Source organism: Kitasatospora sp. NPDC058063, from assembly GCF_042885395.1.
Classification (GTDB): domain Bacteria; phylum Actinomycetota; class Actinomycetes; order Streptomycetales; family Streptomycetaceae; genus Kitasatospora; species Kitasatospora lactacystinica.
Window position 1 is genome coordinate 1 of record NZ_JBHVSD010000030.1, and the last position, 56,658, is coordinate 56,658.

A 56,658-nucleotide genomic window follows, 5' to 3' on the forward strand; every position below is an offset into this window, starting at 1 on the left:
ATGAACGCCAAGAACGACCTCGTGAAGATCCTCGTGACCAAGGGCGGCACGCTGGCCGACCACCCGCAGAGGGCCAGCCCACCACCCGCCACTAGGCCGTGTCTCATAATTGATCTTGTGGTGGGTCGAGGAGAGATAACGGATGCCGCGTGGGCTCGGATAGAGCCGTTGTTGCCGCAGCGGGACGGGGCCGGGCGTCCTTGGCGGGATCACCGCCAGGTGGTGAACGGGGTTCTGTGGCGGGTGCGCACGGGCGCCCCGTGGCGTGACCTGCCCGAACGGTACGGTCCGTGGCAGACCGTCTACCGGCGCTTCGCCCAGTGGGAGAAGGACGGCACGTGGGCCGCGCTCCTGCGCGAGGTCCAGGTCCGCAACGACTCGGTGGGGACCGTGGAGTGGACGGTCTCGATCGACTCCACCGCCGCGAGGGCTCACCAGCACGCGGCCGGGGCCCGCAAAAAGGGGATCAGTCCGAGGACGAATCGGATGATCCGGCAGCAGTTGCGTGCCGTGAGGCGCTCGGCCGGTCCCGGGGCGGGCTGACCACCAAGATCCACCTGGCGGTCGACGGCCGGGGTCTGCCGCTGTCGATCGTGCTGAGCACGGGCAACACGGCCGACTGCACGATGCTGCCCGACGTCCTCGACGCGATCCGCGTTCCGCGCGTCGGGGCCGGGCGGCCAAGGACCAGGCCCGACCGGGTCGTGGCCGACAAGACATCCCACGCGGATAGGCGTCAAGCCGCTGCCGCTTCGAGCCCTGCTGAGGCCTGCGGGAAGGCGACTGCCTCGTCGTAGGTGTGACCGTTCTGGAGGCAGTGGAACAGCATGCCCATGAACCGATTGAAGAGGTTCCGCTGCGCTGCGACGTGACGGTCGCCGGCTGCTCGTCGGCGGTCGTAGTGGGCTCTGGCGCCTGGCGACCTGGTGAGAGCGCCGAAGGCCCAGACGTAGCCGACTGCGGCCAGTCTCTGGTTCTTGACCTTCCGGCTCATGACCTTGCAGCTCTTGCCGCTGGCTCTGGTGACCGGGGCGCTGCCCGCGTAGGCCTTGAGGGATCCGGCGGTGGCGAAGCGGGTCCGGTCGTCGCCGATCTCCGCCAGGACCCGGGCGCCGGTCAGTGCGGCGAGCCCCGGGAAGCTGCGGATGACCGGGGCGTCCGGATGCTTCTCGAAGGCCTGCGTGGCGGCTTCTTCGAGTTGGTCGGCGTTGTCGCAGGCGGTGTTCAGCTGCCTGAGCAGGGCGGAAGTCTGATGTCCGAGAGCCTCCTCGACCTGCGGGAGCTGGTGGAGGTATTCGCGGCCGAAGACTTCGTGGAGCCTTTCAGCTTCAGCCTGGATGCCGCGGACACGGCCGGCTTGCTTGAGCAGTGACTGCAGACGGCGTCTGGTCAGCTTCGCGGCCAGGGCGGGGGTTGGTGCTGCGGCCAGGATGCTGCGGGCTTCCCGCGAGCACAGGCCGTGCTTGTGATGGGCGAAGGCGTCGAGGATCGCAGGGTAGAACTCTCTGAGCTGGGATCGAAGCTTGTTGTGGGCCTGGCCGCGGGCCCAGACGGCGTCCTGTTGGGCCCGGGCGAGCACGGCGATGGCCTGGACGAGCTCGGAGTCCGCCGGCAGCGGGCGGTGGACGGCCATGTCGGTTCGCAGGATGTTGGCCAGGGCCGCCGCGTCGACGGCATCTGACTTCTTGCGGGCGACGGAGTGGCAGTCCCGGTAGCGGGCGACTGCCAGCGGATTGATCGCGAAGACCTGTCGGCCGGTGGCCCGCAGGCAGGCGACGAGCAGTCCGCGTGACGTCTCGATCGCTACCGGGATCGGGGTGTCCTCGTTGTCGCCGTGCTCGGTCAGCAGGCCCATAAGCTGGGCAAACCCTGCGGCGTCGTCGCTGATCCGCACCTTGGCGAGCTGCTGTCCACCCGCGTCGACCAGTGCGATGTCGTGGTGGTCCTCGGCCCAGTCCACTCCGCAGAACACTGGCGCCGGCAACCCTGTGATCTCCATCCAGCCCTCCCTCGTGACGACTCTCTTCCCAGGTCAGAGCCTGTGCAGGGTGCGCGTGCTCCCTAATGGAAGTGCTCAAGGCACGTCATCCCACCAGCCGTTCGCAACCCCAGCGAGTCACACGGCCCTCGGTCCGCGTCAGAGCTGAAAGCTCAAGGCAGAGCTGAGAGGTGATCCGCACAACCGGCTCGGACTACGAACACTCCTGCCCACCCAGCAAGGGTGCGAGCCGGCCTCGTCTTGTCAACAGGGCTCTCAGACCCGGGCATACTCAAAGACTCAGCTCGCACCCACGAAGGTCAACACCCGCCGACCTTCGTCTCCCATTAGGCGTACTCGTCCAAGACCAACCGCGCCTACCTGCGCAGACGCGGTATCCGGTGCACCATCCCCGAGCCGGCCGACCAGATCCGCAACCGCAAGCGGCGCGGCGCGAGCGGTGGACGTCCGCCTCGCTTCGACCGTGAGGACTACAAGGCCCGCCACGCCGTCGAGTGCGGCACCAACCGGCTGAAGCAGCACCGGGCGGTGGCCACCCGGTTCGACAAACTCGCCGTCCGCTTCGAGGCTGCCGTCCTCGTCGCCGCGATCAACCAGTGGCTGTGAGACCCGACGTGTCGGGCTCCCGTGCCATGCTGGCCGCGAGCCCGGAGCGGGGTGTTGCACAAGGGGAGAAACCGGTGGCCGCTGACTACTACTGCGCCGACAGCGAGAACGGCGACCACATCGACGACCCGTCCGAGGACGCCATCTTCATACTGGTCGACGACCTCAACGACACCGACAACACGTTCGTCGTCATCCAGCCCGACGAGGACGACCCGGTCTGGTACGTCTCGGTCACCGTCCTCGACGAGGGCGGATACGAGATCGTCCGCCGTGACGCGAGCCGTCGCGAACACGACGTGATCACCGAGACCAGCATCGGCACGATCGCTCGCGACCTCATCCTGTGGCTGGCCGCCCGAAGCTTCCCAGGGCGGCCAACCAGGCACACCTTCGACGCCTTCTAAAACACGACCTACACCACCGACCAGCACGAGGCCGCGGTGATCGACAATCGTGTCCGTGCCGCGCAGGTGATGAGCACGGGCGGCCCGAGTGTGCAGGAAGCCGCCAAGAAGGCCCTGCGGGACGGTTCGCCCAAGGCTGTCGCCGCCTTCCTGCAAACCGGCCAGTACACGGCCCGTCAGATCGACGAACGTGTCCAGGCCGCCCAACTGCTCGCCGGTGGAGGGCCGGAGGTACAGGCCGCCGCGAAGTTCGCACTGTCCGGCACGCCCGAGCTCGTCCACGACTTCCTCCAGAGCGGCCAGTACATGGCCGACCGCAAGGACCAGCTCGCCGCCACCCATGCCGCGCAGATGCGTCAGCTGATCTCGGAGGCCTCGCAGACCGCGGCCAAGGCCCAGCAGAACGCATGGGAGGCCACCGAGGCCGCCGCCGTCGCCAGCAACGCGTCCGCCGCCGCTGACGAAGCCCGCGCCCAGGCTCGTACCTCGGCCGACCAAGCGGCGGGCTTCGCCACATCGGCCGGCCAATCCGCCAAGGAGGCCGAAGGCTCCGCCGCCCGCGCCGCCAAGTTTGCCACCACTGCGCGCACCGCCTCCCAGGCCGCCGCGCGGGACGCCAGCAAGGCCACCAGCGCTGCCGCACGCGCACAGGCCTCGGCCATCCACGCACGGTGGTCCGCCGGGGAGGCCCGCATGGCTGCTGCCGACGCGTTCGCCTCGTCTCAGGCGGCTGGCAAGGATGCGACCCAGGCTCAGCAGGCCGCGGACCAGGCCTGGGGCGCCGTCGCAGAGAAGGCGTTCCAGGAGCGTGCGGCCGTCCTGAAGTCCGAGGAGGCGAACACCCAGGCCGACATCAAGCGACTCGAGGACGAGTTCACGAAGGAGCTGGAAGAGGCGCTCCGGGCGGAGATCGAGAGCGCGGCAAAGGAGCAGTCCAAGAACAAGTGCAACAGCGGTGGCGCTTTCAGCCCCGCCTACACGACCATCTGTGTCTTCATGAAGGGCGGCAACAAGGCCGTAGTTGTCGACACCAATGAGGAGTACAACAAGGCCCTGAAGGAGGTCTTCAAGGCCTTCGTCGGTATCGACACCGCCGAGGAGTGCGTCAAGCAGAAGAGCGTCAGCGCCTGCGCGGAAACCGCCGTTTCGTTCTTCCCTGCCGGGAAGGCCGCAAAGCTGGCGGAGCTCCTGAAGAAGGCGAGGAACGTCGAGGACGTAGCCAGGACGTCTCGGTTCAGCCGCGCCGGGGAGACAGCGGTCGAGCAGTGCCTGCTGAGAGACAGCTTCCCCGCCGGCACCCGTGTCCTGATGGCTGACGGATCGACCCGCCCGATCGAGCAGATCCGCATCGGCGACCACGTACGGGCGACCGCGCCCGAGTCCGGCGAGACCAGCTCGCGTCGGGTGGACGCCACCATCTACACCCCGGACGACCAGGACTTCACCGACCTCACCGTCGAATCGGCGAGCGCCGCTCCCGGCACGATCACTTCGACCGCGCACCACCCCTTCTGGGTGGAGAACCGGCAGGCCTGGCAGAGCGCTGCCGACCTCAAGATCGGCGACACGGTCCGCACGGACACGGGTCAGGCCGCACGGATCGTCGCCGCCAACCGCTGGAGCGCCCTCCAGCCCGCGTACAACCTGACCGTCAACACCGTTCACACGTACTACGTGCTGGCCGGTGACACGCCACTCCTGGTTCACAACTCCCTCTGTCAGAAGGAGAAGACCGTCGACGGTCTCGAGAGCTTCGAGCAAGCGCGGAACGCGGCGCTCAAGCTGCTCGGCGACATCGACCCCGCGAGTCGCCAGCCGTACATCGGACGCCTTGAGACCGCCGGAACCACCTATGGCAAGGTCGTGGGATTCACCACCAGGGTGAACGGGGAGTTCAAGCGGTTCAGGCTGGACTTCGACCCGGTGAAGGGCCCACACATCAACGTCGAGATCGGGAAGGGCGAGTCGGCCAGGAAATGGGCGGTACCGTGGCCGGGTACGGAAGAAGACTTTGCCAGGATCATCGGCGGTAACTCATGATGCTTGAAGACGTGTACGGAACCCGGCCTGACCTCCTGCCCCGATCCATGATTCGGATGGCTCGAACAGGCCAGCCAGGTGACCGACGACTGGAATGGCTGGGCCGGCCGGGAATTGACCTGTTGGACCTCGACGAGCATCTCCGATACGAGAACGACAGCCTCGGACGCTACCCGCGCACCGCTGACGGGACGGTCGAGTGGGGCTCGGTCAGCCACGAGCTGGTGATCGGTTCAAGCGCCTCCGGCACGATCGACCTTTCGTCGACGATCGAGAACTGCGCTCCGAATGCTGACAGCATCGTGTTCATGTGGGGCAGTCTCGCCGTACCCAGTGTAAAGATGGACCCGGCTGCCGTCTCCTCTCACGCAGCGGACATTCTGGAGTCCATGCCGGAGTTCTGGGCCTATTCACCGGCGGACCGGGTTCTGCTTGAGCACACCTTCTCCGGTCTCGTCACTACGGCACACGTTCCGACCGGCCGAACCGCGTAGCACGCGAAAGCCTTCGATAGGGAACGACCGGGGAGCCCTGCCAGGAATCTGGCAGGGCTCCTTCGGGTTCTCGTACGCTGCCTGGAATGGCGGGGCCGACCCTGATACTCCGGCCTCGCTTCTCCAGTTCTGCTGGTCACCGCTCTGGGAGTGGGGAGTGCAGTCGTGCGGAGGAGGGTAGGGACGATCTTCAAGGTCGACCGCGACAACGAGAAGGTCGGCAGCTGCTCGCGCGCAACCGGCGGGTCGACGACCTGCGCCTTCTGGCCGCGGCCGAACCTGCAGTTGTCCTGGGCCACTACGCGCGGATGCTGGAGGACGTGGGACAGCTGCAGGAGGCCGAGGCCGTTCTTCGCGAGTCCATCGCCACCCATGACCACCCCGCCCACCGTGCGGGTCTCATGAACCTGTTGAAGCGACAGAACCGCCTCGACGAGGCCGTTGAGGTGGGACGACCGACCTACGACTACTACGACTGCGGGAACCTCGTTCATTCGGCCGTGCAGATGCTGGACGAGGACGGCAGGCCCGGACGGGCGGCGGAGCTCCTGGAGGAGTACAGCGCCGAGTGCGTCCAGGAACACCGTTGGTGGATCCTGCCCACCCGATGGGCGCTGATGGGGAAGTCCGGTCGCTGCCGGGAGGCCATCGCGGAGATCATGGCACTGCCGGGCGAGGAACGTGAGGAGTGGGTGACCGTGCTCGCCTTCATGCTGGAACTCGACGGCCGCGTGGACGAGGCCGTGGAACTGCTCCGTTCCACCGGTACCGCGTCCGCCATGGAGGAACTGGCTGATCTCCTGGTCCGGCAGGGTCGGCCCGCCGAGGCCCTCGCAGTCGCCCCAACCTTGGTCGCCTACCGCGAGCAGCAGGAGCGCAGGCGGGAGACCTGGGCTGGCACCATGGTGAACGCGGACGGGTACAGCACAGAACCTCCGTTCCAACCCCTGGTTGCACAGGGGACCGCCTCTCAACACGTTGACTTGACAGACATCCCATGAGCTGGAGTGTCAAACGGCGAGTGCGTGAGCCCAGGGGGACCGGGCAGTCCCTTTCCCATCGGCGGCCCGTCGTTCAGTTCGAACGAATGCCCTAGTCTCGGCGGATGACGCTCTACTTCGACCCGGTGGCGATCCTCGGCAGCGACCGCGATGCCTTTCGGGGCCGTTGGGAAGACCGGCTGTGGCTCAACGTCCCCGGGCCCTTCTACGGCGGGGAGACCGACACCTGCTGGACGGGACGGCTCTCGGCGCCCGCTCACGTCCTCTATGGAGGCGAGTACCTCAGCGAGTACGTCTATCGCCAGCCCAGAACGCCTGCGGACACGGCCCAGCTGGTCGAGGCGGCGGACAACGACCCGTTCCTCGGGTACGGCTGTGATGGAGACTCGCGATGGACACCGGAAACGGTCCGGGAGTGGTGGCGTAACCGCAGCCAGGTCGTGCAATACCTGTCCGATCAGCGGAGCAAGTGGGATGAGGGCGATGCCTGGGCAGGCCAGGGCATCGCCGCCGCCGTTCGCGACTTCGAGCTCTACATCGCCGGTGATCTGGCAGCTGACCTGCGGATCTACCTCTACTGGCTGGAAGAGCGGCGGTCCCCCACCCCCGTTGACCGGTTGCCCGAGCTGTAGCGCCACGCGGTGCCACGATCTCCCGTCACGGGTGCTTCTCCGGACGCCCACCGGCCGCCGTCTCGCAGGCCGGGGTCGGAGCGGAACGGCAAGGTCGCGGCCGGCCCGGAGCTAAAGTGTTCCGTCACCCCCGGCGTGTGACTCCCGGCCGCGCGTTGTCCCGGCCCATCGTGCGGCGCGCCCGGTTCTCCCCCCGACGCCCCGATGCCTCGGGGCGGAACGAAGCGCCGGCCACCGTCGTGGTGGCCGGCGCTTTCGGTGGCCTGGTGCCGCTCGGGGGCCAGGACGAGCGTGGGTTCGCCGGCTGCGCTGTCCGGGTCGGCCGGGCTGTGGTGGTGCTCGCTGCCCGGGGCGCTCGCCGCCGTCCGGTCCGGGCCTGTCCCCGCGTTGCCGGGTGGCGGGCCCGGGTGCCGTGCTGCGCGCGTGTTGGATCTGCTGGGACTCGATCGGCGGGAAGGCGGGCTCGGTGCTGGAGCTGCGGGAGAAGGCGGGCCCCGACCGGTTGGAGTGCCCGCAGTGTGTCAGCGACAGGGAGACGGAGGAGCCGGGCCCGTTGGTGCTGTGACTGTGCACGGTAGATGGCCAGGGTTTTCCCGGTACTTGGCCAGCCGGCTTTCTGGGCGCCGTGGCTACCGTGGTCGCAGTCACCAGACTGGGCGCGGTCAGCGGGAAGTATCCACACTTGCCATTGGAGCAAGTACTTGCCAATATGGAAAGTGTCATTCGATGAGCAGGAGGGGGTTGCCATGGCACAGGAGGCTGAGTCCGCGGCGCAGGCGCTGACTGAGGCGGAGCGTTTGGGGAGGGCGGTTAAAGACGACTCCGCCTGGCAGGGCCGGTACAGCCTCGTGTTCTCTTGCGCCTCTGCGGCCGCGGTGCTCGGCCTCGGGGCGTTCCCGACCAAGGTCGCAGCGCTGACGGTCACAGGGCTCTGGGTGGCATTCGTCGCGGGTATCTCCGCCTGGTCTGCGCGGCGCCCGGTCTCCGCACGCGGCTTTGGCACCCGTCATGTGACCATGATCGTTTGCTGGGCTCTGGTGTACGTGGCGGTGCTCGTGCCCGGACTCGCCGTGTTCCGCGGACAGATGGCGTGGTGGGTGCCCGGAGCGGTGGCCGTCGCGCTGCCCGGCATCATCGTCGCGCGACTGGACGCCGCACCGCGAACACGGGCCGTGGCACCGTGAACCATCCGCGCCACGCTCTGGACGAGGTGATCCACGCTCCGGTGCGCTTTTCGATCGTCGCGGCTCTAGCCGCTGCGGACCGCGCCGAGTTCTCCTACATCAGAGACCTGGTCGAGATCAGCGACTCGGCGCTGTCCAAACAGGCCGCGCTACTGCAAGACGCCGGGTACGTCGATATCACCAAAGGCTTTGTCGGCAAGCGGCCACGCACCTACCTCGCCCTGACCGACCTCGGCCGTAACGCATTCTCCGCCCACTGCGACGCACTGCGCGCCATCGCCCAAACAGTCGAACCCGGCAGTCGCGCATCTGATGATCTTGGGATGGTCGGGGGTTAATCGGTCAGGCCGTGTGCCGCCGAAAGCCTTCGGGGCGTTCCGGCAGACCGACACCGCTGCCCCGTGGCCAACCAGCCTGCGCAGGCTGGCCAGATGACGTGAGAACTGTGGTCATCAACCCCGAAAAGTGGCCATCTACGGTGCACAGTCACAGTCCGTCTGTGCCTGGACTCGCTAGTTGGCCAAACGGGACACGCTAGTTGGCCAGAGTGACTCGCAAGGCCGGTCGACTGGGTGGTTCACACGTACGGGGTGCCTGATGGGGCTTGTCCTTCGGCAGGTGCTGGGTGAGTGCTGTCCTGGCGGTATGAGCGCGACCGGCATGCTGGGGACCGGCTTCGGGTCGGGAGTGTGGTCGGCGTCCTGCACGGTGGATGACCTGCTGGTCGCGTACGAGCCGGGGCAGGCCGACGGCGCGGTCCTCGATGTCGGGCCGGGGTGGAAACGGCGTTGGACGACGACGTGGTGCCTGGACGGGGCCGAGCTGGTGTGTCCGGTGGCCGAGCTGGAGGGTGTGCCGGTTGGGCGGACCCGGCCGGTGCGGGGGTTCAGCTGGCATCCGCGGCAGGGCCACCGTCCGGGCCTGGAGCTGTTGGTCTCGACGGGCCGGTTGCACGGGTTCGAGAGCCTGGAGGAACGCCGGTTCCTGCGGGCGGCGGACTTCGCGGGCTCGGTGCGGGACGTTCTGTCGCAGCCGTTCCGCCTCCGTTATCGGGCGGCGGGCCGCACTCGGACCCACATCCCGGACTACCTGGTGGTGACGCGGGGCGGCCGGTGGCTGGTGGACGTCCGGCCGCTGCACCTGGTCAAGGACGTGGACCGGCCGGGCTTCGCGGCGGCAGCGGAACTGGCGCGGGCGGTGGGCTGGCAGTACAGCGTCGTGGTCGGCTGGCGGCCGCACGTGAGCGGTGCCGTGGAGGCGTTGCGGGCCGAGGCCCGGCCGATGAGCCACCTGCTGGACCTGCAGGAGCGCATGGTGTCGGTGCTCGCCGACGGCGCGATGCCGTTCGGCGACCTGGTCCGCGCGACCCCGTACCCGGTGATGGCACGAGCGCACGCACTTCACCTTTTGTGGCATCGGCGGATCGGCGTGGACCTGGCCGAGCCGCTCGGGGACGGCTCGGTCGTCGCACTGGCGGGCGGTACGCCGCGGTGAACGGTCACGTCGAGGTCGGGCCCGGGGCCTTGCTCCGGCTTGAGGACGGTGAGTGGACCGACGGTGGCGCGCGAGGACCTCAGCGAGGACCAGCTCGTGCTGCTGCGGATCAGGGTGGCGCACGCCCTGGAGGCGGACTGCGGTTTCCGCAGTGGCGATCCGGCCCAGCCGGAGCCGGGGGAGCCGCGGGAGGGCTACGACCCGCTGGTGACGACGAAGGAGCAGAGGCTCGGCCGCAAGGTCGCCGAGCTCGCCGGCCTGCACCCGGCGGAGGCCGGTCGGCTCGGTCTGGAGCGGGTCAGCGAGCGGACGCTTCGACGCCTGGCCGGGCAGTGGCGGGACGGCGGGCAGCGGCTGGAGGCGTGCGCGGACGGGCGGTGGTTTCGGGTATCGCCGGGCCGGACGTCGGTGAGCGTGCAGGTGGAGGAGGCGATCGAGGCGGTGCGGGTCGAGTGTCTGCACCGCTCCCGGGTGAGCATGCGCACCCGCGAGAAGCTGATCCACCAGTACGTCCGGGACAGGTTCGGCGACCAGGCCGTGGTGCCGGGATACAAGACGTTGTCGCGAGTCTGGCAGGAGTGGTACGGACCGGGCGGGACGCGGCAGCGGTACCAGCGGTCGGCCGCGGCGATCGACGCGGGCGGCTCGTCGATCCTGATCACCCGGCCGGGCCAGGTCGCGGCGCTGGACACCACGCCGCTGCCGGTGCTGCTGCGTGAGCACGCCTTCGGTGACGCGGTGAGCGCACACCTGACCTGGGCGATGGACGTGTTCACCCGCTCGCTGGTCGCCTTCCGCCTCACCCTGGGTTCGGACACCGCGGTGGATGTGGGGCTGCTGCTGCGGGACGTGATGCTGCCGCTGCCGATGCGGCCGGGGTGGGGCGAGGACATGGCCTGGCCCTATCCCGGGGTGCCGGCGGCGGTGGTGGCCGAGTTCGCGGGCTACGAGGTGGCCGGCCTGCCGTTCTTCGCGCCGGACACGGTGACCACCGACCACGGCTCGGTCTACAAGTCCCACCACCTGGTTGAGGTCGAGCAGCGGCTGGGCTGCAGCATCCTGCCGGCCCGGATGATGCGGGCGACCGACAAGGCGGCGTGCGAGCGGGCGTTTCTCTCCGCGCAGACGCTGCTGTTCGAGTCCCTGCCGGGCTTTCGCGGCGTCGACGTCGCCGACCGGGGCGCCGATCCGGAGGGCGACGCGGTGCTAACACTGGCCCAGATGGAGCATCTGATCGCGACGTGGATCGTGGGGACCTGGCAGAACCGGCGTTTGGGCGAGCACGCCCCGCCCTGGGCACCGAACGAGCGCCACAGTCCCAACACGCTGTTCGCCGCCTCGTTCGCGCAGGGCGGCTTCGGCCTGCGGATCCCCTCGTCCGACCTCTACTACGGCGTCCTGCCCGCCAGCTACGTCAAGATTCACCGCAAGCGCGGCGTGAAGATCAGAAGCCTTTGGTACGACGGCCCCGCCGTGGACGACTACCGGGGCAAGCCCTCGCAGCGGCGAGGCAGGCACCCGGGCCTGTGGCGGATCCGGCACGACCCGCGGGACCGCCGCGAGGTGTTCTTCGAGGACCCGGCCACCGGCGACTGGCACCCACTGCGCTGGACCGGTCTGCCGCCCGAGGGCGAGATCCCGCCGTTCTCCGACGCGAAGGTCGACGAGATGATCGCCCTGGCCCGCGACAGCGGGCTCGTCCCCGTCGATGACCGCGACCTGCTGCCGGTGCTCCTGGACCTGCTGGACGAGCACGCCCCGGTGGACAACTGGCCGGGCCGGGCGGCGAAGGAGGCCGGCGGCAAGCGGCGCCGGGCGGGCCAGGCCCGGGAGGAGAGCCGCGCCCTGACCGCTGAGCGTGACCGGCGCCGGCCGCGGCAAGGCACCGTGCCGCCCGCTTTCGCAGAGGTGGCCGTGCTGCCGCGCGACCAGGTGGCGCGAGCCGTGGACAAGGACCGGCGACGCCGCCGCGAGCAGGCAGTGCCCGGACCCCCGCCGCTGCCCGGCCCGCTCGGCGGCCACCGCACCCGTGACCTCTTCCTCCTGCCACCCGACGACGAGGGACAACCGGATGACTGACCTGATGACCGACCGTCTGCCGCTGTTCGGCTTCGGCCCGGCACCGGACCGCACGACCTTCGAGGGCTGGCAGCACTGGCTCAGCACCCGTGGCACCTTCGTGCCCGCGCCCCGGCTGACGGCGGGCGAGCACGCGGCGCTCAGCCCGCGAGCGCGGGCGCTGCACGACCTCCACCGCGCCGCGACCCACGTGAACCTGACGCTCCAGCGGACCCCGATGAGCGACCGGGTCGCCGCGCTGATGGACAGCCGGATGCGCAACAACGCGCTCGACCTCGAACCCGGCACCCGCGATGGCCTGATGATCAGCGGCGGAGGATTCCAGGGCAAGACCGCCACCGCCTGCGACGTCGCCGCCGAGTTCGAGGGCCTCTGGCGCGGCCTCGGTCCGCAGCTGATGCCGCAGCCGGTGCCAGTGCCGGGGACCAGGGACCTCCTGGCGCCGGTGGTCTACTGCAAGACACCGGTGCGGGCGACCCCGAAGGGGCTGTGCCAGGCGGTCCTCGACTTTTTCGGGGCGCCGCATCCCAAGACGCTGCACCTGTCGGTCCGCGCGGTCCGCGACCAGCTGAAGGCGCACAGCTCCGCCGTGCTGGTTCTGGACGACATCACGCGCCTGCGGATGCACAGGGAGGACGACCAGGACACCCTCGACCTGGTGCGGGACCTGATGGACATGAACGTCACGCTCGTCCTGATCGGGGTCGACATCCCCGCTTCGGGCCTGCTGCGGGAAGGACGGCACAACCGCCGCACCGGCAGGATCGTCATGCCCGGCACCAGCCGCCGCAGCTTCCTGGACGAGGCGGCCACCCAGACCGAGCGCCGCTTCGACCTGATCGGACTCGACCCGTTCGACTACGGCACCGACACCGGGATCGCGGCCTGGATGAGCCACCTCGCCGGCATCGAGGTCCAGCTGCGGCTGCTGCACGGACACGAAGGCATGCTCACCGGCGGCAGCATGCCCGAGTACCTGTTCGCCCGCACCAACGGCATCGTCGGCCTGCTGAAGCGCCTGATCATGGACGGATGCGACCACGCCATGCGCACCGGCGCGGAGCGGCTCACGCCCCAGCTGCTGGCGGAGGTCAACATCGGCCTGGGCAACTTCCCCGACCGTGACCCCGACGCGGGAGAGATCCCGGACATCCCGCCCGCGACGGCTGTCCCGGCCGGGCCTGTCCCAGGACAACGTCGACGCGGCAGGCCCCGCAACACCGTCTTCGACGACCACGGGAACCGGGCCTCGGGGGAGTGAAATGACCTTCCGCCCCCTGCTGCTGAGCCTGGACCCGCTGGACGACGAGACCTTGTCCGGCTACCTGATCCGGCTGGCCCACCGTCACCACGTCGACCCCATCCGGATGCTGCGGAGAACCGGCCTCGCCGCCAGCGACGCGAAGATCGTCCGCATTCCGGTCCGCCTCGCGCTGGAGCTGGACACCGAGCGGGCCGAGCACTTCGGCCGTGCCACCCGCCTCGACCCGGCCGAGGTCAGCGGTCTGCTGATGGCACCGATCAGCACCCGCTATGGACCACTGGCGACCACACGCACGGCAGCGGCAGCCGACGGCCCGTGGGCGAGAACATCCGCTACTGCCCCGACTGCCTCGCCGGAGACGGAAGCGAGATCCAGAACCTGCACGGAGGGGCCTGGCGCAGGACCTGGCGCCTCCCGGTCGCCTTCACCTGCCCGCAGCACCGCCGGCTCCTGCGGGACTCATGTCCCGACTGCGGATCACCGGTCCAGGCCGGCGGCCCGAACAGTCTCATCGGACGGCCGAACGACGACGGCCTCCACCCCACCTATTGCCGAGGGAGCTTGGAGCCGGCGGGCAAGACCCGCAGCGTTCGCCCGGCCTGCGGAGCCGACCTCACCCACGCCAAGAGCAACGACTTCCAGCGGCTCTCCCCGCAGACCTGCCAAGCCCTCTGCTCAGCCCAGGAGCGCATCCAGTCGCTGCTGGATCACGACGGCCCCACCACGGTCGGCAGCATCGGATGGGAAGTCCCCACCGCCCAGTACTTCACCGATCTTCGCGCCGTCACGGCACTGATCTTCATGAGCTGGCCCGAAGCTCGACCTCTCATCGCCACACCCACACTCGCCCAGGCCATCGACCCGGAGGCCGACCGTCGGCACACCGCCTTCAGCAGGCTCCGAGCGGCCAGAGGATCTCTCGCCGGCCGGGCCTACTCGGACCCGCCGACGGATCCACTCATTGCTGGCGCCGTGTTCGAGCTGGCGGCCCGGCTCCTAGGCAGTCCGGACGAGGTCGCAGCAGCAGCCGTTCTGGAGCCGCTGGCGGAAGAGGCCCGCTACCGAAACCAGTCCGTCAGCTACAACATCCGCCGGGCGCCCGGCACCTCTCTCCCGCTCCAGGCCGTCCTTCTCAAACCCGCCCGCCGGGCCCCCGACACAGCCACTACCACCCAGCGTCTCGAACGGGTTCCCGGCCTCACCCGCCTCTGAGCCTTGAGCCGAGACATGAAAGTTGGAACCAGTTCCGAAAAGCAGTTTCGACACCGAGGCGCTACTTCACCAGGTGGAAGTCTGGGTGTTGCAGCCAGGCTTCCAGAAATGCCGCGTCTCCGACGTGTCGAAGCCACCGGCTTCCGCCCCCGGTGTCATAGGAGACCTCCGCGAGCCTTCCCGGGAGAGCTGACGCCAGTGCCCTCGCCCGGGTCAGGACTGCCTCGTTCCTAGTGTCGTCTCCTTCGGCGGGGCGGCTGCTCAGGAGGCCGTCGAAGTCAACCGGTGCGTCGAGACGCCGGGCGAGAGCGAGCGCCAGGTGGCCGAGCAGCACGTGGTTCACCGGGCCCGAGCATCCGGCACCGACTACCAGTCCCTGGACCGGTGGACGCGAGAACGCCGAGTAGTCCTCGTCCTCGGCAGGTATCTCCTCGTCCTCCGACAGGAAGAACACGCCGACGCCGGCCAGGTCGAAGGTCGGCAGGCCCAGGGCGGAACCGTCTCGCACCCAGAAGTCCACGTCGCCGCCGGCCGTGGTCTCCACCGGCTCGCAGAAGGTCTCCAGCCACGGGACTACATCGGCCAGGATGTCCGCGAACCTGCGGGGTTCGAAGAGCCACAGTCCAACCGCCGGTCCCGACATGCCACTCCCAGAGCCCCGTGGCCCAGGTGCCACTGGGCCCGGTTCTACCAGGTCCCGGCGGCGGGCGTCTGATCATTTTGGGCACAGTCAAAGCTCAAGATCGATTCCAGTGCTGGCCCGCTCCGCCAGCGGCGCCCAGCCGCACCCGGTGACGCTGGAGATCGACCTCGGCGACCTTCACCGTGATCAGCTGGCCCTCATCGACAAGCTCATCCGGAGTCTCGGCTGGCTCGTCAGTCAGCTCAGAGAGATGCAGGAACCCGACAACGTCTGGGGCAAGCTGCACGAACACACCAAAGGGAACGATCCTGGTAATCGGCCCGGTGAGGATTCGACCGGCCTGATCAGCGAACCGGATGAGTGGATCTTCTTGCAGAGCCTTCAAGGAGAGCGTGACTTGTCCGGAGCGCGTCTCGGCAATGATCACCTCAGCGGTGATCCGCTGGCCGGCTTCGACTGCCTCGGAGGGGTGGTTGATCCAGCCCCACGTCAGGTCCGGCACCCGGATGAAGCCGGTGCACAGGCCGTCCGGTTCGCCGTCGACGTGAACGAAGACCCCGAAGTTGTGGACCTCGGAGACCGTCCCAGTGACGACCTGCCCGCGTTCGAGCGCGAGGAGGAAGGACCGCAAGGCCGGAATCTCGCACGCCCTGGCGGAAAGGTGAAGCTGCCCCTCGCGCCAACGCCCGATCTCTTCGGCATCGATCTCCTGGCCGACCTCAAACAGCTCGGATGGATGCTCGATCCGACGCACCGACGCTTCCTGCTGGGGAATCCGGCCGACCTCGATCGCCCCACCTTCGGCCTCTACGAGCTGCACCAGGACGTCCGCTCCGTCGAACCCGGTGACCTTCACTGTTCTCACAACCCCCGGCCGGAGCTGGTTGATCAAGGACTGCAGGCGAGGGTCAGGGGTTGGCTCGGACATGGAGGTGAGCCTAGTCGGGGCCGGCCGCAGACGACAGATTCCGTGCTGACACGACAGTTAGCCTGCTGAGTCATAAGCGTCTGGCCAACTAGCGTGTCCCGTTTGGCCAACAAGGCTGTCCCGTTGGCCAACTATCGAGTCCCGGCACAGGTGCTGCCCGCCCCGACCAAGCGTGAGCAGGTGGCAGCCCCTGAGGTTGTCCCTGGAGTTGCCTCGAAGGTTGCGTCCGAGGTCGTTCCCTGTGGAGACCCGGCCGTGCGACCGGCACGGCGGTGCGCACCCCGTGGCGGCGACGCCCGTCAGGAGCGCCGCGCGGACGGGCCCTGGCCCGGCCGGCTGCCCGCGCCGTCTCCCATCCGCGTCCGGGCGGCGCCGCACACATCGTCGACCGGGTCGGCCCGTGGCCCGAGAGGAACATGAGCCGCTTCACGCCAGGTGTCAGGTCGACTACCCTCTGCTCTGCGGATCTTCGGAGTGTTGCAGCAGAGAGGAAGCACCGTGGGTGACGAGAACAAGGGCGGCCCGAACGACGGCAAGGGCGGGGCCCACGCCAAGCCCGGCGGTCCGCAGATCGGCCCGAAGCCGAACCCGGACGGACAGGGCCCGACTCCCGATCCGAAGCACAAGTGACGGCGGCCGCCGACGTCCAGGTCCGGCTGGTCGACCGGCTGGAGGCCTCGGGTGCCCTGACCCCCGGTTGGCGGCAGGCGTTCCTCGACGTCGGCCGCCATGGGTTCCTCCCGGACGTCTTCTGGGCGAGCACCGGCGACGGCTACGAACGCTGCGACCGCGCGCAGAGCCCCGGGCGGTGGCTGGAGCTCGCGTACTCCGACGTGGCGATCGTGACGCAGTGGGACGACGGAACGGGCAGCGGACAGCAGCGGGAGCCGACCTCGTCGGTGTCCATGCCGACGATGGTCGCCTCCATGCTGCGCGACCTGGACGTCCACGAAGGCCACAGAGTCTGGGAAGGCGGAACAGGCCCCGGCTGGAACGCCGGACTGCTGGCCCGGCGCCAGGGCGCGCACAACGTGGTGACCGTGGAGCTGGACCCGGAGGTCGCCGCCCGGGCCGCTGCGAACTTCCGCTCCCTCGACGCCGCTCCGACCGCGGTGGTGGGCGACGCGGCCCACGGATACCTTCCCGGGGCCCCGTACGATCGGGGAATTCTCACGTGCTCGGTACGGGAAATCCCCCCGGCCGTGATCGGGCAGATCCGCCGGCAGGGCGTGCTGGTGCTGCCCTTCGCACCGCTCTTCGGAGGCGGAGCCGTCGCCCGGCTGACCGTCGCCGACGGCACGGCCACGGGCCCGTTCACCGGCTCCTCGGCGTTCATGCGCATGCGCCAGCAGCGCTACCAGGCCCCGCCCGTCGACGACTACCTGCCCGGCGACTGGCCCGGGAACGCCGCGCAGGAGTACACGACCCTGAACCCGCTCGAAGTCGTCGACGACTGGCTGGCGTCCTTCGTCGTGGGTCTGGCCGTACCCGACGTGTACTACCGGCGCAGCGACGGCGGCGGTATGACGACCCTGTGGCTGTTCGACACGGGCGTCACCTCCTGGGCGACGGTGGACTTCGTGGACGGCGCGAGCCGGTTCGAGGTCCGCCAGTCGGGCTCCCGCCGGGTGTGGTCGGAGGTCGAGGCGTCCTTCCAGTGGTGGGTGGGGGAAGGCCGTCCGGGGTTCGAGAGCTTCGGGCTGACCGTGGACGGGGGCGAGCACCGGGCGTGGCTGCACGAGCCGGCCAACCCGCTGCCGTCCCCACGGGGGCGGGGCTGAACCGCGCAGACCGCGTGCGGCATCGGCGGAACCGGTTGCGGCGACCCGTGGAAGTACATCCGCTGCCCGATGCTCCAGGTCGACCCCAAGATGCTGCCCCGCCTCGCCGAGATCGAGAAAGACCTCATCCTGCGGCGCAGACGGGCTGAGGAAGAGCAGTGGCTCGGCGAGCTCGAAGGCATCGACCTGATCCTGACCTTTGTCCGCACCAAGCGAGCCGACGCCGCCCGGCTCGCCCGCAGAACCACAGCCAGCCTCGGAATGCCCAGCACCCGTCATCAGATCGAGTGAAGTTCGTCCAGCGCGGTGGACGGAGACGTCCGGGCGTCGTGCTCTACTGGTGAGGGTGTGACAGGTTTTGCGTCAACAAGCCTACGCAGGGGGGTGAGTTTGAAATGAGCCTGGTAGGGGTTGCCCTCCTTGTTGCCTCTTCGGGCACAGCAGTCACCACAGCCGCAGCCTGCTTCCTGAGGATCATTATCGGACGCCGCGAGTTGGCTCGGAGGCGACAGCAATCCCTCGTCTTCGAGCTGGCTCGTCGTCTGCGAGAAGGAGAAACTCCGCAAGACATCGGGCAGTTCGAACGGTGGAGCCGATGAAGCGACACCACGAGGACCAGCATCTCTGGGACTTCTACCAGCTCGTACTTCAGCGGGCGGATCTGGACGGCCCTGGCAAGGCCGCGCTGCTGGAAATCTGGAGCTCTGACCAGCAGCGACGGCACGAAATGCAGCAGCTTGCCCATGCACGGGCGCAACAGCGCTTCGAAACCGTGATGGCCTTCCTCGCTTTGGCATCCCTGCTCTCGGCCACCGTTTTGCTGGCCAAGGGCGGGCAGACCTGGGTCGCCCTGGCGCTCATCCCTCCAACCGTGGTGGTGGTCGCCAAGTTTCTCGGTCGATCGCTCACCTCGGCAGAGGCGAGCCTGGCCGGTTCCGGTGTTGGGGGAGTCACCCGTGTTCTCCAGCGAGCAATGAGCGGTGCGCCTCCCCAGCCCGCGCCGGCTGTTGCAAGCTCGGCACCGGCCGCTGGGCCAGGCAGCGAACCAGCACAGTAAGGACGGCACGAAGGCCGGGACGGAGGAAAGCCCGTCCCGGCCTTTGCTTTGCCTCCGGTGATCGCCGTTCGTCCAGCCCGTCCAGTGCAACGGCCTCCTCAATCGACTTGGTGCAGAGACGCCCGGCGAAGGCCAAGGCCGCCCGGCCGAAGGTCCGCCGTCGAAGCCCTCCGTGCGGAGCTGGGTGAGGGCGGCAGCCCATGCAGCGGGTGTTGAACAGCACCGAGGAGTTGAGGACCAGGCCCACTGTCGACCCTGCTCACCTGGTGTTCTGCGACTCCAGCCGCCTGGACGAACTGTTGAGGATTCGCCTCGCCGGCGCGAACGCCTGTACCCGACCCTCGACCGGCAGAACAGACTCACGGCTTGATCAGTAGCCTTACTCGAAGTGCGCGGTTGGCATCCTTCGTGGTTGGTAGCCTCCCGGGATGACCGCGACATTCGACGAAGCCGTCCGGGCTCGGTTGCAGGCACCCAACATCTGGTACGTCGGCACCGAGTTCGCCGACGGGGCGTGTCAGCGGACGCGGCAGACTCCCCGACGGCGGTCAGTTGGTCTCCCCGCTGGCGGACACGGAACCTCCCCAGTGGCGGACAGCTGATCTCCCCGCCGACCCACCACGCCCGTAACGCACAGTGGGCATGGTGAAGAGCGATGAGGAGATCATGGAGATTCTTGAGGCGTACGACCTAATTCCTTATTAGCGGGCTGTGGGAAGCAGAGCGGTTGCCCGCCACCCTGGCCCGCAGGGGTGGTGTGGTGAGCGGGCCAGGGAGACACCTGCATACGACCCGGCCACAGAGGCCTTCTGTGAGATCGGTGCCACCCTGGCCCATCGCCACACAGCCGCCTGCCGTCGGCCGGGGCACCGAGCGGACGCATGTCTCTGACCTGGCGTTCGACGACGCCCTGCCGCAGATCTGCGGCGTTTGGTGTCCCGGCCGACGGCAGGCGGCTGTGATCATTCGTTGGTGATGTTGGCGGTGCGAGCCCGTTCTACGGTGACCTCTCGAAAGGCCCGAGCCTTGAGTTCCGGCACAGATCGAGGCCCGTGGAGCGAGCTGGTGCCACGCAACAACTAGTGCGATGTCGGCCCGGAACGAGGCCTGGAATTAGGGAGCTGAGTGGCCCCACACGTGCTCGCGGATCAGTGCCCGAGCATGCCCTGACCAGGGAGAACAGCATGATCTACTGCGGGATCGACTGGGCCGAACGGACCCACGACGTCGCCCTCGTCGACGACAGCGGCCAGCTGCTGGCCAAGCGCCGCATCACCGACGACGCGACCGGCTACCAGCTCCTGCTCGACCTCCTAGCCGAACACGGCGACACAGCCGAGGAGCCGATCCCGGTCGCCATCGAGACCGGCCGCGGCCTGCTGGTCGCCATCCTGCGCACTGGCCACCGGAAGGTGTTCGCGATCAATCCGATGGCCGCCGCCCGCTACCGCGACCGCCACGGCGTCTCCCGCAAGAAGTCCGACCCCGGCGACGCCCTGGTCCTGGCGAACATCCTGCGCACCGACATGCCCATGCACCGCCCGCTCCCCGCCGACACCGACCTCGCCCGCGCCATCGCGGTGCTGGCCCGAGCCCAGCAGGACGCCACCTGGAACCGCCAGCAGATCTCCAACCAGCTCCGCTCCCTGCTCCGCGAGTACTACCCCGCCGCCCTCGATGCCTTCGGCCCCTGGCAGAACGGCCTCTGCCGCCCCGAGGCCCGCGAACTCCTCAAACTCGCCCCCACCCCGGCCCGCGCGGCACGGCTGACCCGCAGCCAGATCGCCGCCGCCCTCAGACGCGCCGGCCGCAGCCGCAAGCTCGACACCGAGACCGACCGCCTGCGCGAGGTCTTCCGCGCCGAGTACGCCCACCAGCCCCAGCTCGTCGAGGACGCCCTCGGCAAGCAGATGCTCGCCCTCCTGCATCAGCTCGACGCCACCTGCCAGGCCACCGCGGAACTGGCCCAGGCCGTCGAGGAACTCTTCCCCCAGCACCCCGACGCGGAGATCCTGCTGTCCTTTCCGGGCCTGGGCACCCAGCTGGCCGCCCGCGTCCTGGCCGAGGTCGGCGACGACCGCACCCGCTTCGCCGACGCCCGCGGCCTCAAGGCCTACGCCGGAGCCGCACCGGTCACCCGCGCCTCCGGGAAGAAGAGTCACATCGGCCGGCGCATCGTCAAGAACGACCGCCTCAACCACGCCGGCTACCTCTGGGCGTTCTCCGCCCTCACCGCCTCACCCGGAGCCGGCGCCCACTACCGAGCCCGCCGCGAACACGGAGACTGGCACGCCGCCGCCCAACGCCATCTCTTCAACCGACTCCTCGGACAGCTCCACCACTGCCTCCAGCACCACGAACGGTTCGACGAGAACACCGCCTTTCCCACAGCTGCCCAGCTGACAGAGGCAGCTGCCGCATGACCCGAGGCGTCCTGGCGAACCTTGCCCGGGCCGCTCAGTCCCGCACGGAGAGCGGACCGCGCAGCTCGACGCGCAGGCGGATCGAGACGTCGATCGGAAGCCCCAGCTGGGAGTACCGAATGTGCTCGGCCCACCCCGCGATCAGGTCGAGGTCACGAAGCTGGCGGCGGAGTTCCGCGAGCAGATCCGGGACCGGCGCGTTCTCCAGGTCCGGAAGGTCCACGCCGTCGTGGATGTGCGCGAGGATCTGGCCGGGCGAGTGGGACTCGGCGCGCCGATGAACGATCTCCACCGCGCGACGGCTGGCCCAGACAGCGAACTCCGCGACTCCGTACAGGTAGGAGTTCGCCGCGAGCAGCACCGTCGCGGCGGCATCCTCGTCGGCGTCGTCAGGGCCGTCCTGGCCGTCGTTGTGGCAGTACTCGCTGAGCATGTAACCGGCCATCGCCCGGTTGACGGCCTTGAAGGCCGTCGTGTCGCCCAACGCACCCTCCCAGACGGAGTTCAGCAGCGGACGCAGGCTCAGGGTGAAGGGCGCCCGCTCGCCCTCGGGCAGCGCCTCGTGCGCACCCAGCAGCCGCTCGGCGACGCCAGCCGCGAAAACCTTGCGCTCGCTGGAGGATGCGGCTGCCAGTCGCTGGGCCACCACCCCCGAGAGGCTCTGCCACGTTTCCATCCGAACCACCCGAATCGAGGTACGGCGCGCTCCTGCCGCCAGGGTGATCATCACATCTGGCACCGTCTCGTCCGCGCCCCGGGCCTCCCCCGCTTGCGACTTAGCCCCGTGCGATGTCTCACAGGGAGTTACCGGAAGGCGGCCGAACTGGCCGGCTGTGACCACCACACGGTCCGGCGTTATGTTCAGCTCTGGGGCCAGGGCGTCGATCCGACCGAGCGGGCGGTGCGGTCGAAGCTGATCGACGACTTCCTGCCGAAGGTGGAGGAGCTGGTCGAACGGTCCCGGGGCAAGGTCGGAGCCGACGCTGTTCACAAGAAGATCCTCGCGATGGGCTTCACCGGCACCGACCGCACGACCCGCCGGGCCGTCGCGGCGGCGAAGGAGTCCTACCGGGCCGGGAACCGCAGGGTGTTCAGACCCTGGATACCGGAGCCGGCGATGTGGCTGCAATGGGACTGGGGCGAGGGCCCGCGCATCGGCGGACGGCGCACGAGCCTGTGGTGCGCGTGGCTGGCCTGGTCCCGGTTCCGCGTGGTCATCCCGGTGTTCGACAAGACCCTCCCGACAGTGGCGGCCTGCCTGGACGCGACGTTCCGCGCGATCGGCGGGGTTCCGACCTACTGCCTGACCGACAACGAGAAGACGGTCACCGTCGAGCACGTCGCCCGGATCGCGGTCCGCAACCCTGAGCTGGTGCCGATCGCCCGCCACTACGGCACCGTCGTGCGGACCTGCGTGCCGGCCGACCCGGCCTCCAAGGGCGGGACCGAATCGACGGTCCGGATCGCCAAGCGGGACCTGGTGCCCACGCAGGTGAACCTGCGGACCGAGTACACCGACTTCGCCAAGCTGCAGGAAGCCTGCGAGGCCTTCATGGCAGAGGTGAACAACCGCGTCCACCGCGAGACCCGCCGGATCCCCGCCGATCTGCTGGCCGAGGAACGTCTGCGGCTGCACCCGGTGCCCGAGCAGCCGTTCACCGCTGCGTTCGGCGAGAGCCGCCGGGTCGGCAAGGACTCGACGATCTCGGTCAACTCGGTGCGCTACTCGGTCCCGCACGAGCTCGTCGAGGAGAGCGTCTGGGTCCGCTTCCACGGCGACGACCTGATCGTCACCGCCATGGTCGCGGGCAGCGCGGCCGAGGTCGCCCGGCATGCCCGCTCCACCCCGGGCAACCCGCGCATCGCCGACGAGCACTACCCCGACGCCCCGCGCGGGGAGCGCACGCCGAAGCCGACCAGCCCGGCCGAGGCCCAGTTCCTGGCGATCGGACCGGGGGCGGCGGCCTGGCTCATCGAGGCCGCGGCGGCCGGCACCCGTCGGATCCGGGCGAAGATGGCCGACGCCATCGCCCTGGCCAAGCTGCACGGCACCGCTGATGTCGACCGGGCGCTCGGCACCGCCGCGACGGTGGGTCGCTTCGCCGAGGGCGACCTGCTGTCGATCCTGGACCACCAGGGGGAGCACGACCGGGTCGAGCCGATCCGCCGCAGCGAGACCCACAGCTTGCAGCCGGGCACCTCCGCCTGGTCCGGATTCGGGTCGAATCGAGCCGACCCGGCCGGCCCCGGCCGGTGCTCAGTCTTCGTCGTCGACCAGACCGCAGGCGCCGGGGAACGACTCCAGGAACTCCCGCCGGTGCGGGTCCGACTCGGCCTCGGCCAGATCCGTGAGCGCCCGCAGGAACCGGTCGAGCTGGTCCTCCGGCAGCCGCTGCAGCACTGCGGCCACGCTCTCCGTCATCCTCACCGCGGCGTCGGGATCGACCTCGTCGTCCTCGCAGCCGTCGAGGAACCGGACGGTGTCGACGACCAGCCCGGCGAGAACGGGCACCAACGGGTCCATGTCAGTCATCCGGGCAACCTACCCGACCCTCAGGACAACAAGAACGACAGCCGGCCGACGGCATCGAACCGCCGTCGGCCGCGATCAGAAAGAGCAGACCGCTGTGAACGACAGCCGCACCGTTCCCGCGCCACGGCACAGAATGCAGGCCCCGGCCTCGGCGGTCGCCGCGACCTCGGGCGCCGCCTTCGACGAGGCGATCTCGCTGACCCGCCGCCTGAAACTGCCCCACATCCGCCGGGCGATGGCCGAGATCATCCCGACCGCGAAGGCCCAACGCTGGGACCCCGCCGAAATCGTGCGGGCCCTACTGGCCGACCCGCCGGGGCTGGCCTGGACATCACCAGCCCAGCTGATAGACAGGCGGACTACCTACGAATCCGTCCGCAGGCCCAGGGCGCTGTGCTGCACGAGCCCGGCTGGAACGTCCGCGTTCCCCGACCTCTTGCGGGTCAACTCCACCAACGCCGTTCGGAGTTCCTGCGCTGGCTCGCCGAGCACGATGTTGCTGAGCACCAGCTCCAGCATCAGGCAGTCGTACTCATCGTCGTCACCGCGATAGCGCTCCCGATCGCCTTCCACCACGGCCTCGGTTATCCGCCAGCCACCACCATCGGCCGGCGCGATGGTCGCCTCGAAGATTCCGCGGCCCGTCCAGCTCCGGTGCAGGAAGACGACGTCGCCCTCGGCGAAGACGTCCCACTTCTCGTCCATGTCCCGGGAGTAGTAGCCGAGCTGGATGCTCTGCCAGTCCTCATCCGACCAGACCCGGCGCGGCAGGAGCGGCATCGGATGGGGGACGGAGATCGGCTGGATGCGGTCGGAAAACGAGGACCGGGTCACGCGTTCGTCAGCTGGCATGCCGCGATCCTACGGAGGACTCCGCCGCGGCGACAGCGCTTACCGTTGCTGCGATATCTACATCGTCACAAGCTTGGCAAACACCCGCGCAGAAGCGCCCATCCGTCGATAACGGGCGGCACGGGCAAGAGCCACTTCACCGAGGCACTCGGGCAGGCCGCTGTCGACGCCGGGATGACGGTCGCGTGGTTCACCATCGAGGACCTCGGCGTCCTGGTCCGCCGCCACCGCGTCGACGACTCCGTCTCCAAGGCGATCACCCGGATCACCCGCACCGACTTGATCATCGTCGACGACATCGGGCTCCTGCCCGTCTCGCCCGACGCCGCCGAAGGCTTCTACCGCCTGGTCGATGCCGCCTACGAGCGCCGCAGTCTGGCGGTCAGCAGCAACCTTCATCCGTCGGGATTCGACGAGATCATGCCGAAGACCCTCGCCACCGCGACCGTCGACCGGCTCCTGCACCACGCCCATGTCGTCGTCACCCAAGGTGACAGCCACCGCCTCGCCGAGGCGACCACCGGACGAGGCGTCGTCCCCCTCGACTGACCCCACCCCCGGGGAGATCAACTGTCCACTGGGGACTTTCACTGTCCACCAGCGGGGAGATCAACTTTCCGCCACCGGGGAGATCCCACTGTCCCTTGACAGTGCCGTCCAGCCGAGAGTGTCCTTGAGTAGGCGGAAGGTGTGCTCAAGGTCGAATCTGCGCAGAAAGGTGCGCCAGATCCGGTCCAGATGGACAAAGCTGCGCGGCGTGGGCCCACAGCCGACGCGCGCGGTGCCGGGCAGTCCGTCTCGACTGCCCGGCACCGCGCGCGAGGGGTCGTTCCGATCAGTGCGCCGGTCGCGTTACAGGTCCCGGAAGGTGCTGAAGGCGGTCGCGATGCCGCTCTGGAAGGCGTGGGTGACGGTGCCCGAGGCCGTCTTTCCGAAGATCTCCAGCCGGCCGTCCTCGTTCTCGCCCACCACGGGGTTCGTCGCCAGTGGGCCGCCGACCGCTACCCAGCCCGAAAAGGTGCTGTTGGGCGCCACCTGATGGATGTTCATCACGGTGCCGCTGCCGTTGCGGACGAACACCTCCAGGTTGCCGTTGCGACAGAGTACGACGGCGGGATCACCGACGAGGCCGCCGCCCTCGAACGTGGACCAGTCGTGCCAGGTGCTGTTCGGCTTGTTCTGCCAGCGGGTGGCGATCCGGCCGTCGGCGGTGCGGGCGAAGATCTGCTGGCGGCCGTCGGCGTTGAGCCCGAGCACCGGGTCGGAGGCGACATCGCCGCCGTGGTCGTACCAGCTCGTCGTGAAGGTGCTGTTCGGCGACACCTGCCACCTCGACATGACGTGCCCGGTCGTGGTGCGGGCGAACACCTCAAGGGTGCCGTCGGCATTGTGGCTCACGGCGGGGTTGCCGACGAAGTCGGCACCATCGAAGATCAGCCAGTCGTGCCAGGTGCTGTTCGGCTTGTTCTGCCAGCGGGTGGCGATCCGGCCGTCGGCGGTGCGGGCGAAGATCTGCTGGCAGCCGTCGGCGCCGGCGCCGACCGCCGGCTCGGAGGCGACGTTGCCCCCATGGTCGTACCAGTCCGACCACGTGCTGTTCGGCGCCAGCTGCCACCTGGACACGACGCGCCCGTCCGTGGTGCGGGCGAATATCTCCTGGGTGCCGTCGGAGTTGCGGCCCAGGACCGGGGCGCCGGCCACACCCGGTGCGCCCATCAGGGGGGTCCAGTTCGACCAGGTGCTGTTCGGTTTCACCTGGTACTTGGTCCGCACCCCGCCCTTGCCGTCGTTGTCGACGAACTCCAGGGTCCGGTTGGCGTTCATGCCGAGGTGAGGCCGGGCGATCAGCTGGCTGCCGGAGGCCGCCGGGTCGTCGACGATCTTGTTGTAGCGGCGGGCCTGGTAGTTCCCCTTGGGGTGCCCGTCGATCATCGAGTCGTTGATCGAGACGACCCCGGACTTCCTCACCGGGGTGGCGCCGAAGGAGTAGTAGGTGAAGTGGGTGTGGTCGGATTCCCACGCGTTGAAGAGGATCACGTGGTTCACCGTGTCGAGGAGGATGTCGCCGGGCCGCAGGTCCTTGATGGCGATCGAGGAGGACACCTGCGACAGGTTTCCGGTCCAGTGGTCGGAACCGGTGTGCCAGGCCATGTCGATGTAGCCGGAGCAGTCACGGCGGTAGTTGCGGTCGTTGCCGGGGCCCGGTGAGAAGGCGCTCTGGCTGTACGGGCCGGGCTGGTGGTCGACCCAGTGCTGCGCCCGTTCGATCGCCTCGGAACGGGTGATGGTGCCGTCGATGCTGGACCTGGTCATGGTGGAGAGCCCTTCCGTTTCTTCGGAGGCCGGTGGACGGCGGCGCGGCCGCCGCTACTCGGCGAGGCGCCAGTCGCGCAGCTCGTCCGAGGTTTCGAGTGCCCTGGCACAGATGAACCGTGCGCTCCGACGGGCGTCGGCCTCCTCGGCGGCGAGGAGGAACAGTGCGACCCCGATCCGGCCGGGCGTGACGCGCACCCGTACGTGTTCCAGGCGGTCGGCTGCCCTGGCCTGGCACCACAGGTGCCCGGTCAGCCACTGCGGAGCGACCAGGAGGGCCGGCGGCCCGACGAGTCGGGTCAGCGTCAGGTGCAGGATCGGCTTGTCCGACATCAACCCCGGCCGAAACCGTCGCGGGAGACGATGTCGAGGAAGGTGTCGAAGCCGGACCGGCCGGCCGGCGCGGTGCGAAGCGCGAGCGGGCCGGCCACGGAGCAGGACAACTGGACGATGCCGGGCATGGACGGACTCCATTCGTGGGGACAGCGGGACCGGATGCCGGACGATCGCGCCTCCCGGCCTCGGGGCACCGAGGCGGCGCTTCCGACATGCATCAGCCTGCCGAACCAGTGCCGCGCTGTCAGCGGACCGTGCCTGGCCCCAACGTGCCTGACCCCAACGGGACAGGCCCGGCCAGCCTTGCCCGGGACGGCACCGCCGGGCACACTGGTCCGACGATTGATTGAGCGGCCTACCGCGGGGGGCGGCAGAATGCTTGAGTTACTCGGTCTCTCCAGCCTGTCCGAGCGTCTCTACCAGGCGGTCCTCACCGATCCGACACGCAGCGTGGCCACCCTGGCCCGGGCTACGGGCATGACCGACCATCAGATATGTACCGCCCTCGACGAGTTGGCCGACCTGGCACTGGTCAGACCTTCCGCCCATGCGGACGGGACGCTGTGGCCGGTCAGCCCGGCGGTCGGCCTGTCGGCGCTGCTGGCTGCCGCCGAGGAGGAGGCCGCCGCCAGGCAGCGGCAGATCGAGGCGACCCGGGCGGCGATCGCCGCGCTCGCGACCGAGCACGAGGAGCAGCGCCAGCACCGCGCGGACACCGCGATCCGGCTCGACGGGCTCGACGCCGTCCGGGGCCGGTTGGAGGAACTCGCCGCGCACGCCATGACGGAGTGCCTGTCGCTCGACCCCGGCGGCGCGCACCGACCCGACGCGCGGGCGGCCTCCGCACAGCGCAACGGACAGGCGCTGCGCCGCGGCGTCTGCATCAAGGCGGTCTGGTGGGAGAGCTTCCGCAACGACCCGGACACCCTGGCCTACGCGCGCTGGCTGACGGACCTGGGCGGGCAGATGCGCACCGTTCCGATCGTGCCGACCCCCCTGGTGATCGTCGACCGCCGGGTCGCCATCGTCCCGCTGAACCCGGCCGACCCGCAGCAGGGCGCCCTGGAAGTGGACAGCCCCGGCATGTTGTCCGTCGCCTGTGCCCTGTTCGACCAGCTCTGGTCCGCAGCAGCCCCGTTCGGCTCATTCGTCCCGGTGGACGGGCAGGGCCTCACCTCGGCCGAGCGCACCCTGCTGGAGCTGGCCGCCGCCGGCCACACCGACGAGGCAGCGGGCCGCAGGCTCGGCGTCTCCGCCCGCACCGTCAAACGTCAGATGGCCGACCTGATGGCCCGGCTGGACGCCGACAGCCGATTCCAGGCCGGGGTACGGGCTGCCCACCGCGGCTGGCTCCAAGGACGTGGTGCGTGATTGCTGCGGCAGTGTGACCGGCTGCTCCCGCAGCCGGGCCGGCATCGTCGCGCCGGCCTCCCGGTCGTTGACGGACGCGGCGCTTCCCGCCATCGCTGCTGTCCTTGGCCGGCGCGGCCACGCGCGCTCAGGCGGTCACGGCGCAGCGATCATGTCCTGGCGCCCCGACCGCTCTACCGGCCCGGCCCCACGGGATTCGGACCACAATCCGCCGCCGGGAGCGGTGCCCGCGGTGACCGTCTTGCGCTCTGTGGCGTTCGACTCCAAGCCCGGACACACGCCCCACCGGCAAGCCAAGCCTCGCCGCCCGGGACAGCGCCTCGGCGTGGGGCGCGTCTCGTTCGGGCAGGCGGGCGGCGGCCAAGGAAGGCGGCACCTTGTCCTCGTTCAGCAAGACGGCCCATTGGCTGCCGGTGAGGGCCGGGTAGCGCAGGTGCGGGAAGTCCGCGAGCACGGTCAGGTCCTGGAGCGCGGCATGGCAGAGATCCAGGCCGCGCAGATTCGGTGCCGTTCGCAGTGGGGTGAGGTCGGTCGGGGCGGTGATGGCGAGGTCCAGCGAGCTGAGGTGCCGGTGGCCCTCGAGCGACGCGAGGCCACCGCCGTGGAGACTGACGGCCAGGGACTCGACGGGCAGGTCCCGGAGCGGGCGCTGCCACCGCGGCCGCCCCGTCCACCGACACCGGTTCCGGCCGGCGGAGTCATCGCGCCGACGGGCGCGGCGCCCCCGGCGCCTCGCGTGAGCACTGGATCCATAGGGCACCAGCCGTGTCTGACACCGCGGGAGCAGGTTGCTCCTTTGCCTGCGTCTTCCCACAGGGGAATCCGCCGCGGCGCGGAGCGGCAGCGTCTGTCTATGCCTGCTCCTCCAACCGGCCGGCGCGGGCAGCTGCCCAGGGGTTCTGCTTCCGGACCCGGATCCGGCGGAAGTAGCGGCGCATCGCGGCGGAGTCCTTGCGCCAGTCGCCCATCTCGGCGATCTGGTCCTCGGGGACATCGGCCTCGCGCAGTGCGGAGGCCCCGCCGGCCCGGAGGCCGTGCGCGGTGACGGCCTTCACGGTGTCCTCGTGCAGCAGCGCGTTGTATCCGGACTCGACGCGCTGGTGTTCCGAGAGGTCGGCCACACGCCGGTACGCGTTCCGGGCACGGGCCTTGACGATCGCGTTGACGGCGTCGCCGGACAGGTACGAGAGCTCCACCCACTCCTCGACGGCGATCTCGTGGTCGGCCTTCGGCTGCCCGTCAGGGTGCCTCGGCCGGGTCTGCGGGGTGAGCCGGACCTGGAGCTGACCGGCCTTGTTGAGCGCGCGGAACAGGGCCCGGTCGAGCGGCATGCGGACGGTGCGGGCGTACTCCAGCCAGGCGCGCAGGCGGCGCGCCGGGCACAGGTGCGGGGCGTCGTCGCGGGCCGGGATCCAGGCCTCGAAGACCGAACCGTCCTTGCGGGTCTTGCGGGCGACGAGCCGGACGGCGATGCCGTCGGTGTGCAGTTCGGCGTGGACGGGCACCAGGCGGGCCAGCTCGATCCGGCGGCTGAGCAGGTGCCAGCCCATCGTGAGCATGGCGGCGTCGCGTCGACCGATGCCCTGGCGGTGGTCCCGGTCGCAGTCGGCGACCATCTCCTCCAGGTCGGCTTCGAGGATCGCGGGCGACTGCTTCTCGGTCTTGGTCGCGGACCACTTCCTGCGGAAGGCGGCGATCATCTTGCCGGTCTGGATGGTCCCGGGCCGGGTGTTCCCGGGAGTCTCCCGCTCCTGCCAGGTGACCACGGTGCTGTGGTAGTCGGAGACCGTGTTGGGGTCGTAGACGTCGCTGAGGATCATCCACCCGACGTACTCGATCAGCGTCGCCGTGGTGCAGGGCAGTGCGACCCGGCCGCGCTCGGCACACCAGCGTTCGAAGACCCGAATCCGGGCCCGGTGGTTGCGTTCGGTGTTGGGCACCCTCGATTCGCTGAGGAGCCGCGCGATCTCCTCACTGATGACGAAGTCCCCGGCCGCGTACTGCGGCGCCGCGAACGCGGCCGGCAGCGGCCGACCTGCCACCAGCACGGTGTCACGGTCGAATCCGCTGACGTCGATCCCGTGCCTGCCGGTGTGGGCAGCAGGCACGGGCCGGCCATCGACGTCGACGAACTCGCCTTCCACGATGTCGAGTTCGGTACTCATGGCTGACCGCCGTGGAGGCGGGGCCGCCGCCGTGCGAGCTGCGCGGACCCGGCGGAATCGGCCGTGCGACCCTGTGGCACGGCCAGGGCGTCGCCGAGCCGGGCCACTTCGGTGACGCTGTGCCGGTACGTGCGGAAGGCGCTGGCGGGCCCGCCGGGCGTGGGTACGGTACTCAACTCGACTCTCCTGCACGCATGGGGTGCTGACGAGAGGAAGCCTCCCACAGCAGTTGCCTCGTATATTGCCAGATATACGAGGCTAACGACCGTTAACGCAGGATGGGAAGCCAGGCGGGGGTGTAGAGGCCGTCCGGGGCGCTGAACCAGTGATGCGCCGCCCCTGCGGGCTGGTCGTTAGATTTCTAACGCTGCGGGTGAGGCATGCGGCGACCACGTACTCACGTGAGTAGGCCCCGAGGCCGATCCGGGTCGCTGGCCGGGCGGAGCGGCCCCGGGGCCAACTGGTCCCACGTCCAGACGTCGGGCCGGGGGCCACGGTAGGAACGGACCGAAGAGTCCGGGTTACTGTCAAAACTTTTGACGTGCTGGGGGTTCGATTGGTGCGAGGGTGTTGACGCGGGTAACCCTCGATATCAGAACGTGCGGAATGCACTCCTCCGGAAGCGGTCAAGCCCGGTCTCGGCTCGCGTCTATGGAGTGAACATGGCGGCAGGCAGAGTCAGAGCCTGCCAAGATCCATTCCGGTATGCCGTGGGGGCCGCGGCCGACCCGCGAGGGCCGGCGAGGTTCCCCAGCTCGCCCGGTCCGTCAGGTCCGCGGCGGCGAGGTGCACTTCATCCCCCGTATCCGCTGACACCCACTGGAGGGTCCTTGCATGAGCACCGGTTCCGGGTTCTTCACCCATGCCACGAACTTCCCGAGCACGCTGGAGTCCGGGATACGGTGACAGGTTTCTCTGGAAGTCCAGTGGGCTCGGATGACGGGTGGCTACGTCCACCGGGTGCCGGTGGAATTTCTTACTGATGTGCAGGCGACGGCGTACGGACGGTTCGTGGCGGAGCCGACGCGGCCGGAGCTGGAGCGGTTCTTCTTCCTGGACGACGTGGACCGGGACCTGATCGCGTTGCGCCGTACGGCGGCGCACGGGCAGGTCCCGCGTGACCACGGCCGTCTCGACCCGGCCGACGCCGACCTGGCCAGCCCCTGGCTGGCCTGGGCGAAGTACCTCGCCTACCAGCTCGCGGAGGCCCGTGGCTGGGAACGCTGATGGCGATCTCTGAAAATCCCCACCGTTGCTCGTCGTTCCTCAGGAGAAGGCGCTGAGAGAACTCGTCCCAGCGATGGCCGTGTGCGTCAGGGCCGAAGGTGCTTGAGAGTGAACTGGGGCAGGGCGTAGAGGCCGGCCTGGGGGGCGGTCGGGTCGACTGGGAGATCCGTCCCGGGGATGTCCGCAGCGTGGAGTTCGGCGTTGTCGACAGGGGTGTAGGCCAGTTCCGTCGGGTCGGGGAGTTCCCAGAAGCGGCGGGTGTTGTTGGAGACGGCGTAACCGGTGGCGAAGCGGGTGGAGGGCGGTGCGGCCAGCGCGGCCAGGATGTAACCGACGGCGTCTCGCGGGCTCAGCCAGGTCGCCAAGTGCCGCGGCTCGGCAGGCACGTGCTCAAAGCTGCCGATACGCAGGCAGATAACGGAGAGACCGAATTTGTCGGCGTACAGCCGCCCGAGGGCCTCGACAGCCGCTTTGCTCACCCCGTAGAGGCCGTCAGGGCGTACTGGCTCCTGTGGACTGCTGAGATGTCCGGCGGGGTAAAAGCCGGTCACACGGTTGCTGCTGGCCAGCACCACTCGCTCGATTCCCTTGCGTCGCGCCGCCTCCAGGACGTGGTGTGTGCCAAGTACGTTGGCTTCGAGCAGGTCCGAAAGGGGCGCCTCGTCGGGGACGCCGCCGAGGTGGAGCACGCGGTCGGCTCCCGTAAGGGCGAACTCCACGGCGGCGGCGTCCCGAAGATCCACGGTGTGCGTGTCCTCGTTCTCGGTCTCCTGGCGGATTGGCACGCGGTCGAGCAGGATCAACCGTGTCGCCTCGTGCCGCAGTGCCTCCCGCACCACGGAACCGATGGTGCCCGCCGCCCCCGTTATCGCGACCGTTCCCAGACTCACTGCGCCTCCCCTGGTTTCGACAATCCACGCATCTTCGCGCTCGTTGATCCACTCATCAAGGTGGTGGGGAATTGAGAGAGGAGGTTTGGCCAACCTTAAGCGCCGGGTGGGGAAGTTCAAGGAGCGTCATCAACGCGGCATCCGCTTCGCCGTCAACCGCGGCCTGGCCCTCGTCCTCACCGGCTACGTCGAGGGCGACGTCATCCGGCACACGGAGATCTTCGCCCCGCTGCGGGCCCTGGACCTGCGGTTCGGCCACGTCGTCACGGTCCTGGAAGAGATAGGGATCTTCGAGGACGACAGCGAACCCTCCTTCGAGGGCTGGCTCGCCGAGAGGCTGGAGGGTCTCGCACCCGGCATCCGCTCGAAGGCCGAGCGCTGGACCCGCGTCCTGCGCGACGGTGGCCCCCGCAGTCTCCCGCGACGGGAGGGCACGGTCTGGCTCTCCCTCAACCGTGTCCGGCCGGTCCTGCTGGAATGGTCGAACCGCTACGACCACCTGCGGGAAGTGACTCGCGACGACGTCCTGACCTACGTCAAGACACTGCATGGCCGCCAGCGTCACGACCAACTCGTCGCCCTGCGTTCGCTGTTCACCTGGGCCAAAGGGAACGGGCTGATTTTCCGCAGCCCGACCAGCCGGATCAAGGTCGGACAGTACGAGTACGCCGTACTGCAACCGCTCGTCCCCGCCCAGGTCGACCGCTCCGTCGCGGCGGCCACCACCCCGGCGACGCGGCTCATCCTCGCCCTCGTGACGGTCCATGCCGCCCGGGTCGCCCAGATCGGCACACTCATGCTTGACGACATCGACCTCGGCAACCGACGGCTGACCATCGCCGGACGCGTTCGCCCGCTCGACGACCTCACCCTGAAACTGCTGCTGGACTGGCTGGAGCACCGGCGAAACCGGTGGCCCAACACCGCGAACCTCCACCTGCTGATCAACAACCAGACCGCCAACACCACCAGCCGGGCCAGCAACCACTGGATCAGCGCTCCCATGCGCGGCCAGGACGCGACCCTGGAGAAACTCCGCGTTGACCGCCAGCTCGAAGAAGCCATGGTCAAAGGCCCCGACCCACTCCACCTCGCCCAACTCTTCGGGCTCGACGAGAAGACCGTGATGCGCTACGCGGACTCCGCGCGGGCTCTGCTGGAACAGGCCGCCGAAACCGGTCCCGTGTCTTGACGCAGACCCACAGGTCATTCCCCAGAACCAGGGCAGTGGACCTGAAGGTCGTCGCAACCCTCACTCCGACGACGCTGTGTTGATCCGCTTCTCGAACCAGCGGTGGGCATACGGCTCGTCGTTGAAGGCGGTGACCTCCTCGAAGCCGTAGGAGTGGTACAGGCCGATCGCGGCGCTGAGAGCCTTGTTGGTGTCCAGGCGCAGTACGTGAAAGCCGTGCCGGGCGGCCCGAGCCTCCAGCTCGGCCAAAAACCGCCGGCCGAGGCCGAGGCCCCGGGTGTGGGGCGCGACCCACATGCGCTTGACCTCGGCCGGGGCGCCGGGCGGTAGCTTCAGACCCGCGCAGCCGACGGGCTCACCGTGCAGCCGGGCAACCAGGAACAGCCCGTGCGGCGGCCGAAGTTCGCCCACGTCGGGCAGCAGGCTCCGCGCAGGGTCGAAACCGGCCTCGAAGCGCTCCTGCAATTCGGTGAAGTAGGACCGCAAACAGTACTGGGCATCGGGGTGGTCCGGGTCGACACCGTCCAGCGCGACCGTCGCGGCGGTCAGCAAGCGGTCGACCTCGGCCATGGCGGCCACCAGCCGGACGCGCTGGGCGGTGTTGAGCGGTTCCAGAAGGGAGCCGGCCAACTCGTCGCTGCGGCGATCCAGCGCGGCGTGCTCCGCGCGGCCCGCGTCGGTGAGCCGAACGGTACGCACCCGTCTGTCCCGGGGCTGCGGCTCCACCGTCACCAGGCCGTCGGTCTCCAGAGAGCGCAATAGCCGGCTGACGTACCCGGAGTCGAGCCCGAGGCGCTCGCGCAGCCGCCGTACGTCCTGGCCCTGCTCGCCGATCTCCCACAGCAGCCGCGCCTCGCCGACGGGCCGGTCGCGGCCCAGGTAGTGATCGTGAAGCACGCCCACGCGTTCGGTGACGGTGCGGTTGAACCGCCGCACCTGATCAATCTCCGTCCCATCCATTCTCTGACTCTAGTCAGAGAACCGGCTGTGCGGCCAGAGGTAGTCCGCGACGGTACGCACCATCCGGCCACGGCCGCAGCCCATAGGTTCGTTCAGCACTGAAGAAGCTTCGGTTTCCCTGAACCCGCGTGGCTCAGGGAGTCCGAGTAGGAACGGACCAGGAAACCGGTGTTGCTGTGACGACCGGTCGACGGCCGCCCTTGTTGCCCTTGGCCTCGGCGGCCCGCAGCCCGTCGTAGGTCAGCTCGCGCTGGAGGTCGCGTTGGAGTTCGCCGGCGGCGGCGAGGGTCTGCACCATGAACTTCACCGTGGACAGCAGCTCTCCAGTGCGCAGGTGGCGGGCGGTGAGGTCCATCGCGGAGAACGCGCCGTCGTGGATGCGCAGGGCGAGGCGGTCGCGGTGGAAGACGTCGAGTACGTCGAGGATGTGCCCGGTTCCGCGCACGAGGCGGAACATCTCGGAGATGTGCACGGTGTCGCCCGGCCGCGCGTACGTGAGCAGCTCGCCGAACTTCGGCCGCTGGAGAGGGTGGAGACGGCTGGAGGTACCGGGGTCCTCCTCGAAGACGACCGGGTCCTCGATCCCGGCCTCGTCGAGGACGAGGTTCTGCTGGTCGGTCGACTGCTGGTCGGTCGACACCCGCTTGTAGACCAGGTTGGCCATGCCGCTCCCCGTTGTGGTGGTCGCATTCGACCCTAGCTGTCAGCAAACCCTGTCATCAGCCGCCATCGGATCTGATTGGATCCGAGCCGCCGTCAGGCCCCTGAAAGTCCGGGTTCATTGGACGCCAGTCGCGCCTGTCGTCATTCGATCGTTTGCCGACAGGGCGAGCCGGTCAGTAGACGGGTGGGGACCCAGTCAGCGGCTTGGTGGAGTGCAGTCGCCCGGCCAGGCGGGGGTGGGCGGAGACGGACTGCTGATCCTCAGCTGTCGTGGGTTCGCGGTCTGGTAGCGGTGGTCGTGAGCCGGTCGCCGAGCGTGCTTCTCCGGTACAGCACATGCCGTCCGTCACGTGTCCGGGTGACCAGTCCTGTGGAGTGCAGGACGCGCAGGTGTTGGGAGACCGCGCTTGGGGTGACCCTGAGACGGCGGGCGAGCTCTACGGTGGGCAGCGGCTCTTCCAGGAGGCTGAGCAGTCTGGCTCGGGACGAACCGAGCAGAGATACCAGGGCGGTTGTGTCGACGGTCGGCATCTCCGAGCCCCACAGCGTGGCTACTCCCCGGCTGGGATAGACGAGGCTCGGCGGCTCGTCCGGGCTTACGGGGGGCGCGGGCTTGTGTGCGAACACGGACGGTAGGAGCAGCAGCCCCCGGCCGGATGCCGCCACCCGATGCCTGCTGATCATCTTGTCGATGTACAGCTCTCCGCCTTGCCAGCGCAGGTTCGGGTGCATGTCGGCGAACAGCAGTCGGGCGCCCCCCAGGGCGAGCCGGCGGGCGCGGTAGGTCATGTCGGCTTCCAGCACCAGCCGCATGTGCGGCCACATCGGCTCGATGGCCACCTCCCAGTACTGCCGCAGGAGATCGCAGATGGTGTCGCGGAGTCTGGCGACAGGTGCGTCTTCGGCGGCGGTGGCGTCGCGGAGCGCTTCGGGAACTGGGTCGGGTGCGTGCGCGAGCAGCAGGTCGTGGCGGACCCGAGCGCAGGATGCCTGGCGGACGACGGAGAGTTCTTCTTCGAAGGCCGGCGCGAAGCTCGCGGGATTCGGGGTCAAGAAGTCGGGGAGGGTACGCCGCTGGGCGACCAGGGACGTCAGTAGACCGGTGTCGAGCGTGCCGAGTCTGCCGAGTACGGACCTGCGCCAGGGCAGATGCAGCGCCGAAAGGCCGGGATCCTGAAGCACCCGCAGGCTGAACAGGGTTTCGTGCAGGGGTGAGAGGGCGAAGCGGGTGTCTGCGAGGTCCTCAACGCCGAGTACAAAGCTGATCATTAAGCCATACGCTACATCCATTGGCGACGCAACGTCGATGCCGTGGACTTCCTCCCATGACACCCACAATTCATGTGCAGCGGACGGCGGTTGTCACCGGTGCTGCCCGCGGTATTGGCGCCGCTGTTGCCAGGCGCCTGGCGGGCGACGGCATGGCGGTCGGCGTGATCGATCTGGACGAGGCGGACTGCGCCGATACCGTGGAGGCCATCACAAGTGTCGGCGGGGCAGCGCTGGCCGTCGCCGCTGATGTCGCCGACGAGGCCGCGGTCACTGCGGCCGTCGCCCGGATCGCCGCCGAGTTCGGGCCGCCGACGGTGCTGGTCAACAACGCCGGCATCGGACCCCGCGCTGACCTTGTGGACATGACCACGCAGCAGTGGGACACGGTTTTGGGGATCAACCTCAGCGGCCCTTTCTTCGCCGCCCGGGCCGTCTGCCCGCACATGGTGACGGCAGGATGGGGACGCATCGTCAACATGTCGAGCGTCTCCGCTGTCGGTGATGCCGGCCGCGTCGACTACGCCAGCGCAAAGGCGGGTTTGATCGGATTCACCAAATCCCTCGCTCTCCAGCTCGGCCCGCATGGCGTGACCGCGAACGCCATCGCGCCGGGATTCGTCGTGAGCGACATGACCAGGGCCTCGGCCCGGCGGCTCGGCCTGAGCTTCGAGGAGTTCCGGCACAGGGCGGAGCAGTCCATCCCGGTCGGCCGGGTGGGCCTGCCGGATGACATCGCACATACCGCCTCCTTCCTCGTAAGTCCCGGGGCAGGGTTCGTCTCCGGCCAGGTCATTTACGTCGCGGGCGGGCCGGTGGACTGACGGATGAGCCGCCGGATGGTCCTGATCCTGGCTGTCACATGCGCCGTGGCAGTGGGCAACATCTACTTTCCGCAGGCCATCGGTCCACTGGTCGCCGCCGGGCTGCACGTGTCGCCCGATTCGGCCGCTGCGGTGGTGACCGCCACACAGGCCTGGTACTGCTCGCAGCGGGTTGCGCTCCGGCGCTGCCGACCCTCATTGCCGCCAGCACCCTTGTCGGCCTGACCACCGTGGGTGCGCAGATCGTCGGCCCCCTGGCGGCTGGCCTTGAGAGGTCGAGCGGCACACCGCGATCTCCGGCCGGATCTGCGAATTCCTCGCGGAACTCGGCGAGCCCACTACCTCGGACGCGCCCGAGGATGCGTGATCTCCCCTTCGGTTGGTTCATTGACGCCCGTCCCGTTGCGACGAGGTCAAGAGCCCACGGGGGTGCCGTCAGGCTTCCGCCCGAAGGCCGACGCGAGGACGGCGGGCAGGTCGGCAGCTGGGACTGCGGCGCGCACCTCCGCCAGGACACGGGGGAACTCGTCGTCATCGATGGCACCCAGGTACTCCTGGCGCAGCCGGTGGATGACCTCGACAAGCTCGGGCCGCAATCGCATCCAGGCACGGGACGTGCGGATCTCCTCCTCGACCCGATCCATGAACCAGCGTATGACTACGTACGGGATGTCCAGGTGCCCGCCCCGAGGGTCGAAGCACAGCGTCGGTTCCCGCACCGGGTCCTCATCGGGGACGATGGCGGTCACAAGAGCTCGCTGGTCGGCGACAAGGTGCAGTTCCAGATACCAGGCGTCGTCTGGGACGGAGTACATCACGGTGATCGCGTAGTCGCCGTCGGGATGCGGGAAGGGCATGGCCGCATGCTGCCACAGCCGTCAGGCGGCAGTTCGCCAATATCGGATCTGCAACTTGTCCAGATAAAAGTTGATGTGGTCGAACTGCAGCGGCGAGAGGCGGGCCAGCAGGTCGTCGGTGACGGGGAAGCCGTCGGCGGCCAGCTGCTTGGTCGCCCGGTCGAGGTAGAGGCTTTCTGGATTCGGCCCTCGGCAGCGGCACTGTCTGCCGGCCATGTCAGGCTGCGTCCGACAGACCTGCTGAAACACCACCTGGGGAGGGGCACGTGGCCGCCGACTTCTACCACGCCGAGAACGAGAACGGCGTACGTGTCGACGACCCGTCTGAAGCCGCCATACGTACGCTGCTCAGCGATCTAGACAATGCGAAGAACACGTTCGTCATCCTTCAAGCAGGCGAGGACGAGTCGTCCTGGTACGTCTCGGTCGCATTGGAGGACGACGGCGGCTACGAGATCGTCCTGCGTGATCCGTCCTGTCGGGAACACGCCGTGACCACGGAGAACAGCGCCGAAAAGATCGCGCGAGACCTCGTCCTGTGGATCGCCCGACGTGACTTCCGGGGACGGGTAGGGCGTCGCGCCGCCCCGCGACCGGACATCGTCGGACTCGCGCAACTCGCCGGCCTGGACCCGGCGGCTGGTGAGCCGATGCTTCCGTGGGACCTGGTCCAGGACATCGCCGGAATCCAGTTCCCCGCCGATTACCGAGCATTCGTCGATCTCTTTGGCCCCGGGGAGCTTCACGGAGAACTTGGCATCGTGACCCCGCAGCCGTTGCCCGGCCAACCCATTGGCGCCGGTGCCCTCTCCCGCAAGGTCAACGAGCTGATCAACGACACCGGGGCCGCGTTCAAGCAGATGCGGGAGGACTCGCCCGACCTCTGCCCGTACCCCGTCCACCCCGAGCCAGGCGGCCTCCTGTACTGGGCGAGCAACTACAACGGAGACCACTGCTTCTGGCTCACCGAGGGAGACGAGCCGGACCGCTGGCCCGTCGTGGTGTGGCTGCGAGGCGAATTCCCCGACGGCTGGCACCGCTACGACATGGGCATGGCCCGGTTTCTCCTCCTGGCGCTGTCAGGCGAGGACGCCGCCCTGGACGACCTCGGCCTCGCGGCCTCGACCGCGCCGGTCTGGGTTCCTTCACAGTAGCCACGACTACCGAGCGCGACATCCATCACCTCTTGCCAGAGAACACGCGACGCCTGAACATGCGAGCCCACCAGTCCCGGAGGCCGTGCTGGAGACGGCGTTCTGGGAGGCCGGCACCGCCCGGCTGCTGCCCCGCGTGCTCAAGGGCTGCATAGGCGGGCCGGTGTTCGTCACCCACCGCGGCCCCGGCCAGGATGCTCTCCGCCCGGGACGTCGTCGCGCGGGGGCCGCAGGCCGCCTGGCATCTCGGGCAGCAGGAAGCTGTACCGTCCGAGCATGTTGACGTGGTGGCGGGCGACGTCCTTGTCGCGGACGTCGAAGCCCTCCGTGCGGAGCTGGGTGAGGGCGGCATCCCATGCAGCGGGTGTTGAACAGCACCGAGGAGTTGAGGACCAGGCCCACTGTCGACGTTGCTCACCGGGTGTTCGGCGACTTCAGCCGCCTGGACGAACTGTTGAGGATTCGCCTCGTCGCCGAGGCCGCCGGCGCGAGTGCCTGTACCCGACCCTCGACCGGCAGAACAGACTCACGGCTTGATCAGTAGCCTTACTCGAGTGTGCGGTTGGCATCCTTCGTGGTTGGTAGCCTCCCGGGATGACCGCGACATTCGACGAAGCCGTCCGCGCTCGGTTGCAGGCACCCAACATCTGGTACGTCGGCACCGTGTTCGCCGACGGGGCGCCGCAGGTCAGCCCGATGTGGGTGGATCTGGAGGGAGAGGGGGAGCTGACGTTCAACACCTCGGTGGGGCGGGTGAAGGAGGAGAACCTGCGGCGGGACCCGCGCGTCTATCTCTCGCACGCGGATGCCATCGATCCCTTCGACCGCGTGCAGATCAGTGGCGTGGTGGTCCGCTTCGTCGAGGGCGAGGAGGCGCACGACCGGATGGACCGGCTGGCCCGCAAGTACCTGGGCGTGGAGCGCTTCGAGTGGACCATGCCGGGTGAGCAGCGGGTCGCGGTGATCGTGCGCCCGGTCAAGGTGCGGCACATTGTCGGGGTGGAGCGGTTCCGGCCCGGTGGCCCCGTCCCCGCTCCTGAGTAGTGCGCCTGCAGCGCGGCTGCTGACTGTCTGGAGGCCGAGGGCGCCGATCACCATCGAGTGGCCGACGCCCTTGGCGCCGGCCACTCAGACTCTCTCGATGGGTGGTCGGCGGGTGCGTGCGGCGGCAGAGCCGCCGTACCACCCTAGAATGACTTTCTATAACAGCCCTAGGCCTCAGCCACCCACTCAGCCGGCGCCGCGCGCGCCCCTCACGTGCGCGTGAAAACGGCGGCTCGGAAGGCTGACCAGAGTGGTTGGTGACGGTAAGGCTGTTATAGAAAGTCATTCCTGGAGGGTCGGGAAGACGGATGGCCCGGCCCCGCCGGGTCTGCCCCCCGATGACAGAGAGCGCGGATCACCTCCCGGCACCCCGTACCACCGGCCGGCCTGTGACACCCTGGACCCCATGCGCACCCCAGCCGGCGAGCCCACCCCCGAGGGAGGGCTCCCAGTCCTCCACCCCGATCCCGAGCAGGTGCTCACCGACTGGCTGACGACCACCCCGCTCGGCGACAGCGCCCAGCTGAACTACCCGCGCGAGGTCATGCGCTGGATCGCGTACATCGGGGACCGGGTCTGGACCGCCGGCGGCCGCGACGTCAAGGACTGGACCGCGGGCGCGGACAACGCCCGCACCCGCGCCTTCCTCGTCAGCGCCGTGCGCGGCTTCTACCAGCACGCCCAGAGGTTCGACCCCGGCATCGTCAACCCCGCGCCCAAGACCCTGCGCCCCTCCGTCGCCGACCTCCCCGGCCGCCCCGCCCTCACCCGCGCCGAGTCCACCCTCTACGTCTCCGCCCTGGACCGCTACAACGGCCTGATGCCCCACCGCGCCCGCGCGCTCGGCTACCTCGTCCTCGGCCGCGGCCTGCGCGCCCACCAGGCCGTCGCCCTCGACGTCGAGGGCATCGTGCGCGAGCAGCACCGCACCACCGCCCTCGTCACCCTCAAGGGCGGCGGCACCGGGTTCCAGGAGCTCCCCCCGCCCGTCGCCCTCGCCGTCGAGGACTACCTCCCCCACCGCCGCACCGCCGCCCCCCACAGCAGCCCCGAGGCCGGCCCGCTGCTCACCAGCGGCCGCGGCCGCCGACTCGACCCCGCGCCCAGCGTGCGCGACCTCCTGCGCGCCGTCGCCTCCACCCACCCCCAGCTCACCCACCTCGCCGACACCCTCACCGCCGACGGCCTCGCCGCCAGCCCCAACCCCTTCCTCGGGTAGATCCCGCCGCCCGCACCGGGCAGCGGTGGGCGGGACCCGGTGCGGGCGGCGTCGAGCGAGTTGGTGTCCGGCTGCCGAGGGCGCCCGCAATGACCCGAATGTCGGCCGGAGCGTCCTTTCCCGGTCTACGGTGGGGTTCGTGATTCCTGAGTACGTGTCGGCTCTCCGGAAGGCCGTCGGCCCCGATCACCTCCTGTTGTTGCCGGGGGTGATCGCGGTGGTCCGCGACGGGAACGGACAGGTGCTGCTGCAGCGCCGGGCTGCCGGCGGTCCGTGGACCCCGCTGAGCGGAATCGTGGAGCCGGGCGAGGAGCCCTCCGCCGCGGTGGTGCGCGAGGTGGCGGAGGAAACCGGCGTGACGGTGCTGGTGGAGCGACTGGCCCAGGTGGGAACCTCCCCGCAGGTGCGGCACGGCAACGGCGACCTGGCGCAGTACCTGGAGCTGGTGTTCGCGTGCCGGCCGACGGTCCCGGGTCAGCCGGCCCGGGTCTGCGACGACGAGTCGGTGGAGGTCGGCTGGTTCGCGCTGGACGCCCTGCCGCCGATGAGCGGGCGGATGCGGGAGATCATCGCGGTGGTCGAGAGGAACGAGCCGCAGGCGTGGTTCACGCCGGCGCCGTGAGGCTGCACCGACGCGCCGGTGTCCGGCCGGCGTTCGGCCGGGCGCCCGGAGCTCGGCTCGCGCCACTGGACCTCGGGCATGAGGTCCAGTGGCGCCGCCGCAGCACTGCCCGGCCAGAACGCTCTCGGCCCCGCCGAACAGCAACTCCTGACGGAATGGCTCCGGCGACTGTCCGCGTAGCCGCCCGGTCACCCGGGCAGGGAGGCCGCAGCGGCAACGCCCGTCGTCCCCCGGTTCGCCCGGACCTGTGCCGAGGGCGGCGGACCGGGAACCGGCGCCACGCGGTACGGGCCGAACCGGCCGTCGCCGCGGACGAGCCGGTGGGCGTGGCGCTCGGCAGCCGCCGGCCGCTGAAGGTGACGATCGCACTCGCGCTGACGAACGCCGGGAAGCCCCCGGAAGGGCATCACCTGGTACGGCACTAGGATCTCCGAGCCGGTATCAAGGGGGGGGCAGCGTGGCCATCGCCATAGTCGACGCCGTCAGGCTCGCGAAGGAGAACCGCCGGAGGTACGAGCGTCTGCTGGAGTGCAAGGAGGAGCTCGATCAGCGGGCCGCGGCCGAGAACGCCGCCCAGCAGACGGCACGGCAGGCGCTCCACGACGAGGCCCTGGTCCCGTTCTGCGAGGCCTTCCGGCGCCTCAAGCACGTCGAGCCGGTCGAGCCGGCCTCGACAGAGATGCCGACCGTCGGCGAGGTGGCAGGCATCGAGCCTCGACGGCTGCGCGAACGGGCCGTGGCGGCCGCGGCCGGCACGCTGGCGGGCAGCGCGCTCGTCGGGTCCGGTGCAGGGCTGGGCGCCTATCTCGCGGTGGGAGCTTTCGCCTCCGCCTCGACCGGCACGGCGATCTCGGGATTGTCCGGGGCGGCGGCCAGCAGTGCCACGCTCGCGTGGTTCGGCGGCGGGTCGCTGGCCGCGGGCGGTGGCGGGATGGCGGCCGGGACGACGGTGCTGTCCCTGATCGTCGCGGCTCCGGCCGTCCTCTCGCTGGCCGCCATCGGGGAGTGGCAGAGCCGCAGACTCAGGCGCGGCGAACAGGAGAAGGCACAGGCCCTGGAACGGGCCGAGACGGATATGAGCGAGGTGGAGGACGCCGCGTCCGCGGTCTACGAGCGCAGCAGGGACACCCGGCGCGTCCTGCGGGACCTCCGGTTCATGATCGTGGAACGGCTGCCGTCGTTCACCGCGCTGGTCGAAGCGTGTGACGACTTCGCCCGCTACGATTCCCGCCGGCGCACGGAGGTGGCGACGATGGTGGATCTCGCCGACCTCGCCGTCTTGGTCATGAGCTGCCCGATCACTGATGCGGACGGACGGATGACCGAGGAATCGGGGCGGGTCGTCGCCGACGCCCGGGCCCGGCTGCAGGCGATGGAGACCAGGTCGTGAGGTCCGTACCGGGCAACTCCGTACCGGGCTCGTCCGGGCGCTCTGCGCCCCATGGCGCCGACCACGCCGTCTGGGCCGTTGCCGACACCGACACGGCCGCCGGACGGCGGACGGCGGCGACCGTCGAGACGCTGCGGACGCAGGAGGGGTCCAGCCAAGGTGAGCCCAAAAGCTGCCACGGGATGATCTTGAAGTGAATCGGCCCGCCCGGGGCCGGACGGGCAGGCGTGCCGCGTGGCCGGAGCGTCGGCCCGGGGCCCGGCACCGTCCCGTGGGAGCCTCGCGCCATGGTCTACCACTACGAGCACGCCGTCGAGCCGCTGACGGTCGGAGGGCTCCGCCTGCTGCTGGCTGGCCTGGACGACTCCACCCCGATCGAGGTCGTCATCCCGACCGGCCCGAGCACCGAGTGCGGCATCGGCGACGAGGAGCCCCTGGTCCTCACCGGCGGCTCCGGCGACTGGACGGTCGACGTCGCCACCGGCCGCCCGATCCTGACCCTGGACGCAGACTACCCACCCGGCTCCTACAAGCGGCTCGACAACGGCCGCCACGTCCCCGACCACCGGTAGGCCGCCCTGCCGGGGTCCAGTCAAGGTGAGCTCAGAAGGGACAGTGGGATGATCTTGGGCCCGACCCCCTTCCCCGGACTGGACGACGCGGACCGGGAGCTGGTGGAGTCGAAGCGGCGCTCGCACAACCGGCTGGGCTTCGCCGCTCAGCTGACGACGGTGCGCTACCTCGGGGTGTTCCTGGACGACCCGACCGACGTGCCGGTGGAGGTCGCGGACTACCTGGCCGAGCAGTTGGACATCGAGGACGCCTCGGTGCTGGAGGCGTACGGCGAGCGGGAGAACACCCGGCTCGACCACGTGCGTGAGCTGCGGCGGCTGTTGGAGTACCGGGAGTTCGCCGAGGTCGAGCCGGAGCTGCGGGCGTGGGTGGACGCGCGGGCCTGGACGACCGGGGAGGGGCCGAAGGCGCTGTTCGACGCCGCGGTGGGGTGGCTGCGCGAGCGGAGGGTGCTGCTGCCGGGGGTGACGACGCTGGCCCGGCTGGTGGCGTCGGTGCGGGAGACGGCGAACCAGCGGCTGTGGGAGACGCTGCACGGCCTGCTGACGCCCGGCCAGCGGGCGGTGCTGGACGAGTTGCTGGCGGTGCCGGCCGGGGCGCGGGTCTCGGAGCTGGACCGGCTGCGGCGCGGGCCGGTGCGGGTGTCGGGCCCACAGATGAAGGCCGCGCTGGAGCGCGCCCAGGAGATCGCCGCGCTGGGCATGGGCAAGGTCGACGTGTCCGGGGTGCCGCCGCGCCGGCTGGCGGAGCTGTCCCGGTACGGCGTGGACGGGAAGGCGTCGCTGTTGCGTCGGCACGGCGACGCCCGGCGACGTCGGCCACCTCGCGCAGCCCTCCGGCCGGACCGGAGAGCGATCCGGCGGGCGGCGAAGTCGGTCACCTCCGCGAGCGCGCCGGTGCCGTACGAGGACGGGTAGAGCGCGAGGGCCCGCCGGAGAAGCCAGGCGTTCAGGGGGTGCTTCGAGGTCATGCCGAGCCTCCTGCGGAACGGGTCCGGGGTGCCGCCAGGCGGCGGTCCGCCTCGCGCAGGGCGGAGCGCAGGCGGTCGGCCTCGGTCCTGAGCGACTGTTCTCCGTCCGGGGTGAGGGTGAACACGCGTCGGGGGCGTCCGTCCACCGTCTCCTCGCGCTCGACGCGGATCAGCCCCTCAGCCAGCAGGCGGTCAAGGGTGCCGTAGAGGCTGCCTGCGCCCAGTCGCACCCGACCGTCGGAGATCGCGGCGACCTCGTCCCCGAGCGCGTAGCCGTGGCGCGGCCGGTCGGCGAGTGCGGTGAGGAGGAGGAAGGTCGGCTCCTGCATGGAGCGTTTGTTCTTCACCCGGCACACCGTAGTACGGTCACCGTAGTATCTGGCAAGAGGCACCCCCGTTCTTCTCGGCCGACTGCGGGCCGCCCGCCCGGCGGCCCTCCGCTTCGCCGGGCCCCGCCCGCACCCCGGGCGGCAGCGGCGCGAGGTCCTGGGACACCCTTCCGTCCCGGCTGTGATTCACGTCACTGCCGGCGGCTCGGTGCAGCACCCGGCCCCGTTCCGCCGTCATGGGGGCAGTGATCGGGACGGGACGAGGAGAGGAGGTCGGCGGGTGAGGTTTCGCAGGAGCGGTCCGGGCAACGGATTCACGGAGTTCGTCGCACAGCGGTCGGGAGCGTTGTTCCGCACCGCGTATGCGCTGACCGGTGACGTGCACGTGGCCGAGGATCTGGTGCAGGAGGCGCTGGAGCGGGCGTGCCGACAGTGGCGGAAGGTCGCGGTGGCGGACTCGCCGGAGGCGTACGTGCGCAAAGTGCTGGTCAACCTGGCCAACGACCGCTGGCGGCGGCTGTCGCGCCGGGGCGAGCGCCTCGGGCTGTCGGGGGTGCCCGAGACGGCCGACCCCCGGGACCGGTTCGGGCAGGTGGATCTGCGCGCGGAACTGATCGAGGCACTGCTCGGGCTGCCGATGGGCATGCGCAGCGTGGTGGTCCTGTACTACCTGCACGATCTGGACGCCCGGCAGGTCGCCGACGTCCTGGACATCTCTTCGAGTGCGGTGAGGTCCCAGCTCGCCCGCGGCCTGGCCAAGCTGCGCGATTCCGTATCGGGCGCCCAGGCGCCGCACACGCCGTCGGCCGCTTTCGGAGGTACGAAGTGAGGAACACGTCGTCCGGACCGGCCCCGTTCGAGCCGGGCCTCGAAGCCGAGCTGCGTGCCGCGGTGGCCTCCTTCGCCGACGGGCCGACGGCGCCGGTCGTCGACGCGGCCGCGATCGAGCGAGCCGTCAGCCGCAGCCGCACCCGCCGGGCGCTCCTCGGCACCGCTGCGGCGTGCTGCGTGCTGGCGTGCGCCACGGTGGGGTTCTTCGCGCTGAAGCCCGTGCCGCCCGCGCCCGGCGCCTCCCCGTCCCTGTCCCCACCGGCGAACGGGGCGTGCACCCCGCTCGCCACCGGCACCCCCAAGAGCGGAAGCGCCGATGCGACTCCGACACAGGAGCAGGAGCAGACCGCGGGAGCGGGCATCGCGCTGCCGGACCTGGCCGGCATGCCGGTCGAACAGGCCGGAAGCCTGCTGCGCGGACTCGGACTGAGCTGCACGATCATGCGGCACACGGACTGGAACGCTCCCGCCGGGCAGGTGATCAGCAGTCAGCCCCGGGGCGGCGCAGAACCGGTGGCACCGGGCTCGTCCGTCCTCCTGCTGGTCTCGACGGGCAAACCCGGCGGAACCTGAGCGACCGGGCCCTTCGGCCCGCGCACCGGCCGAGTGACCCAGGGGCCGGTGCCGGGCAGTCCGTCGACCGCGGCGCACCGGCTGGACGCCCGCCCCTCCGGGCCGCTGCTGGACTGAGCTATCCCCGCGCGTGCGGGGCCGACGGAGATCGGCGGCGGGCCGATGCGCAGGATCGCGAGCTATCCCCGCGCGTGCGGGGCCGACCCCGGTCCCGGGTGGTGTCAGTGGTTGATCTCGGAGCTATCCCCGCGCGTGCGGGGCCGACATCATGCACCCCACCGTATCGGGCCCAGGTTCGGAGCTATCCCCGCGCGTGCGGGGCCGACACTTCCTGACCTGCCGTGATCCGTCACAGGGTACGCCAATTCATTCAGTTCGAATCCGGCCCCGCCTGCGACAGAGGGCCGACGCTTCCCTTCCCGTTCCCGGGCCACCGGCCCCACAGGTCGTTGCCGTCAGTGAGTACGCGCCGCACAAAGATCGCGCCCACGGGACGGTTCTGGTCGGCGCCGAGAGCCACTGCCCCGGCCTCCGATAGGGTGACGGGAACGAGAGAAGACGCACCATGGATCCCCGCATACCCCGCCTGCGCCGCAAGCTGGCCGCGATCCCGTTCCAACCAATGCGCAGCCACTCCTTCGGGGAAGAGCAGCACAAGTTCCGCCTCGGTCCGAAGCTGGCGGAAGCACGCGTCGCTGCGTTCGAGGCCGAACACGACATCATCGTGCCTGATGCCCACCGGCAGTTCCTCACCCACATCGGTGGCTCCGGGGCGGCACCGTTCTACGGTCTCATGCCGCTGGAGCGGTGCTCCCTGCTGGTCATGGATCCGCGCGGAGAACCGGGAGCACCGCGGGGCTTCGGAAGCCCGGAACCCGGGGCGCACGCACGCGACCTCTTCCTCCACATCATCGAGATGGGCTGCACCGACGTATGCGTCGTCGCGGTGACCGGTCCTCTCGTGGGCCGCGTCCTCATCGGCAACAGCGACGGCTACTGGGGTCCCAGCGTCTCCTCCGCCACCGACTTCCTCGACTGGTACGAACGCTGGCTCGACCACATGAGCGCCGGACTCGACAACCGGGCCCTGGAGCTCACCTCGCCTCGGCTTCGTGCCCATCCGAACCGCCATCGCATGGCGCCGAAGATCTGACTTCCCGTAAGGCCGACACGGAAGTCCGAGTCAGGCCAGGACTCGTGGCAGGGCCGACCCGGGCCGTGGTCAGGACGACGGGTCGTTCCGGGCTTCGCTGTCAGCCGTACCAGGGCTCCGCATGGTGCGCAGGAAGCAGTGGTGGCCGCTGTCCCAAGAGGTCGCAACCGCGTTCATCCGCGGCAGTTGGCGCCATCAACCTCGCCGTCTCATGCCAAGCCCGTACATGCGGCCGGGTAGTGCTCGGCGGACGGACGGACGAGCGGACGTGAACGGCATGCGGCGAGGACGTCCTTCGTGCGGTCGGAGCCGGTCGGCGCGTAGGCGGCGGCGCGCGCTGCGGGGCGGAGAAGGGCGGGGGAGCGCAGCGAACTACAGACGGACCGGACCGGCTCGGCCCCGCCCGAGCCGAATCCGACGCCCGCCTCCTGGCGGCCCACCCCTCCCTCCGTGAAAGGCTTGCCGGTATGCACGAAGCACCGGATGACCGCACCGTACGGAGCTTTCTGTCAGCGATCCGTGTCGGCGACCTGTGCGGTGGGGTCGTATCGGAGACCACCCGTTCCGGCGTCGCGGTGACGTTGGACGGGTTCCCGGCGAGACCGCTGGGGTTCGTCGGCTCATTGGACCTGCCCTGGGGGCGGCCTCGGACCGAGGGCGTGGAGGTCGGTCGGCGGATCACCGCTGAGGTCATCGCCGTCGACCGGCCCGAGGGTCGGGTACGGCTGTCGATGGCAGCCACCGGGCACCCGGAGCTGTGGGCCTTTCTGAAGCTGCTCGCCCCCGGCGAGATCATGGCCGGCACGGTCGCGTCGATCGAGTCGTTCGGCGTGTTCGTGGCGCTGGACGACGGGCCCGCCCATCCGGTCTTCCCGGGGGTCGGGTTCATCACGTTCCCCGAACTGTCCTGGTGTCGCTTCGAAACGGCCTCGGACATCGTCCGGGTCGGTGAGCGCGTCTCGTGCGAATTCCTCCAGTTCGACACCACGAACGGGGAGGCCAGGCTGTCCTTGCGGGCTACGCCGCCGGACCCCTTCCAGGACTTCGCCGACGGCGTCGTGGCGGGCCGAACACTGCGCGGAAGGGTCACCGGGCTGATTCCGTTCGGCGCTTTCGTCCAGGTGGCCGACGGGGTCGAGGGGCTGATCCACCTCAAGGACCTCGCACGGACACCCGTGCGGACACCGCAGGAGGTCGTAGGGGTCGGCGACGAAGTCCTGGTCGTCGTCACCGACATCGACCGAGGACGCCGAAAGCTGATGCTGTCGCGGCGGGAGCTCCCTCCCGCCGATCGTGATCGTCCCGGGCGCGGCGCACTCGGTGCAGAGCCGGACGGCGAACCCGGCCGGGCGGGCCTCGTTCCCCCACGGGCCCGGAGCACAGCCGAGGACGTCCTCGCTGCCGTGCCCGCGTCGGGGGTGGGGACAGGAAAGCGTGCGCTCGTTCGTACCGCCTCGGATAGCGTGGCGCACCGCCTTGCCGGGAAGGGCCGCAGCGGAACGGGGGGAGGCACCGGTGGAGATGGACGAGGCGGCGCGGGCCGCGTGGTGGGAGAGCCTGCCTGCGGGGATCCGTGACGAGATCGACGAGTACGTCCTCCAGGACTTCCTGTTCCGCGCGCTGCGGACCGTCCTCGATGTCGGCCGTGTCCCCGCCAGCATCGGCATTGCCCAGGACATCGTCAACGACCGCTACACCCACCACGGCGACGGGATCGCCCGGAGCCCGGACAGCCCCCTCGACCTGGAGTCCCTGGCGCTTCGTACCGCCGGCTGCCCCGGCCGCGTCGTGGCGATCGAGGCGGTCCGGGACGGCGACACCGTCCACGACTGGTTCACGGTCCTGCTGGCGATCACCGAGGACCCCGCGCAGGAGCATCCGTTGGCCACCATCCACTCCACCACGGCGAGGCGCTACCCGGACGGCGGGGAGGAGGCTGACGGTGGACAGCTCGCATGCGCCGCGGCCGCCGAACGCGCGGGCCGGGCCTTGGCCGGTGACATGTCGGTGCCCTTCCACTTCGCCGGCCCTGACACCCCGGACGACGAGGCTCCCCGTCGGCGGGACTGAGCCGTACGGCACGTCGACCAGCTTGTGGTCGGACCCGACATGTCACCGGCCGACGACCGGGAGGCCCGGCACCCATGACGGTGCCCGGCCTCCCGGTCTCTTCTGCCGATCGACGTGCCGCCCGCGCAGTGCCCCTGGTGTGCACTTCACCCCCGGGCACCGGGGAGCCGGGTCCTCGGACTGTCATCTGCAGTAGGAGTCGGCTCTGAAATGCCCTGCGAGCATCCTGTCGCTGCTCCCCCGATGCCGCCGGTCCAGTGGATGCACAAGTTCTTCGCGTAGAGGCAGACCGGCCCCGCGTACGAGGAGAAGCAGTCGGTGCCTCAGACTCCGCTGTGGGCGCTGGTGGTTGCGGTGGCCGTCCCGGGCGCCAGGGTCACGGGGCAAGCCCCGCGGTGGGCGCGCCGGCCGGCGTGCCGATTCTTCCGAGCGCGCCGGTCATCGGGTGTCCTCCTTTCTCGTCAGGTGAGGAGGCTGTCGGACTGGGCGCCCCTCCCGAGCGGCAGGGCTATCCGCAGTGGGTGTGCCAGCGGCTGACTTCCTGGTCGTGGATCGCACCGCCCCAGTCGATGCAGGCGCCGCGGCCGTCCACGGAGACGGGGCCGGCGTACGAGGTGTAGTAGCCGGAGTCGATGTCCTGGATGCCGTCGTCCCGCCCGATCCAGGCATTCATCGAGAGGGCGGCGCCCGGGTGGCTGCGCACGACGACCAGGCAGTTGCGGCCCGACTCCGCGCTCCAGGTCAGGTAGGCCGTTCCGAGGTTCCCGACCGGCGCGGAGTCGATGGGTTTGTATCCGTTCCCGCAGAGTCCGGACGCGTCAGCGTGGGCGGCGGGAGTGGCGAGGGCGAGCAGTCCCATCGTCATGGCTCCCGCGATGACGGCGGGAACGGACCTTCTGAGGCCCCGGAGCCGTCCGGGACCGTCGCGAGGGCCGGCCCCGCCGCAATGGAGTGCTTCGACGATCATGATCGTTCCTCCTTCTCCTCGCTACCCGCAGTGCGACCTGTACTGGTACGCCCCGGTAGGTGCGTCGTCCACGTAGCCGCCCCAGTTGATGCAGGTGGCCCGCCCGTTCGCGTACACCGGACCCGCGTAGTGGTGGTAGAGGTTCTTGTCCTCCTCCTCGAAGCCGTCTGCGGTCCGCTGGATCCAGGCCGTCATGTAGTAGAGCTCGACGGGTCCGTCGTTCGCTCCGTACTTCTGTGTGACGACGCAGTTGTAGCCGTTGGATTTGTTCCAGGTCAGAAAGGTGCGCCCGTATCCGCTGATGTCGAGCGAGTCGACCTCGCTGTATCCGGCGCCGCACGATCCGTTGTAGGTCCCATTCACCGGAGTTGCTGCGGCCGCTTGCGGAAAAGCGAAGAGGCCCACGAGCGCCGACGACAGGGCGATTCCTGCGCGAAGGCGGAACGACTGGATTTTCCTCACTTGGACTCCCTGTGCGACTGACCGAGTGGGTGGGGTGGATGATCCGGGTCGGAATTCCCGGGAATGCGGGGGATCGGAGAGCGTCGCGACGGCGGGATCAATCGCAGTGCCCGTTGTTCTGCCCGTACTTTCCGTAGAGGTACGAGCCGCCCCAGTCCACGCAGCTTCCCTCGGCGTAGACGTAGACCGGGCCGGCGTAAGCGGTGTAGTTGCCGCTGTCGGATTGACGGGAGGCGTCGTCGTCGGTCCGCTGAATCCAGGCGCCCATGGATCGGGCGGACCCGGGGTATTCGGCCACCGTCACGACGCAGTTGTACCCGCTGTCCGAATAGGTCAGGAAGATGTTGGCGCCCGACTCCAGTCGCAGGCTGTCGATGACCCGGTATCCGCTGCCGCAGGCGCCGTTGTATCCGGCGGCCGCCTGATCCGTTCCGGAACGCGAGGGGACCTCGGCCGCGGTTGCCGTTGCAGGCGATGCCATCAGCAGCACTCCGCTTGCGATCAGCGATGCTGCGGCTGCCTTGAAGTTGCCCTTCATTTCTCTCCCTCAGGTTTGATCTCCGTGTGGCGGTTCATTTCATCGGCGAGAATTCGCCCGGACTGATTTCGGAGTGCGCTGGGCCGGGCAGTGGAAATGGCAGGGGCACGGGTGGGGCGTGACCGTCAGTCACGCCCCACCCGGGTGGTCGCGCCGAACCCGCTTCGGACCGTCCCGGCAGAACGGTCGGAGCCATGCGAATGCCCGCGCTGCGGGTTTCAGGCTCCGCCGATGTGTCAGCTGCAGGCCCTGCCGAAGACGGGGATCCGCGCTACCACGGCAGCTCCCCGGATCCCCGAACGGGCATAGGGGCCTCAGTGCCAGCCGGTGCAGATGGGCTGGTCCCAGTTATCGATGCAGGCTCGCGCTTGGACCGAACCGTTGACCATGTTGCCGAAGCTGGTGGAGCCGGTCGCGATCCAGCCGTGGATGTTTCCGTTCGTGTTCTGCACCCAGAAGTTCTGCCCGATCGAGGTGCCGGAGATCCGGGCCCAGTTCGCCCTGCACGAAGAGCTGTAGCGGAGTTCGATCGTGCCCAACGTCGAGGCCACCGATTCCACCGTGTAGGCGTCCGTGCTGCAGCCCATGTCCACCGGGTCCTGTCCGTTGCAGGAGGACCCGTAGCAGCCGGCGGTGACTCGGGGCGTGGCGGCGGATGCGGTCGGAGCGGCGAGCCCGCCCAGCGCCGTCCCGGCCACCGCGAGACCGACCAGGACCCTGACCAGACGATTCGTACGCTTCACTCGGATTTCCTTCCCTGTAAAAAGGGGATCGGCAGAAGTTGCGTGTGTCGGCGTGTGTCGGCGTGTGTCGGCGTGCGCCCGGCGAGGCACGGGATGGCAGGACCGCGGGTGGGGTGCTGACCGTGGGCCACACCCACCCGGGCGTCAGCTGCCGACCCCGCCGAGGACGGGGAGCTGCGCTACCACCGCAGCTCCCCGGATGCCCGAACGGGCGAAGGAGCCTCAGTGCCATCCGGTACAGGTTTCGCCGTCGGAGAAGCAAGCACGTGCTTCGACCGCCCCATCGACCATGTCGCTGTAGCCGGTGGCGCCGAACGTCATCCAGTACGCGGCTTCACCATGTGAATTCTGCACCCAGAAGTGCCGCGCGTCCGAGGCGCCGTAGACCCGGGCCCAGTTCGCCTTGCACGAGGGGCTGTAGCGGAGTTCGATCGTGCCCAACGTCGAGGCCACTGATTCCACCGTGTAGGCGTCCGGGCTGCAGCCCATGTCCATCGGGTCCTTGTGGGTGCAGGAGGACCCGTAGCAGCCGGCCGTGACCTGAGGCGTGGCGGCGGATGCGGTCGGAGCGGCGAGAACGGCGGTGCCGCCGATGAGTGCCGCGCTCGACGCGAACGCGACCATCGCGGTACGGATCTTGACGAGAGACATCGCTGTCTCCTTTCGGTGTGGGGAGCGGAGGGGACTGTGCGGCATTCCGAGAGCCGCAGGGTCTCGGAATGCCGTTGCGCTTCACCGGTGCGGCGGAACACGGCCCGTACGGGCGGTGGTGTCCCCGGGGCGTGGTCGTGCCGGCGTCAGGGCCGGCCGTTGCTGTGCTTCGGCCCCGGCACGGTTCGAGTTTTCACAGCCGGCCGGTTGTTGCGCAGCCCTGCTTGCCGGACGAAACAAAATGCCGCTCCGCAGGTCGGAAGGACCGCTGGAACGAGACAGGCTGATGAGAAGCCGTTGTGGTGGGTTTCCCCGGCCCGTAGGTTGACGCCGGTCCGGTGGTGTCGCCGAGTGGGGGAGGACACAGGATGGGGCGCCAGGAGAGCCCGCTGGATCCGGCCGCAGGGCCGGTCCAACGCTTCGCGTTCGAGCTGCGCCGGTTGCGCGGGGAAGCCGGAGACCTCACCTACCGGGCGATGGCCGGCCGTACCCGCTATTCGGTCGCGACGCTGTCGCGGGCGGCCGGCGGTCAGCAACTTCCATCGCTGCCGGTGGCGTTGGCCTACGTGGAGGCCTGTGGCGGGGATCCCGCGGAGTGGGAGCGGCGCTGGCACGCCGCCGCGCGGGACGCGGCAGCCGAGGACGGTGACGACGCCGATGCTCCGTACCGGGGCCTGGCCCGCTTCGAACCCGGTGACCGGGAGCGGTTCTTCGGCCGCGACCGGCTCGTCGCCGACCTGCTGGCCCTGGTGGACTCCCGTCGCCTGATCGCCGTCGTGGGTGCCTCGGGCAGCGGCAAGTCCTCCCTGCTGCGCGCCGGACTGATTCCGGCGCTCCGGGACCGGGGCGCGACGGGCACGGGTCCGGCCGCCATCCGGATCCTCACTCCGGGCCCGCGGCCCGCCTCCGACCATGCCGCGCTGATGTCGCCCGCGAACGGCGCGGGCGACACGGTGCTGGTGGTGGACCAGTTCGAGGAGGCGTTCACGCTGTGCACCGAACCGGCGGAACGCGCGGCCTTCCTCGACCTGCTGCTGGCAGCGTGCGAGCCGGACAGCCGATTACGGGTGGTCCTGGCGGTACGGGCGGACTTCTTCGGCCGTTGCGCGGACCACCACGGCCTGGCCGTCGCCCTGCGGGAGGCCACGCTGCTGGTCGGGCCGATGGGCCCGGCCGAGCTGCGAGAGGCCATCGTCAAGCCGGCCGCCGGCGCGGGCCTGATCGTCGAACGCGCCCTCACCTCAAGGATCATCGAGGAGGTCGACGGCGAACCGGGCGGACTCCCGCTGCTGTCGCACGCCCTGCTGGAGACCTGGCGCCGCCGCAAGGGCAGGACACTGACGGAAGCCGCCTACGAAGCCGCCGGCGGGGTACGCGGCGCCATCGCCCGCACCGCGGAGCGCGCCTACGGCGGCCTGACACCGGAACAGGCCACCACTGCCCGGCGCATCCTGCTGCGACTGGTCACCCCGGGCGACGGCGCTCAGGACACCAGCCGTCCCGCCGACCGCACCGAACTCGAATCCCTCGGCACCGGCGGCACCGGCACCGCGGGGGTGCTCGAAGGCCTGGCCCGCGCCCGGCTGATCACCCTGGACGGCAACACCGTCCACCTCGCCCACGAGGCACTGATCAGCTGCTGGCCGCGACTGAACGCATGGGTCGACGACGCCCGCGACAGGCTGCGCCAGCACCGGCGCCTCACCGAGGCCGCCAAGGCCTGGGAGGACCTGGGCCGCGACCCCGGAGCGCTCTACCGGGGCACCCTCCTGGCAGCGGCCGAAGCGGCCTTCGCGACCGGCGGGCACCGCGACGACCTCACCCCGCTGGAGTTCGAGTTCGTCAGGGCCGCTCTCGCCGCCCGAAGCCGAGAACAGCGAAGCACGGCACGTTCAGCCCGACGGCTGCGCACCCTCCTCGGCACGCTGTCCGCCCTGGTCGTCCTTGTCCTGCTGACCGGGGTGATCGCGTGGCAGCAGAATCGGACCGGCGAACGGCGTCGCACGGAGGCCGCCGCCCGCCGGGCCGCCGCGGTGGCGGACGGCATGCGCACCTCCGACCCCCTCACGGCAATGCGGCTGAGCCTCGCCGCGTGGAAGGCTGCCGATCTTCCCGAGTCACGGTCCGCACTGCTCGGCGCCGCCGTCCAACCGGATCAGGACGTCTTCACCGACCCGCCCTCCGGCAAACCCGTCCCGCAGACCCACTTCCTCAGCGGCGACGGCCGCACCTTCGTCGGTGTCGGCCGTGACGAGGTGGTGAAGTGGGACGTCGACACGCACCACCGGGTGGCTTCGCTGCCCGGATTGGGGGCCGAAGCGGACGACGTGGACGACATGAGCGCCGACGCCCGGACCCTCGCCGTGTTCGAGCACGACCATGTGAACGTGTGGAACCTGCCCGAGGAGAGTACGGGCGCGGCCCCGGTGTCACGCCATTCCTCCGGTCCCGGCCTGGACCCGACCGCGGCCCGGCTCAGCCCAAGCGGACGGACCCTGCTCCTCTACGCTGTCGCGGGCGAGGACGACGTGGTCCAGGTCCGGGATGTCCGCGACAGCCGGTTGCTGCTCGAACGACGCACCAGGGGCGGTGAGCGCAGGCCGGTCGGCCCCGACGAGCTGCGCGGCGTACCTGAAGCCAGGCAGCGGCGGATGTGGGTGGAGGACCGCATGC

The 56,658-nt window shown here is 69.7% G+C and carries 52 protein-coding genes, 6 pseudogenes and 1 CRISPR repeat array (1 of these 59 only partly in view); of the genes and pseudogenes, 37 read left to right on the top strand and 21 right to left on the bottom strand.

Annotated elements, in window-relative coordinates; translation table 11 throughout:
* Positions 1–117: 117 nt before the first annotated feature.
* Positions 118–737, top strand: a pseudogene (locus tag ACFVUY_RS36470) (IS5 family transposase); the annotation flags it as partial.
* On the opposite strand, the gene ACFVUY_RS36475 reads toward ACFVUY_RS36470, so the two are convergent.
* A complete protein-coding gene (locus ACFVUY_RS36475) occupies positions 737–1,999 on the bottom strand; it encodes an IS110 family transposase (RefSeq protein ID WP_387736454.1) in 1,263 nt (420 codons plus the stop codon). The pseudogene ACFVUY_RS36470 and the gene ACFVUY_RS36475 overlap by 1 nt on opposite strands.
* Before the next feature lie 330 nt (positions 2,000–2,329).
* On the opposite strand from ACFVUY_RS36475, the pseudogene ACFVUY_RS36480 reads away from it, so the two are divergent.
* The 13 genes and pseudogenes from ACFVUY_RS36480 to ACFVUY_RS36540 form a co-directional block, all read left to right on the top strand.
* Positions 2,330–2,605 (top strand): annotated as a pseudogene (locus ACFVUY_RS36480) (transposase); the annotation flags it as partial.
* A gap of 26 nt (positions 2,606–2,631) precedes the next feature.
* On the top strand, positions 2,632–3,012 hold the full coding sequence (locus ACFVUY_RS36485; protein WP_387736520.1) for a hypothetical protein: 381 nt from the start codon (positions 2,632–2,634) through the stop codon (positions 3,010–3,012).
* A 36-nt stretch (positions 3,013–3,048) separates the two neighbouring features.
* Positions 3,049–5,052 carry a polymorphic toxin-type HINT domain-containing protein gene (locus ACFVUY_RS36490; RefSeq protein WP_387736455.1) on the top strand — a complete coding sequence of 668 codons (2,004 nt, stop codon included), beginning with the start codon at positions 3,049–3,051 and terminating at the stop codon, positions 5,050–5,052.
* A gap of 122 nt (positions 5,053–5,174) precedes the next feature.
* Positions 5,175–5,546: a hypothetical protein gene (locus tag ACFVUY_RS36495; protein WP_387736456.1), complete on the top strand. Its 372-nt coding sequence runs from the start codon at positions 5,175–5,177 to the stop codon at positions 5,544–5,546.
* A gap of 308 nt (positions 5,547–5,854) precedes the next feature.
* A complete protein-coding gene (locus ACFVUY_RS36500) occupies positions 5,855–6,547 on the top strand; it encodes a hypothetical protein (protein ID WP_387736457.1) in 693 nt (230 codons plus the stop codon).
* A 104-nt stretch (positions 6,548–6,651) separates the two neighbouring features.
* Positions 6,652–7,179, top strand: coding sequence for a ferredoxin (locus ACFVUY_RS36505; RefSeq protein ID WP_387736458.1), 528 nt, complete (start codon positions 6,652–6,654; stop codon positions 7,177–7,179).
* Between the two features lie 394 nt (positions 7,180–7,573).
* Positions 7,574–7,744, top strand: coding sequence for a hypothetical protein (locus ACFVUY_RS36510; RefSeq protein ID WP_387736459.1), 171 nt, complete (start codon positions 7,574–7,576; stop codon positions 7,742–7,744).
* 181 nt (positions 7,745–7,925) lie between these two features.
* Complete coding sequence (locus tag ACFVUY_RS36515; protein ID WP_387736460.1) at positions 7,926–8,363, top strand: hypothetical protein; 438 nt, start codon at positions 7,926–7,928, stop codon at positions 8,361–8,363.
* On the top strand, positions 8,360–8,701 hold the full coding sequence (locus tag ACFVUY_RS36520) for a winged helix-turn-helix domain-containing protein (RefSeq protein ID WP_387736461.1): 342 nt from the start codon (positions 8,360–8,362) through the stop codon (positions 8,699–8,701). Before ACFVUY_RS36515 ends, ACFVUY_RS36520 begins: the two co-directional genes overlap by 4 nt.
* Positions 8,702–9,008: 307 nt before the next feature.
* Complete coding sequence (locus ACFVUY_RS36525) at positions 9,009–9,857, top strand: TnsA-like heteromeric transposase endonuclease subunit (protein ID WP_387736462.1); 849 nt, start codon at positions 9,009–9,011, stop codon at positions 9,855–9,857.
* Between the two features lie 48 nt (positions 9,858–9,905).
* The gene (locus ACFVUY_RS36530) at positions 9,906–11,936 is read left to right on the top strand and encodes a transposase (RefSeq protein ID WP_387736463.1); all 2,031 of its coding nucleotides are present in this window, start codon (positions 9,906–9,908) and stop codon (positions 11,934–11,936) included.
* Positions 11,929–13,197 carry an AAA family ATPase gene (locus ACFVUY_RS36535; protein ID WP_387736464.1) on the top strand — a complete coding sequence of 423 codons (1,269 nt, stop codon included), beginning with the start codon at positions 11,929–11,931 and terminating at the stop codon, positions 13,195–13,197. Before ACFVUY_RS36530 ends, ACFVUY_RS36535 begins: the two co-directional genes overlap by 8 nt.
* A 1-nt stretch (position 13,198) precedes the next feature.
* A pseudogene (locus ACFVUY_RS36540) lies at positions 13,199–14,412 on the top strand (TniQ family protein).
* Positions 14,413–14,473: 61 nt separating this feature from the next.
* Here ACFVUY_RS36540 and ACFVUY_RS36545 read toward each other — a convergent pair.
* Both ACFVUY_RS36545 and ACFVUY_RS36550 read right to left on the bottom strand, forming a co-directional pair.
* A complete protein-coding gene (locus tag ACFVUY_RS36545) occupies positions 14,474–15,055 on the bottom strand; it encodes a DUF6368 family protein (protein WP_387736465.1) in 582 nt (193 codons plus the stop codon).
* 94 nt (positions 15,056–15,149) lie between these two features.
* Positions 15,150–15,947: a S1 RNA-binding domain-containing protein gene (locus tag ACFVUY_RS36550; protein ID WP_387736466.1), complete on the bottom strand. Its 798-nt coding sequence runs from the start codon at positions 15,945–15,947 to the stop codon at positions 15,150–15,152.
* 534 nt (positions 15,948–16,481) lie between these two features.
* Between ACFVUY_RS36550 and ACFVUY_RS36555 the strand changes: the two genes are divergently transcribed.
* The 5 genes from ACFVUY_RS36555 (at position 16,482) to ACFVUY_RS36575 (ending at position 21,244) form a co-directional block, all read left to right on the top strand.
* Complete coding sequence (locus tag ACFVUY_RS36555) at positions 16,482–16,613, top strand: hypothetical protein (protein ID WP_331768627.1); 132 nt, start codon at positions 16,482–16,484, stop codon at positions 16,611–16,613.
* Entirely contained in the window at positions 16,610–17,764 is a 1,155-nt protein-coding gene (locus ACFVUY_RS36560; RefSeq protein WP_387736467.1) for a protein-L-isoaspartate(D-aspartate) O-methyltransferase, read from the top strand. Before ACFVUY_RS36555 ends, ACFVUY_RS36560 begins: the two co-directional genes overlap by 4 nt.
* 69 nt (positions 17,765–17,833) lie before the next feature.
* Complete coding sequence (locus ACFVUY_RS36565) at positions 17,834–18,055, top strand: recombinase (RefSeq protein ID WP_387736468.1); 222 nt, start codon at positions 17,834–17,836, stop codon at positions 18,053–18,055.
* A gap of 304 nt (positions 18,056–18,359) precedes the next feature.
* Positions 18,360–18,821 carry a hypothetical protein gene (locus tag ACFVUY_RS36570; protein ID WP_387736469.1) on the top strand — a complete coding sequence of 154 codons (462 nt, stop codon included), beginning with the start codon at positions 18,360–18,362 and terminating at the stop codon, positions 18,819–18,821.
* A 1,166-nt stretch (positions 18,822–19,987) separates the two neighbouring features.
* Positions 19,988–21,244, top strand: coding sequence for an IS110 family transposase (locus ACFVUY_RS36575; RefSeq protein WP_387736521.1), 1,257 nt, complete (start codon positions 19,988–19,990; stop codon positions 21,242–21,244).
* 34 nt (positions 21,245–21,278) lie between these two features.
* On the opposite strand, the gene ACFVUY_RS36580 is transcribed toward ACFVUY_RS36575, so the two are convergent.
* The gene (locus tag ACFVUY_RS36580; protein ID WP_387736470.1) at positions 21,279–21,974 is read right to left on the bottom strand and encodes a hypothetical protein; all 696 of its coding nucleotides are present in this window, start codon (positions 21,972–21,974) and stop codon (positions 21,279–21,281) included.
* Between the two features lie 39 nt (positions 21,975–22,013).
* Here ACFVUY_RS36580 and istA point away from each other — a divergent pair, with 39 nt between their 5' ends.
* On the top strand, positions 22,014–25,178 hold the full coding sequence (istA, locus tag ACFVUY_RS36585; RefSeq protein ID WP_387736471.1) for an IS21 family transposase: 3,165 nt from the start codon (positions 22,014–22,016) through the stop codon (positions 25,176–25,178).
* 303 nt (positions 25,179–25,481) lie between these two features.
* On the opposite strand, the gene ACFVUY_RS36590 is transcribed toward istA, so the two are convergent.
* The 3 genes from ACFVUY_RS36590 to ACFVUY_RS36600 are packed head-to-tail and all read right to left on the bottom strand — an operon-like array spanning position 25,482 to position 27,403.
* On the bottom strand, positions 25,482–26,942 hold the full coding sequence (locus ACFVUY_RS36590) for a hypothetical protein (RefSeq protein WP_387736472.1): 1,461 nt from the start codon (positions 26,940–26,942) through the stop codon (positions 25,482–25,484).
* A 54-nt stretch (positions 26,943–26,996) separates the two neighbouring features.
* On the bottom strand, positions 26,997–27,275 hold the full coding sequence (locus ACFVUY_RS36595) for a hypothetical protein (protein WP_387736473.1): 279 nt from the start codon (positions 27,273–27,275) through the stop codon (positions 26,997–26,999).
* Complete coding sequence (locus ACFVUY_RS36600; RefSeq protein ID WP_387736474.1) at positions 27,275–27,403, bottom strand: hypothetical protein; 129 nt, start codon at positions 27,401–27,403, stop codon at positions 27,275–27,277. Before ACFVUY_RS36600 ends, ACFVUY_RS36595 begins: the two co-directional genes overlap by 1 nt.
* Before the next feature lie 250 nt (positions 27,404–27,653).
* Between ACFVUY_RS36600 and ACFVUY_RS36605 the strand changes: the two genes are divergently transcribed.
* Positions 27,654–28,649: a LuxR C-terminal-related transcriptional regulator gene (locus ACFVUY_RS36605; RefSeq protein WP_387736475.1), complete on the top strand. Its 996-nt coding sequence runs from the start codon at positions 27,654–27,656 to the stop codon at positions 28,647–28,649.
* Positions 28,650–29,500: 851 nt separating this feature from the next.
* Here the strand turns inward: ACFVUY_RS36605 and ACFVUY_RS36610 are convergent.
* A complete protein-coding gene (locus ACFVUY_RS36610; RefSeq protein WP_387736476.1) occupies positions 29,501–30,814 on the bottom strand; it encodes a hypothetical protein in 1,314 nt (437 codons plus the stop codon).
* 936 nt (positions 30,815–31,750) lie between these two features.
* On the opposite strand from ACFVUY_RS36610, the pseudogene ACFVUY_RS36615 reads away from it, so the two are divergent.
* Positions 31,751–31,948: pseudogene (locus tag ACFVUY_RS36615) on the top strand (DUF4158 domain-containing protein); the annotation flags it as partial.
* 179 nt (positions 31,949–32,127) lie between these two features.
* Here the strand turns inward: ACFVUY_RS36615 and ACFVUY_RS36620 are convergent.
* Positions 32,128–32,931, bottom strand: coding sequence for an NAD-dependent epimerase/dehydratase family protein (locus ACFVUY_RS36620; RefSeq protein WP_387694383.1), 804 nt, complete (start codon positions 32,929–32,931; stop codon positions 32,128–32,130).
* A gap of 85 nt (positions 32,932–33,016) precedes the next feature.
* On the opposite strand from ACFVUY_RS36620, the gene ACFVUY_RS36625 reads away from it, so the two are divergent.
* Positions 33,017–34,123 carry a hypothetical protein gene (locus tag ACFVUY_RS36625; RefSeq protein WP_387736477.1) on the top strand — a complete coding sequence of 369 codons (1,107 nt, stop codon included), beginning with the start codon at positions 33,017–33,019 and terminating at the stop codon, positions 34,121–34,123.
* Between the two features lie 60 nt (positions 34,124–34,183).
* Here ACFVUY_RS36625 and ACFVUY_RS36630 read toward each other — a convergent pair whose 3' ends face one another.
* The 3 genes from ACFVUY_RS36630 to ACFVUY_RS36640 form a co-directional block, all read right to left on the bottom strand.
* Positions 34,184–35,083 (bottom strand): GNAT family N-acetyltransferase, encoded by a 900-nt coding sequence (locus ACFVUY_RS36630; protein WP_387736478.1) that lies wholly within the window; start codon positions 35,081–35,083, stop codon positions 34,184–34,186.
* Between the two features lie 133 nt (positions 35,084–35,216).
* On the bottom strand, positions 35,217–35,747 hold the full coding sequence (locus tag ACFVUY_RS36635; protein WP_387736479.1) for a recombinase family protein: 531 nt from the start codon (positions 35,745–35,747) through the stop codon (positions 35,217–35,219).
* Between the two features lie 260 nt (positions 35,748–36,007).
* Positions 36,008–37,015 (bottom strand): ArsR family transcriptional regulator, encoded by a 1,008-nt coding sequence (locus tag ACFVUY_RS36640; RefSeq protein WP_387736480.1) that lies wholly within the window; start codon positions 37,013–37,015, stop codon positions 36,008–36,010.
* A gap of 56 nt (positions 37,016–37,071) precedes the next feature.
* On the opposite strand from ACFVUY_RS36640, the gene ACFVUY_RS36645 reads away from it, so the two are divergent.
* The gene (locus tag ACFVUY_RS36645; RefSeq protein ID WP_387736481.1) at positions 37,072–37,839 is read left to right on the top strand and encodes an SDR family NAD(P)-dependent oxidoreductase; all 768 of its coding nucleotides are present in this window, start codon (positions 37,072–37,074) and stop codon (positions 37,837–37,839) included.
* 413 nt (positions 37,840–38,252) lie between these two features.
* Here the strand turns inward: ACFVUY_RS36645 and ACFVUY_RS36650 are convergent, their stop codons facing one another.
* Complete coding sequence (locus ACFVUY_RS36650) at positions 38,253–38,696, bottom strand: hypothetical protein (RefSeq protein WP_387736482.1); 444 nt, start codon at positions 38,694–38,696, stop codon at positions 38,253–38,255.
* 21 nt (positions 38,697–38,717) lie between these two features.
* Entirely contained in the window at positions 38,718–38,948 is a 231-nt protein-coding gene (locus ACFVUY_RS36655; protein WP_387736483.1) for a Tn3 family transposase, read from the bottom strand.
* 14 nt (positions 38,949–38,962) lie between these two features.
* Here ACFVUY_RS36655 and ACFVUY_RS36660 point away from each other — a divergent pair, with 14 nt between their 5' ends.
* Positions 38,963–39,850 (top strand): hypothetical protein, encoded by an 888-nt coding sequence (locus tag ACFVUY_RS36660; protein WP_387736484.1) that lies wholly within the window; start codon positions 38,963–38,965, stop codon positions 39,848–39,850.
* Between the two features lie 170 nt (positions 39,851–40,020).
* Here ACFVUY_RS36660 and ACFVUY_RS36665 read toward each other — a convergent pair.
* Positions 40,021–40,258, bottom strand: a pseudogene (locus ACFVUY_RS36665) (Tn3 family transposase); the annotation flags it as partial.
* Between the two features lie 186 nt (positions 40,259–40,444).
* On the opposite strand from ACFVUY_RS36665, the gene ACFVUY_RS36670 reads away from it, so the two are divergent.
* The 6 genes and pseudogenes from ACFVUY_RS36670 to ACFVUY_RS36695 all read left to right on the top strand — a co-directional run.
* Positions 40,445–40,894: a TIGR03618 family F420-dependent PPOX class oxidoreductase gene (locus ACFVUY_RS36670; RefSeq protein ID WP_387736485.1), complete on the top strand. Its 450-nt coding sequence runs from the start codon at positions 40,445–40,447 to the stop codon at positions 40,892–40,894.
* Between the two features lie 406 nt (positions 40,895–41,300).
* Positions 41,301–42,113, top strand: a complete 813-nt coding sequence (locus ACFVUY_RS36675) for a hypothetical protein (RefSeq protein WP_387736486.1) — start codon at positions 41,301–41,303, stop codon at positions 42,111–42,113.
* Between the two features lie 139 nt (positions 42,114–42,252).
* Positions 42,253–42,735 (top strand): NUDIX domain-containing protein, encoded by a 483-nt coding sequence (locus tag ACFVUY_RS36680; protein WP_387736487.1) that lies wholly within the window; start codon positions 42,253–42,255, stop codon positions 42,733–42,735.
* Between the two features lie 457 nt (positions 42,736–43,192).
* Entirely contained in the window at positions 43,193–44,125 is a 933-nt protein-coding gene (locus tag ACFVUY_RS36685; protein WP_387736488.1) for a hypothetical protein, read from the top strand.
* A gap of 287 nt (positions 44,126–44,412) precedes the next feature.
* Positions 44,413–44,697 (top strand): DUF6225 family protein, encoded by a 285-nt coding sequence (locus tag ACFVUY_RS36690; RefSeq protein ID WP_387736489.1) that lies wholly within the window; start codon positions 44,413–44,415, stop codon positions 44,695–44,697.
* Positions 44,698–44,775: 78 nt separating this feature from the next.
* A pseudogene (locus tag ACFVUY_RS36695) lies at positions 44,776–45,510 on the top strand (DUF4158 domain-containing protein); the annotation flags it as partial.
* 154 nt (positions 45,511–45,664) lie between these two features.
* Here the strand turns inward: ACFVUY_RS36695 and ACFVUY_RS36700 are convergent.
* Positions 45,665–45,997: a PadR family transcriptional regulator gene (locus ACFVUY_RS36700; RefSeq protein WP_073810844.1), complete on the bottom strand. Its 333-nt coding sequence runs from the start codon at positions 45,995–45,997 to the stop codon at positions 45,665–45,667.
* A gap of 280 nt (positions 45,998–46,277) precedes the next feature.
* Between ACFVUY_RS36700 and ACFVUY_RS36705 the strand changes: the two genes are divergently transcribed.
* From ACFVUY_RS36705 to ACFVUY_RS36725, 5 genes are all read left to right on the top strand, one after another.
* The gene (locus ACFVUY_RS36705; protein WP_387684655.1) at positions 46,278–46,826 is read left to right on the top strand and encodes a SigE family RNA polymerase sigma factor; all 549 of its coding nucleotides are present in this window, start codon (positions 46,278–46,280) and stop codon (positions 46,824–46,826) included.
* A complete protein-coding gene (locus ACFVUY_RS36710) occupies positions 46,823–47,401 on the top strand; it encodes a PASTA domain-containing protein (RefSeq protein ID WP_358949415.1) in 579 nt (192 codons plus the stop codon). The genes ACFVUY_RS36705 and ACFVUY_RS36710 overlap by 4 nt, the downstream gene beginning before the upstream one ends.
* 115 nt (positions 47,402–47,516) lie before the next feature.
* A CRISPR array of direct repeats spans positions 47,517–47,727; the repeat unit is 28 nt; unit sequence GAGCTATCCCCGCGCGTGCGGGGCCGAC.
* Positions 47,728–47,966: 239 nt separating this feature from the next.
* Positions 47,967–48,554, top strand: coding sequence for an SMI1/KNR4 family protein (locus ACFVUY_RS36715; RefSeq protein WP_387736490.1), 588 nt, complete (start codon positions 47,967–47,969; stop codon positions 48,552–48,554).
* Positions 48,555–49,021: 467 nt separating this feature from the next.
* Positions 49,022–50,131: a S1 RNA-binding domain-containing protein gene (locus tag ACFVUY_RS36720; RefSeq protein WP_387736491.1), complete on the top strand. Its 1,110-nt coding sequence runs from the start codon at positions 49,022–49,024 to the stop codon at positions 50,129–50,131.
* Positions 50,076–50,624 (top strand): hypothetical protein, encoded by a 549-nt coding sequence (locus tag ACFVUY_RS36725; protein ID WP_387736522.1) that lies wholly within the window; start codon positions 50,076–50,078, stop codon positions 50,622–50,624. The genes ACFVUY_RS36720 and ACFVUY_RS36725 overlap by 56 nt, the downstream gene beginning before the upstream one ends.
* 508 nt (positions 50,625–51,132) lie before the next feature.
* Here the strand turns inward: ACFVUY_RS36725 and ACFVUY_RS36730 are convergent.
* From ACFVUY_RS36730 to ACFVUY_RS36750, 5 genes are all read right to left on the bottom strand, one after another.
* Entirely contained in the window at positions 51,133–51,489 is a 357-nt protein-coding gene (locus ACFVUY_RS36730; RefSeq protein ID WP_387736492.1) for a spore-associated protein A, read from the bottom strand.
* Positions 51,490–51,612: 123 nt separating this feature from the next.
* Positions 51,613–51,954, bottom strand: coding sequence for a spore-associated protein A (locus ACFVUY_RS36735; protein WP_359902461.1), 342 nt, complete (start codon positions 51,952–51,954; stop codon positions 51,613–51,615).
* A gap of 196 nt (positions 51,955–52,150) precedes the next feature.
* Positions 52,151–52,591: a spore-associated protein A gene (locus ACFVUY_RS36740; RefSeq protein WP_387736493.1), complete on the bottom strand. Its 441-nt coding sequence runs from the start codon at positions 52,589–52,591 to the stop codon at positions 52,151–52,153.
* Between the two features lie 314 nt (positions 52,592–52,905).
* Positions 52,906–53,334: a DUF2690 domain-containing protein gene (locus ACFVUY_RS36745; RefSeq protein WP_387736494.1), complete on the bottom strand. Its 429-nt coding sequence runs from the start codon at positions 53,332–53,334 to the stop codon at positions 52,906–52,908.
* Positions 53,335–53,556: 222 nt separating this feature from the next.
* Positions 53,557–53,985, bottom strand: a complete 429-nt coding sequence (locus tag ACFVUY_RS36750) for a DUF2690 domain-containing protein (protein WP_387736495.1) — start codon at positions 53,983–53,985, stop codon at positions 53,557–53,559.
* A gap of 368 nt (positions 53,986–54,353) precedes the next feature.
* Between ACFVUY_RS36750 and ACFVUY_RS36755 the strand changes: the two genes are divergently transcribed.
* Positions 54,354–56,658, top strand: the 5' portion of a protein-coding gene (locus ACFVUY_RS36755; protein WP_387736496.1) for a helix-turn-helix domain-containing protein. 1,556 nt of this gene lie beyond the right edge of the window; 2,305 of the gene's 3,861 nt are visible here — the first part of the coding sequence; the start codon lies at positions 54,354–54,356; its stop codon lies off the right edge, out of view.

Excerpts from the sequence above, each read along its gene's own strand:
- ACFVUY_RS36475 (WP_387736454.1), bottom strand. The coding sequence starts at position 1,999 with ATGGAGATCACAGGGTTGCCGGCGCCAGTGTTCTGCGGAGTGGACTGG.
- ACFVUY_RS36485 (WP_387736520.1), top strand. The coding sequence starts at position 2,632 with ATGCTGGCCGCGAGCCCGGAGCGGGGTGTTGCACAAGGGGAGAAACCG.
- ACFVUY_RS36500 (WP_387736457.1), top strand. The coding sequence starts at position 5,855 with ATGCTGGAGGACGTGGGACAGCTGCAGGAGGCCGAGGCCGTTCTTCGC.
- ACFVUY_RS36505 (WP_387736458.1), top strand. The coding sequence starts at position 6,652 with ATGACGCTCTACTTCGACCCGGTGGCGATCCTCGGCAGCGACCGCGAT.
- ACFVUY_RS36515 (WP_387736460.1), top strand. The coding sequence starts at position 7,926 with ATGGCACAGGAGGCTGAGTCCGCGGCGCAGGCGCTGACTGAGGCGGAG.
- ACFVUY_RS36525 (WP_387736462.1), top strand. The coding sequence starts at position 9,009 with ATGAGCGCGACCGGCATGCTGGGGACCGGCTTCGGGTCGGGAGTGTGG.
- ACFVUY_RS36535 (WP_387736464.1), top strand. The coding sequence starts at position 11,929 with ATGACTGACCTGATGACCGACCGTCTGCCGCTGTTCGGCTTCGGCCCG.
- ACFVUY_RS36545 (WP_387736465.1), bottom strand. The coding sequence starts at position 15,055 with ATGTCGGGACCGGCGGTTGGACTGTGGCTCTTCGAACCCCGCAGGTTC.
- ACFVUY_RS36565 (WP_387736468.1), top strand. The coding sequence starts at position 17,834 with ATGCTCCAGGTCGACCCCAAGATGCTGCCCCGCCTCGCCGAGATCGAG.
- ACFVUY_RS36570 (WP_387736469.1), top strand. The coding sequence starts at position 18,360 with ATGAAGCGACACCACGAGGACCAGCATCTCTGGGACTTCTACCAGCTC.
- ACFVUY_RS36590 (WP_387736472.1), bottom strand. The coding sequence starts at position 26,942 with ATGACCAGGTCCAGCATCGACGGCACCATCACCCGTTCCGAGGCGATC.
- ACFVUY_RS36595 (WP_387736473.1), bottom strand. The coding sequence starts at position 27,275 with ATGTCGGACAAGCCGATCCTGCACCTGACGCTGACCCGACTCGTCGGG.
- ACFVUY_RS36600 (WP_387736474.1), bottom strand. The coding sequence starts at position 27,403 with ATGCCCGGCATCGTCCAGTTGTCCTGCTCCGTGGCCGGCCCGCTCGCG.
- ACFVUY_RS36605 (WP_387736475.1), top strand. The coding sequence starts at position 27,654 with ATGCTTGAGTTACTCGGTCTCTCCAGCCTGTCCGAGCGTCTCTACCAG.
- ACFVUY_RS36610 (WP_387736476.1), bottom strand. The coding sequence starts at position 30,814 with ATGAGTACCGAACTCGACATCGTGGAAGGCGAGTTCGTCGACGTCGAT.
- ACFVUY_RS36630 (WP_387736478.1), bottom strand. The coding sequence starts at position 35,083 with ATGGATGGGACGGAGATTGATCAGGTGCGGCGGTTCAACCGCACCGTC.
- ACFVUY_RS36635 (WP_387736479.1), bottom strand. The coding sequence starts at position 35,747 with ATGGCCAACCTGGTCTACAAGCGGGTGTCGACCGACCAGCAGTCGACC.
- ACFVUY_RS36640 (WP_387736480.1), bottom strand. The coding sequence starts at position 37,015 with ATGATCAGCTTTGTACTCGGCGTTGAGGACCTCGCAGACACCCGCTTC.
- ACFVUY_RS36645 (WP_387736481.1), top strand. The coding sequence starts at position 37,072 with ATGACACCCACAATTCATGTGCAGCGGACGGCGGTTGTCACCGGTGCT.
- ACFVUY_RS36650 (WP_387736482.1), bottom strand. The coding sequence starts at position 38,696 with ATGCCCTTCCCGCATCCCGACGGCGACTACGCGATCACCGTGATGTAC.
- ACFVUY_RS36670 (WP_387736485.1), top strand. The coding sequence starts at position 40,445 with ATGACCGCGACATTCGACGAAGCCGTCCGCGCTCGGTTGCAGGCACCC.
- ACFVUY_RS36675 (WP_387736486.1), top strand. The coding sequence starts at position 41,301 with ATGCGCACCCCAGCCGGCGAGCCCACCCCCGAGGGAGGGCTCCCAGTC.
- ACFVUY_RS36690 (WP_387736489.1), top strand. The coding sequence starts at position 44,413 with ATGGTCTACCACTACGAGCACGCCGTCGAGCCGCTGACGGTCGGAGGG.
- ACFVUY_RS36700 (WP_073810844.1), bottom strand. The coding sequence starts at position 45,997 with ATGCAGGAGCCGACCTTCCTCCTCCTCACCGCACTCGCCGACCGGCCG.
- ACFVUY_RS36715 (WP_387736490.1), top strand. The coding sequence starts at position 47,967 with ATGGATCCCCGCATACCCCGCCTGCGCCGCAAGCTGGCCGCGATCCCG.
- ACFVUY_RS36720 (WP_387736491.1), top strand. The coding sequence starts at position 49,022 with ATGCACGAAGCACCGGATGACCGCACCGTACGGAGCTTTCTGTCAGCG.
- ACFVUY_RS36725 (WP_387736522.1), top strand. The coding sequence starts at position 50,076 with ATGGACGAGGCGGCGCGGGCCGCGTGGTGGGAGAGCCTGCCTGCGGGG.
- ACFVUY_RS36730 (WP_387736492.1), bottom strand. The coding sequence starts at position 51,489 with ATGACGATGGGACTGCTCGCCCTCGCCACTCCCGCCGCCCACGCTGAC.
- ACFVUY_RS36740 (WP_387736493.1), bottom strand. The coding sequence starts at position 52,591 with ATGAAGGGCAACTTCAAGGCAGCCGCAGCATCGCTGATCGCAAGCGGA.
- ACFVUY_RS36750 (WP_387736495.1), bottom strand. The coding sequence starts at position 53,985 with ATGTCTCTCGTCAAGATCCGTACCGCGATGGTCGCGTTCGCGTCGAGC.